We start from the raw sequence: 56,875 nt of genomic DNA on the forward strand, positions 1-56,875 counted from the left end.
CTCAGAAATAGATAAAATATCGAGCACACTCTTTACAAACGAGTCAAAATGATATTGCTTAGCCATACGTAATCCCTCCAAATTATTCCATTTATAATGTCAGAATAACGAATAACTATTTGGTTTTTAAAATATCCTGCTTAACTTGACGGCTATGGGCCGTGCCCGCGGAAAGCGCGTATATTTTCACGGTGCGGCGATGATACTCCAATTGATAACATGATTATTCGTATTTTGAGTAAAGAAGTTGTGTTTTGTCTCAGCCTCTTTTTTCAAAATTTAAGCAAGATACGTACCCATCACTTTATTCACATAGTTACGTGTTTCAGTAAAAGGTGGAATACCTTGGTATTTATCAACATTTCCTGGTCCAGCATTGTATGCTGCCAGAGCTAATTCCACATTACCGTTATACCGACCAAGCATTTGACTTAAATACTTTGCACCACCATTAATGTTTTGTTCGGCATCAAATGGATTCGTTACCCCTAACCCCTTAGCTGTAGTAGGCATCAACTGCATCAGTCCTTGTGCACCTGCACTACTACGTGCGCTAGGATTAAAGTTTGATTCGTTTTTAATGACTGAATATATTAGTTTCTTATCTAGATTATATGTACCAGCTGCCTTTTCAATCAAATGGTCGATGGATGTATTGGTAGGAATGAGAGACGTATTTGTTGTAACAGCGCTGGTGGCTGTATTTTTATTAGTATTGGACTTTTGTCGCAGGTCTGTACCTGCTTGTAATTGAGAAACTTGATCTAATTGATTTTGCAGCATTTGCTTGAATGCAAGGTCTATCATTGGAGAATGATTAGAAATTGCATTTGAATTTGATGTTAGAATAGACATCGCTTGATATTGCATCATCTGTTGCAGCTCTCTAATCTCCATGGGCATACCCCTTTCTTTTCTACTACTAGTTTACTATATTTACCAAGATAAGCAATAAAAATTTCTAGAAAACAAGGACATTTTTCCCGGCATTCTGTAACAAATTTTTGTAGAAAGAGTCTTGCCCAATACAGATTATACGTGTACATAAGCTTTTTATTTCATCCATATCATGGGATATATATATGATTGTTTTCTCATCTTTTTTAGCTTGTTTTTCCATGTAACTCCCAATTTCCTTTTTTGATTTGAGATCAATTCCTACTGTTGGTTCATCGAGAAGAATAATAGTAGGGTCATGAATGAGACTAATAGCCATATTTAATTTTCTTTTCATTCCACCTGAGAGTGTGTGAGCAGGTTCATTCCATTGATCTAATTTCATTTCTAAGCAAAGCTGCCGTAGTTCCTCTTCGGTTTTTTTTACCCAGGACAGCTTTTCGAAAAATAACATGTTTTCTCTGACAGTAAATTCATCCCAGATCGCTATTTCCTGAGGTACATAGCCTATTTGTTTACGTATTTTCTTCCAATCTGAATTATATGATAAGTCGTTTAATGTTAACGTACCTGCGCTTGGCGTTTGTAATGTAGCGAGGATACTCAATAGTGTGGATTTTCCAGCACCATTTTCACCAACCAAACCAATGATTTCACCTTTCTCTACTGAAAAGGTAAGATCTTTAAATATCTGCTTTTTATTATAGTATTTTGTTAAATTATCGATATGAAGCATAGGATTTCTCCTTTCGGATATACCAAATCATAATAAGTAGTAAAAAGGCATATAGCCAAAAGTTATTTAGTTCGTTGTTGAGAAATGGTGCTAGCGGATTTAACCATTTCATTATTGGGAATTGGTTAACGATTCCATCTGCAGGAATAATTGCGCCACTTATAATGGCTGTTAATAATGTAATAATAAAGGCTATTCCATAATAAGTAGTACGATTTCTCATATTAGCTGCTAATAAGAAAGTACCGGTGACAAGCATTAACCGAAAGGACATCATTGATCCAAGTTTGCTTAGGCTAATTGGCTGATCTAGTAAAAAGTGAAATACAAGTAAAGTAATGATATCACTTATAAAAAACAAACCACCGTATAGCAGAGTGTTCCACAAACAATAGGACGTAAATGAAAAACGGATAAATGGAAAACGGGTTTGCATGGATTGCCGTTTTTCTTTAATGACCCAATCAAATAGAAATAACGTTGACAATAAAGCGAAAATAGCCCATAACCCCCACTTATTCCAGGATGGGAGGGAGTTGTTTGTTTGCTCCTCATTGTCATTTTCAAATGTGAATGTCGTTCGGAGCAAATTTTGATCACGTTCAATATCCTTACTCTTTTCACTTATTTCCTCCATTGTCCATGTGTTTTCTAGCTCATATTGTTTACTTAGTTGCTGTACAGTAAACGCCGTTTTCATTCTACTAGTTTCTTCTTGAACATAGGAAGCAACCATTTCTGAAACAGGTGTATAGGCAAATGATAAATCAGATTGATAACTTTTCACTAATCCATTTCTACTGCCTTTTTTTATTTGGTCTTGATAGCCTTCTCTAATAATAAAAACACTATCTAGTTCATGCTTTTCTAATTGACGTAATGCCTGCTCTTCTTCCAGTATATCTAAACGTATAAGCGGAGATTGATCTAGTTTATCAGCAAGATTTAATGCTAACTCAGTTTTTTCTTCTAAAACTATCCCAACTGGAATTTGACTGTCTTTCTGTAGACCATTCATTAACTGAGTGAAGCCTATAATAGCTATAATCGGGAGTAGTAACCAAAACAATAACGGTATGATTTGGTGTTTCCAATGGAGGAGTCGGCTGTGTAATATAGCTCTCATTTGAATATCCGCTCCTTCACATTTGAGATAACTAGTAATATAAATAAACTAGTAAGAACCATTCCTCCTAAGGGAATAAAGTCAGAGTAAGAACGACCATTAAGGATAATTTCTTGTAGCCAATAGAATGTTTCCGAAGAAAAAATATAGGCTAAGAGTTCCTGTAACCTAAAAGGTAAATATATAACAGGTATGATAGCTCCGCTTAATAAAAGGAAAATACCTGTATAAAGAGAATACACAAGCAATTGGAGTCGCTGTGATGGCACCATAACCTCTAATATAGCTATCCCTAACAGAAAAGCAAAGCAATATAAACCAGTAATACTGCCAATTCTAATTGCATCTGATAGTACAATTTCCCAGTTCATGAAGGACTGTATAATAAAAAAGAGCATCATAGCAAGTATAAAGGTAAGGAAGAGCGTTATAAATATTTTTGCGATGATTTGCTGCAATTCATGAACACCATATAGCTTCATTCGTTGCTTTAAAGTATTCGTGTCTTTTTTGTATAAAAAGTTATAAATGATAAGTAACCATAAGGTGATAATTACAAACCATCCAGCCATCGCATAATAAGATACTGGATTAGCCGTTGCTTGATTCGTTATTTCGTTTTTATCAATAATCCGTGTTCTGCCGATTGTGTAAAAAACAAACTCCTTAAACTGTTCAAAGATGAAATCATTTCTTTTTTCATCATCCATGCCTAATTCTTTTGCATAATGATTAATCGTAAGGACATTTGCCTGAGAAGCACGAATATGTCTAGTTACACTCTCCACGAATTCTTTTATCATTTGACTTTGTGCAGGTTGATGTGGATTGCCAATAATAGGTAGTTCCACTGAATGTCCTTGGTAAAGATCATTAGTAAAATCGTTAGGGAAAACAATATATGTACTTAATAGGTTATTTTGAATTTTTTTCTTAGCTACTTGCTCTTCCATGGTATTTAGTTGAATATAGGAACTTAATTGTGATGTATCGTCTAATAGGTCAGCAATCATTTTGGTTTCTTTTGATCGATCCAAATCAACTAAACCAACCCTAATCGGGTTTGCTTCATCAGGAGTAAAAAAGGTGATAATGATCCAAAGAATTAGTCCAACGATTATAAAAGGAAGAAGCAAAAGAAGAGGAAGTGATAGCCACTTCCTCTGGAGTTGTATAACATTGTTTTTTGAAAATAATAAAACTATACGTATGAAATGCATGGTGGCACTTCCATTTCTTTTCTAAATTTCTAAACTTCTAGAATCCTGTACCGCCGCCTTCGGATAACATTCCGAATAACCATTGCTGGAATTTAGGCGTCACTTCCATTTCGAAGTATTGTCTTAACTCATCTGCTTTCATTTTGCCTAGATCTTTCACGTTATCACCTTCTGGGATATCAACGCTATCAACTGTTTTACCACTTACTTTCGCGTTTAAGGTAAACATGTCTTGATTAACCGCAGGGCTTTCTACAGAAAAATTATGCTCTGAATTCATTGTGTCTTTCTTGTATGTGGAAGAACCGTTCCAAATTAAACTTCCACCGCCACTAGTAGGTTCTTCAAGTGTAAATGTTCGTTCAAAATCTCGTTTATTGTCTTTTAATGTTTCAGTGCCTTCGTATTTGAGTTTCGTATCTTCAATTGTTAGAGTAATAGAATCTGATGCTTTGTTATCCTTCCAAGCTAAATCTCCAGCGATATTCAGTTTTCCTTCTCCTAGAGAATCTTTATATGCTAAATCATAATTAAAGCTTTGTTTTTCGTCCTTTAGCAGTTGTGTACCTTTTACTGTAAATGTTACAAGTTCATCCTTGTTCGGCCCCATTTTGATACTTACATCTCGTTGAGCGATAACATCATCATGAATCCAAATGGTTGAATTTAAACCATCAGGAATTTGGAAATCCTTAAGCCCGTTTTTGGCTTCAGAAATACCTGATTCAAAATCAGAAATCATCTGTTCAAATTCGCTATCGACAGCAGTTCCACCGAGTTGTTGAAACGCCATTTGTTCACGAAGTAATTCTTTTACCTTTTCATCTTTTTCGAGCTTGTCAAGAACTTTGTTTAAAATATTCTTTACCTTTTCTTCTGTAATATGCATCGTGACTTTTTCCGTATCTAATGATTCATTGTGTACTTTAATAGATTCTTTTTTACTTTCAAATGCATCATCAGGAATTTCATCATAAATCATCTCTGCGTATTCTTTTTTAAAGTATTCTAAATCTTCTTCTGTCAACGTACCTTCAAACATAGATTCTAAATCGATTGATTCTTCACCGGTAAATGTTGCTGGATCCAATTCATGAAGTAGGGTACCAAAATCATCACCGTTTAATGAAATAAGTTCTTCAATGAACGGAAGACCTAGCATGAGTTTATCCGCTGTCATGTAGAAATCTACGCCATCAATCTTCATGCCACCAATATCTGCATTTACTTTTGCTGACATTTCTTTATTTTTCATATCTGTAGCACTTGTTATAGATATTGTTGAATTATTAATTAGCTGGGCGGGATCCATTTGACCATAACCAACACTTCCACTTGGAAGGTTGTACTCAGCTGATAAATCAACAGTAGATTCTGTTGGATTTTCCTTTGATTGTTCGACCCATTTTAGCTCTGGCTCATAACGTTCTTCGATTTTTTCACTCAATTTTTCAATTGAGTTCTTCTCTGCTAAGAAATATTGCTCCTTCCCTGATAGATTTGTTACTACGAAGGCTGCAATACTTCCTCCAACAACTAGCAATACTGCAACAACAATTGCTATTATTTTTGGCATTTTACTTTTTTGTTGTGCTTCACCCATAAAATATTTCCCCTCTCTGTATCATACTCCATAATTATATGTATTATTAAACAATCAAAAGGATAACTATGGAAGTATCTGCATTGTTTATATCACTTAATAAAAATGTAGTCAAATTGTTCCATCCCTACATTTTAAAGCCTACGTAAATCAAGTATGAATTTATCTTGAAACCAAAATAAATTTTAGGTAAAAAGACCTAATTGAATGCGCTTCCTTATTAAAAAACAACGCGAATCTTGCTCTTAAATTCACTTGTTAATTTTTATGTAGGTAATAATAACTATTTTTTATTTTTTTAAAACGATCTTTATGTATGAATTATTGTGATTTTATTTAAACAATAGTGAGAATAAAATATGCTTATATCTGAGCATATAACAACTGATTTTGGCGGGGGTATCAAAAGCAGTAATCATTAAGAAGACGGAATTATGGACGGAAAAAGAGGGGAAGAATTTAGGCTCTTCTCCTCTTTACTGTTTCTCATTAATTATTTGCTACTTCTTTAACACCTTGTTCTAGCGCTTCAATCATTTCCTGCTTATCCTGTTCATCGGAGTGTTTCCAAATTAGTTCAAAAAGTACCCCTAAACCAGGGAGCATTTTTTCTTCTCCATTTTGAATCGCATCTACGATAGTTGCTTCTAATTGCTCCTGATCATTGGAGGAAATATTTGACAATATTGCTTTTCTTAAATTTAAATCCATTGTTTCACCTCTTTATTGTTGTATATTAAAATGCTGAGTTAATAAACTTGTTGTAGTGCCTAGTTTGACCTATATCCATAGAAATATGTATGATATGATAGAACAATTAAAAGTGAGGAATGATGAACATGTTAACTTCTGTTAAGAATGGTAAGGTAAAAGCATGGAAAAAGCTACATAGACGAAAAGAACGAAAAAATGAAGGTGTATTCTTAATAGAAGGTTTTCACTTAGTAGAAGAGGCCTGGAATAGTGAATGGGAAGTTATTGAAGTTATCATTCAAGAAGGTATTGCTACGCCAGATTGGTGTGAAGCAGTTTTAGTAACTGAAGTAAGTGAAACTGTATTTTCCTATATTTCACAAACAAATTCACCTCAAGGAATTGCGGCCGTAGTCAAAATCAAAAACGTAACAGATGTTTTTGATTATCCTGTACTTTTAATTGACTCACTTCAAGACCCAGGCAACTTAGGAACGATTATCCGTACTGCTGATGCAGCGGGTTTTTCAGGAATTATTCTTGGTGATGATACGGTGGATGTGTTTAACGATAAAGTAATTCGTGCTACACAAGGGTCATTATTTCATATACCAATTATACAAGCTAATTTGTTAGAGCAAGTGGAGCAGTTACAGCAGGATGGTGCCGAGGTATGGGCAACTGCCTTACAGGATGCTGAAGTTTATTCGAAGGTAAAGCCTAAAGAAAAACTTGCATTGATCGTAGGGAATGAGGGAAACGGGGTTAAGCAAGAACTTAGAGAAAATGCGGACAAAATTGTAACAATTCCTATCTATGGTAAGGCTGAGTCGTTAAATGTAAGCATAGCTACAGGAATTTTAATGTACTACATAAAGGTATAGTCTTGCACACTTTATGTAATTTCTCTATAATATAAATACAATAATATGAAAAGCGTTGAAGGAGCCAGATTTCTATTGCAATATACGATATAAGGGAGAAATGCCAATAGACTGAAAGCATTTTATCGTATAAATAGTTATCTATTCACTCTGGAGCAGATACTTGGACCTTGTAAAGCAAGTAAAGGTATTCCGGGAATATCCGTTATCATGATTGAGTTGAGCACATTCTGAAAATGCTTGTGTTAACTAGGGTGGTACCGCGAAATAAAGCCTCGTCCCTTGTTGGGATGGGGTTTTTTATATGGTCATTCCATGGTGGTAAATACGGTTGCTAATCAAGGTTTAATTATAAAGGAGGCAGGAATAGAAAATGAAAGATCAATTGGCATCAATTGAAAGAGAAGCACTTAATAAGATTGCAGACGCAGAAAGTATGAAAGAGCTACAAGAGATTAAAGTCGCCTATTTGGGTAAAAAAGGTTCCTTAACCAGTGTACTTCGTGGGATGGGAAAGTTATCAAAGGAAGAACGTCCGGTTATTGGCGAATTTGCCAACCGTGTACGGGAAAACATCACAACTTCCTTAGATGAAAAAACAGAAAGTCTAGAGCAAATGGCATTGGAGAAGCAATTAGAAAAGGAAACGATTGATGTTACACTCCCTGGCCGCCCAATCAAAGTTGGAGGACCACATTTACTCACGAAAATAATTGAGGAGATCGAAGATTTATTCATTGGAATGGGATTTGAGGTACGTGAGGGACCTGAAGTCGAAACTGATTTTTATAATTTTGAATCCTTAAATTTACCGAAGAATCATCCTGCGAGAGATATGCAAGATACCTTTTTCATTTCAAAAGAACTGCTAATGCGTACGCAAACGTCACCTGTTCAAGCACGTACAATGCGAGCGTATGGAGGCGATAAGCCTGTGAAGATGATATCACCAGGGAAGGTATACCGACGTGATACAGATGATGCCACGCATTCCCATCAATTCACACAAATTGAAGGATTATATATTGATAAGAACGTACGAATGAGTGACCTAAAAGGTACGTTAGATACATTTGCAAAAAAAATATACGGAAAGGATCGTGAAATTCGATTACGACCAAGCTTTTTCCCGTTTACAGAGCCGTCTGTAGAAATGGATATCTCTTGTAAGGTTTGTGACGGGAAAGGCTGTTCAGTTTGTAAAGGGTCAGGCTGGATTGAAATTTTAGGTGCTGGTATGGTTCATCCTAACGTCCTTTCCATGGCGGGGTACGATCCTGATGTTTATAGTGGATTTGCATTTGGCATGGGGCCGGAAAGAATAGCCATGCTTAAATATGGTGTTAATGATATACGACAGTTCTATACAAACGACATTCGATTTTTAAAACAGTATCATAAAGCATAGGGAGGAAGTGAAATCATGCTAGTTTCATTAAATTGGCTAAAAAATTATGTAGACATCGGAACCATCAGTCCGGAGGCATTGGCAGAAAAAATTACAAAATCAGGCATCGAAGTTGATGGCATAGAGTATGTAGCAGATAAAACTGAAAATGTAGTCGTTGGATACGTGCAATCATGTGAGAAGCATCCAAATGCTGATAAATTGAACCTATGTCAGGTGGATGTTGGAGATGAAATATTACAAATTATTTGCGGAGCTCCAAATGTAGAACAAGGACAAAAGGTCGCTGTTGCCAAACCTGGTGCTGTGTTGCCTGGTAATTTTAAAATTAAAAAAGTGAAATTACGAGGAATTGAATCTAACGGTATGATTTGTTCCTTGCAAGAGCTTGGTATTGCTGAAAAGTATATTCCAAAAGATAGTGCAGACGGAATTTATGTATTCCCTGAAGCAGTTACGGTTGGTGAATCAGTTGAACCGTTACTAAATTTAAACGATGCGATATTGGAGTTTGATTTGACACCTAATCGTACGGATTGCTTATCAATGCTAGGTGTGGCTTATGAGGTTGCGGCGATCCTAAATCAATCAGTAGAGCTGCCCGCTCCACAACTACAAACTGCAACGGAAAAAGCCAAAGATTATATTACTGTAAATGTGGAGGCTAAACAGTGGAATCCATATTATGGTGTATTCGTTGTTAAAGATGTAAAGGTCAAGCCTTCTCCGCTATGGATGAGTAATTATCTCATGGCTGCTGGAATACGCCCGATCAACAATGTTGTTGATATAACAAATTATGTACTATTGGAGTACGGTCAGCCATTACATGCGTATGACAATGATAAGCTACAGTCGGGTAATATTGTAGTTCGTCGTGCAAAAGATAATGAAACTATCGTTACATTAGACGGAGAAGAAAGAACCTTATCTGAGGAGCATGTAGTCATTACAAATGGAAAAGAACCAATCGCACTGGCAGGAGTCATGGGTGGGTTGGATACAGAAGTTACCGATGCAACGGAAAATGTATTACTTGAAGTTGCGTATTTTGATAGTTCTGTAGTCCGAAATGCTGTAAAAGCTACAGGGCTTCGAAGTGAATCTAGTACACGTTTCGAAAAGGGAATTGATCCTAATCGAGTCAGGGAAGCTGGTTTAAGAGCTTGTGAATTATTAGAGAAATATGCAGATGCGACTATTTTAACAGGTGTCGTTGAATTTGACGAGTTGGATCGTAATGAAAAGCAGGTAGACATGGATACGTTTGAAATAAATAAACGATTAGGAACGAACCTACAGGCAACAGAAATTGTTCAGATTCTACAACGTCTACAGTTTGATTTTGAACAGCAGGATAGTCAATTTAAGGTTTATGCACCTACTAGAAGAGGTGACATCTCCATATTTGAGGATATGTTAGAAGAAGTCGCTCGTATTTATGGCTATGATAATTTACCATATACATTACCAGCAGGTGCATCGCAAGCAGGTGCCTTATCGAATAGACAGCTGTTAATTCGAAATGTGAAGCATTTACTTGAGGGAATTGGTTTAATGGAAAGCCGCACATACACATTAACTAGTGAAGCAGCAGTGGATAAATGGATAAGTCCTGAAGTGAGAGAAAAACAATATATCCCGATTGAATTAAAATTACCAATGAGTGAAGATCATAAATATTTGCGTTTAAGCTTGCTGCCAGAGCTACTACGAGTTATTTCCTATAATCAGGCAAGAAATCAGATGGATTTAGCCTATTATGAGATGGGCAGTACGTTTCTAACAAAAGAAAAAGAATTAACAGAACAGCCAGATGAGCGTTTACGTTTATCGGGTGCGCTAACTGGAAAATGGGTAGACCATCCATGGCAACAAGAAGGTAAAGAAGTTGACTTTTATGTTGTGAAAGGAATTTTAGAACGGTTATTTGATTATTTACGAATTACTGTTTCATATGAGCAAATAAAGCTACCAGAAATGCACCCTGGAAGAACTGCTGTATTAAAAACAAAAGATAAGATAATTGGCTTCATTGGTCAAGTGCATCCAAGCTTGCAAAGAGAATGGGATATAAAGGATACTTATGTATTCGATATTAATATGGAGGAAGTATTTGCTTCTTATAACCATGTTCATTCCTATGATCCGATTCCTAAATATCCTTCAATAGCTAGAGATATTGCGTTTGTATTAGACGAGCATGTTTTAGCGGGGGATGTCAAGCAGACAATTGAAGAAATTGGAGCGCCTCTTGTGAAGCGTGTAGATGTTTTTGATGTGTATCAAGGTGAGCATATGGAAGAAGGGAAGAAATCAGTTGCATTCAGCTTGCTATATCAACATTCTGAAAAAACATTGACAGATGAGGAAATTCAAGTTTCTTATGATAAAATTATTGAAGCAGTGAAGCAAAGCTTTAATGCGTATATTCGCTCATAATAAAAAAATAGGATGGCATATAACGTAAACGCCTATCTTTACAGATGAGAAATAACAGGAAAGAAATAGTATCGGAGGAGGAATACGTAGCTACAGCACCGTAACAATCGTTTAAAACTAACGAAAGCCGAACGGATTGGAATGACCGTTTGGCTTTCGCTTTAACAACATACGTTTAATCAAACCCCGTTTTTATACTTATAGATAGTTTCTAGCCTTCTTTGTATTAGCGAAATGTGTTTTCGCTAATTTATGTAGGATAGATTCACCGTTAGCATTTATTATTTTAGCTATTGTTTGATCAACTTTTTTAGAAGCTCCTTTTGGCAATTCAATGCCAACCTGTTCAGAGAGTGAATCCATCTCCTTTAAGAAGCTTGCTCTAGCAATGATGGAGCCAGCTGCTACAGGTGTTGAATAACTTTCAGCTTTCGTTAAAAAGTACGTGTTCGAAATTAACGATAAATTTTCTGAACGGATATGCCTTTGATATATCGCCGGTTCACAAAATTGATCAATGACAATTCCCTCTAGTGATACATTCCCAATTTTTTTTACTAAATTACCGATAACATGTTGATGAAGCATGGCTTTCATTTTTCCTTGTGACCAGCCCTTTTTTTGTAATTGATTATATTTTTCATTATGTAGTATTAATAACGAGTATGGAATTTGTAATTTCATAATTGTGGATGCTAATTGGCGAATTTTGGCATCGGTTAAAGTCTTGGAGTCTGTAACGCCAATATCTTGTAATTGTTGAATTTGCTGTTTATTTAAATAAACACCGGCAACTGTTATTGGACCAAAATAATCGCCAGTACCTGCTTCGTCAGTTCCGATATGATTCTTGGCAAATAGGGTTGGATCAGGTGCAAAGCCATGTGCTGATGGTTGTCTTTTATGATTTACGCTTTTATAGGATGTTACTGCTTCTGTAACCCATTTTTGCGATGCTTTATCTGGAGCAGCTCCTTGGAACATAACTTTTCCGGATTTATAGGCTGTAATAACTGCCTCAGGAGTCTTTGCTCTAAACACTGCTCCCTGCGGTGGAGTGGTTAAGAACTTGGCGTAATGTTTTTTCATCTGGTTAATAGTGTCCTGTGATAGCTTGTAAACCGTCTGAGGCATATAAATCTCTCCAATCTTTTATCTATATAGACTATAGCAAATAAATGTCTGTGAAGAAATAGCTAGCTTTACATATATTCTTTCATACTACGCCTCATTCGTAGTCGATAGTTTCCTAAACTGCATACTTCATGTTAAGATAAGATGAACAATTTTTCTTAGTCGGGGGAGGGTAAAAACGTGGCCCAAGATGAAAAAACACGTACAACAGTGGAGATACATAATAAAACATATACTATAATTGGTAATGAACCAAAGAATCACGTCCAATTAGTAGCGAGCTTAGTCGATCAGAAAATGAAGGAAATCCAAGAATCAAATAGACAACTCGATACGACAAGGTTAGCTGTGCTAACAGCAGTAAATACGATGAATGATTATTTAAAATTAAAAGCAGATTATGCTTCCCTTATAGGTTCAATAAAAAAGAAAGAGGATAAATAACTAATGATTGATTTATTACTATTACTATTATTAATTTTCGGCCTTCTAATCGGGCTGAAAAGGGGATTTATATTACAACTTTTTCATTTAATTAGTTTTATAGCGGCATTTGTTATAGCCGCATTCTATTATGATGAATTGGGGCCAAAGTTATCACTTTGGATTCCTTATCCTGACCTTGGAGAAGGAGGAGAATGGGCAGCCTTTCTTCAAGCTCTTCCATTAGAAAAAGGATTTTATAATGCAATAGCATTTGTAATTATCTTTATTGCTGTTAAGATTATCCTGCAAATTATTGCATCAATGTTAGATTTTGTTGCTTCATTGCCAATCTTACATTCCGTAAATAAACTTTTGGGTGGAATTCTTGGGTTTGTTGAAATCTATTTATTACTTTTTATTTTAATTTATATCGCGGCTTTAGTGCCTGTTGTCCAAGTTCAGACTTGGATTAATGACTCATCTATAGCATTATTTATGATTGAACATACACCGTATTTTTCAGAGAAGGTAAAAGAATTATGGTTTACGCAAATGGCTGAAATGCTTCAAAAATGATCGATAGTAGAAAAGACTGGTTCATTTCAACAGGTATATATTGTATGTAATTTACAATAATGTTGTAGAGGATCAGTCTTTTTAAGATAAGAAATGAAATAGGTGATATAGCATGACAATAAATAAAAAAGATGTAATTAAATTAATGGAAAAAATCGCTACTTATATGGAGCTGAAAGGCGAAAACCCATTTAAAATAAGTGCATATCGTAAGGCTGCGCAAGCTTTGGAAAGAGATGATCGTTCGTTAGCAGCTATCGATGATTTCACAAAAATTAAAGGAATTGGTAAAGGTACAGGTTCTGTTATAGAGGAATATATAAAAAGTGGCCATTCGGCTACATTACAGGATCTCGAAGAAGAGATACCGGCAGGATTAATTCCTTTACTGCAATTACCAGGGCTTGGTGGTAAAAAGCTAGCTAAGCTGTATCAGGAATTAGCTGTTACAGATGCTAATTCTTTAAAGCAGACAGTTGAAAGTGGTCAAGTTGAACAGTTAGCGGGATTTGGTAAGAAATCTGCGGAAAAAATACTAATTGCTCTTGAGGAGTCTGGAAAACGCCCAGAACGCTTACCTATTGCATTTATGTTACCAATTGCGGAAAAGATCGAAGCTTATCTAGCTCGAATAGCTGACATAGATAGATATTCTAGAGCCGGGAGCCTACGAAGAATGAGAACGACGGTTAAAGATCTAGATTTTATTGTGGCAACCGATGCGCAGGAAAAGGTGAGAGATGCTTTATTGGAAATGGATACCATTAAAGATACTATCGCTAAAGGAGATACAAAAGTATCTGTCGTTTTAGAAGATGTGTATGATGTCAATGTTGACTTTCGCATCGTAAAAAAGGAAGAATTTGCATCTACCTTACATCATTTTACTGGCTCTAAAGATCATAATGTAGCGATGCGTCAGCTTGCGAAATCCCGTGGAGAAAAGATTAATGAATATGGTATTGAAATAGAAGATACCGGTAAGACGTTAACTTTTAATACAGAAGAGGAATTTTTTAATCACTTTGGTTTAACCTATATCCCACCAGAAATCAGAGAAAATACTGGTGAAACAGAAGCATTTACAAGCGAATATCCATTGGTTACATTAGATGATATCAATGGTGATCTTCATATGCATACAACTTGGAGTGATGGAGCGCAATCATTGGATGAAATGGTTAATCAAGCAAGGAAAAAAGGATATTCCTTTATAGCTATAACGGATCATTCCAAATATCTGAAGGTTGCAAATGGTTTAGACGAGCATCGCTTAAGAGAACAGCGAGAGGAAATAGCTAAGCTGAATGAAAAATATGATGATATACATATCTTTTCTGGAGTAGAAATGGATATCTTACCTGATGGTCATCTTGATTTTACAAATGATTTTTTACATGAAATGGATTATGTCATAGGCGCTATTCATTCGAGCTTCAATCAAACGGAAGAAAAAATAATGTACCGACTTGAAAAAGCTCTCGAAAATCCATATGTATCACTAATTGCTCATCCGACAGGAAGACTCATCGGCAAACGTAAGGGATACAATGTGAATGTAGAAAGACTGATTCGTAAAGCAAAAGAAACGAATACAGCATTAGAGATTAATGCAAATCCTAACCGTCTAGATCTTTCGGATGAATGGGCACGCAAAGCGCAGGAGGAAGGCGTAACGTTGGCGATCAATACCGATGCACATAACTATCAAATGCTAGAGCATATGAAGTATGGTGTCGGGGTTGCTAGAAAAGGCTGGATCCAAAAAGAAACAGTAATGAATACATGGTCCAAGGAAGATCTTATAGCGTTTTTTAATCGCAATAAATAGAATTTAACCTATGGAGTAGAGTATTTTAAAGGAGAAATAGAGATGAATGAACGCATTTTCCGTACACTTGAATTTCAAAAGATTATTGAACGTTTAACAAGTAAAGCGGAAACAACAGTGGGGAAAGATTTGTCCCAAAAACTTGAACCATCAACCAATATGGACGAAGTGCTGCAATTACAGAATGAAACCGATGAGGCGATGCATATACAACGCCTAGATAAAACGATTCCTTTAGGAGGGATCTTTGACATACGCGCTAGTTTAAAACGAAGCGTAATAGGAGGCGTCCTCTCTACCAACGAATGTATGGATGTAGCTAGTACAATTTACGGTGGTAGACGTGTCAAAGATTTTATAAGTAAGCTAGAGGAAGCATTCCCTATCCTAAAGGAGCTTGTGGAACATATCAGTCCATTAAGAGATCTGGAACGACATATTAAAAGCTGCATCGACGACCATGGACACGTAATGGATAGTGCCTCCCAAAAACTTCGAGGGATTCGCTCATCTATTCGTACGAATGAAAGTAGAGTTAGAGAGAAATTAGATAGCTATACAAAAACGAAGAGTAGTATGTTATCAGATGCAATTATTACCATTCGTAACGATCGCTATGTACTTCCTGTAAAACAAGAATATCGAGGTGCAATTGGTGGAATTGTTCATGATCAATCTGCTTCAGGGCAAACGTTGTTTATGGAACCTAAAGCAGTAGTTGACTTAAACAATCAGTTGCAGGAAGCAATAATGAACGAAAAACAAGAAATCGATCGTATTTTAAGAGAATTAAGTGCGCATATTGCTAATGAAGAGGCATTTTTACAAGAAAATGTTCGTGTGCTTGGGAAAATTGATTTTATGTTTGCTCGAGCGAAACTAGGTCAATCCATGAAAGCTGCGAAGCCAAACATGAATAATAACGGCATTATTAAGATGCAACAAGCACGACATCCATTAATTGATATCAACGAAGTTGTTGCAAATGATATAGAAATTGGCGAATCTTATACTTCTATAGTTATTACTGGACCGAATACTGGTGGGAAGACAGTCACACTAAAAATGATTGGTCTATGCACGCTAATGGCTCAATCAGGATTACAGATTCCGGCTTTAGATGGGTGTGAACTTGCGGTTTTTAAGCATGTATTTGCAGATATTGGTGATGAACAATCTATCGAACAGAATTTAAGTACATTTTCTTCACACATGACAAATATAGTCGATATTTTACAGCACGTTGATGATCAGACACTCGTATTATTTGATGAGCTAGGTGCTGGTACTGACCCTCAAGAAGGAGCAGCGCTTGCTATGGCTATTCTAGATGAGGTTATAGCGAGGAATGCTCGTGTCATTGCTACGACACATTATCCCGAATTAAAGGCCTATGGTTATAACCGAGAACACGTCGTTAACGCTTCTGTGGAGTTTGATGTTCAAACACTACAGCCGACCTATCGTCTATTATTAGGCGTTCCTGGTAGGAGTAATGCATTTGAAATATCTAGAAGAATTGGACTTAGTAATCATGTTATCGAGCAGGCCCAAGGGCATGTTGGTGTAGATTCCAAAAGTGTAGAAAATATGATCGCTTCATTGGAAAAATCCCAAATAAATACGGAGAAAGATTATGCAAAAGCGCATGAACTATTACAAGAAGCGACAGATTTGCATCATGATTTACAAAGAGCATGGGCGGAATTTGAAGAGAAGCGAGAAGGTCTATACGAGAGAGCAGAGGAAAAAGCTGATAAAGCTATTAAGCAGGCGCGGGAAGAAGCTGAAATGATTGTAAGTGAGATCAGAAATATGCGGACTGAAGCAGAATGGAAAGAACATGAATGGATTGAAGCAAGAAAAATGTTAGATTCTGCCAAGCCCAACCTGACTACAAAAGAAAAGCAACAACCAAAAGAGAAAAAAGGGAAAAAAGAACTTCGTTCCGGTGATGAAATAAAATTGTTAACGATCAACCAAAAAGGGACGGTACTTGAAAAAGTAAATGATAAGGAGTATCTAGTTCAAGTTGGTATAATGAAAGTGAAGGTTGATCGTAATGATTTGCAATTTATTGGAAAGCAGAATCAAACCATTGAAAAACCGCTAACTACCATAAAGGGTTCGAATTACCATGTGAAAACGGAATTAGACCTGCGAGGAGAAAGGTTTGAGGATGCATTGTTAAGGCTTGAGAAATATATTGATGACGCACTACTCGCTGGATATCCAAAGGTCTCGATTATTCATGGAAAAGGTACTGGAGCGCTACGAAAAGGTGTATTGGAATTTGTTAAAAAACATCCAAGAATATCGGATGCTAGACCTGGCGAAGCTGGGGAAGGCGGTAGCGGTGTTACGATTATTAATCTTAAGTAATCCTGTAAATAAGGAGAAGGGATGTTCAAGGTGTCAGGTTTCTGGGAAAATATAGTGGTAGAGACAGCGGCTCGATATAGTGTTGTTATACTTTGTACGTTGGTATTTTTGGCTATCTTTGAAATAGTAACGTCATATAAGAATTGGGAAGAAATAAAAAAAGGTAATTTTGCAGTAGCGATGGCAACTGGAGGGAAGATCTTTGGAATAGCAACGATCTTCCGTTACTCTATTCAACATAATGATACCTTGTTAATAAGTATTGGCTGGGGAATGCTAGGATTCTTTCTTCTTTTAGTTGGTTATTTTATATTTGAATTTTTAACACCAATGCTTAAGGTTGATGAAGAGATCGGTAACGGAAATAAGGCAGTTGGGTTTATATCGATGATGATTTCAATTGGATTGGCATATGTAATTGGTGCCAGCATAGGATAAGGGGAGAATTGCATGATTTTGGATAGACTGGCTAAGATTTTAATTGCAGTCGCAATTGGTTTTATTATTGTAGGTATTATATGGTTAATATAATTAATATAGCTATTAAGTTTACAGCTGATGGATGCTAGCCGAATCCGTATTGCTAAAGATTTACTTTACTTGGCAGAGATGCCAAGTTTTTTTGAAAAAAATTTATATAAAAATTTAAAAATTAGAAATTAATCGGTATAATAGGTATAAAATAAGGTAAAAGGAGGAGAAGAGCTTGGTATATGAAAAAAGCTGGCATCAGCATTACCCACCAGAAATAAAGACTAGAATTGCTTACGATGAAAAGCCATTATATGCTTTTTTAGAAAAAAGCGCTAAACAATTCCCTAAAAAGAAAGCGCTTCATTTTATGGGAAAAGAGATGACTTATAAGGAACTACACACGCAGGCAACTCAAATGGCAAATTACTTGCAGTCCCTTGGTATGAGAAAGGGTGATAGGATTGCCATTATGCTTCCAAACTGTCCGCAATCCGTTATAAGCTATTACGGTGCGCTAATGGCAGGCGGAATAGTAGTGCAAACCAATCCACTTTATAAAGAAAGAGAGTTACAGTATCAGCTTATCGATTCTGGAGCTACCTTCATCGTTTGCTTAGATATTTTATTACCTCGAGTCACCAATGTAAAAGGTAACACGGATATCAGACATACCATTGTAGCTTGCATCAAAGATTATTTACCTTTCCCTAAAAACCTCATTTATCCGTATATCCAAAAAAGACAATATAATATGGTGGTTAAGGTCGAGCAAAGTGAAGAAACGCATGTTTGGGAACATATTATGGATGTAGCTCTGAGCTCTTTTGAAGCTGTAGAAATTAATCCTATAGAAGATCTCGCTTTATTGCAATACACTGGTGGTACAACTGGCCACCCTAAAGGGGTTATGCTAACTCACTATAATTTAGTCTCTAATGTGGAAATGTGTGATGCTTGGATCTACAAAACAAAGCCAGGAGAAGAAATTGTATTAGGCGTCTTACCTTTTTTCCATGTATATGGAATGACGGCAGTAATGAATAACTCCATTTTAATTGGTGCAAAAATGATACTCCTTCCAAAGTTTGATGCTGGTGAAGTATTAAAAACGATTCATAAACAGAAACCAACTTTATTTCCCGGTGCACCAACGATATATGTAGGTTTATTAAATCACCCTAATTTATTAGATTACGATCTTTCTTCTATAGAAGCGTGTATTAGCGGTTCGGCGCCATTGCCCACTGAGATTCAGGAGCAATTTGAAAAAGTAACTGGAGGGAAACTTGTGGAAGGCTATGGTCTAACAGAATCCTCACCGGTTACTCATGCAAATTTTGTTTGGCATGAGCGTAGAAATGGAAGTATCGGAGTTCCATGGCCAGATACAGATGCTAAAATTTTGAACATGGAAACGATGGATGAAGCTGAAATAGGTGAAGTCGGTGAAATAGCCGTTAAAGGTCCACAAATTATGAAGGGATACTGGAATAATCAAGAGGAGACGGATCAAGTACTGAAAGATGGATGGTTATTTACTGGTGACTTAGGATATCAAACAGAAGATGGTTATTTTTACATTGTTGATCGCAAAAAGGATATGATTATTGCTGGTGGATATAATATTTATCCTCGAGAAGTAGAAGAGGTTTTATATGAGCATGAGGGGATACAAGAAGCTGTTGTAGCCGGTATTCCAGATCTATATCGTGGTGAAACCGTAAAGGCTTATGTAGTCTTAAAGGATGGTTATAAACTGACAGAAGCTGAATTAAACACATATTGTCGGAAGCATTTGGCAGCATATAAAGTACCAAAGAGATATGAATTCCGCGATGAACTACCGAAAACAGCAGTTGGTAAAATATTAAGAAGACAATTGGTAGAGGAAGAAGAGGTCGCTGAAAAAGAAGATATAAAAACAATTTGAGCGTTAGCTCTTTTTTTCCTAAAAACTGTACAAGCTATCTATTGACATCGTTTTAAAAAGAAGTTAAGATAATGAATGAATAATCATTCATTTTATGTGCAGTTGTAAGGAGAGAAACATGAATAAAAATAGACCAAAGTATAAACAAATTATAGAAGCAGCCGTTGAGGTTATTGCAGAAAACGGTTATCATGCATCACAGGTTTCGAAGATTGCCAAAAAAGCTGGTGTAGCTGATGGGACGATCTATTTATATTTTAAAAATAAGGAAGACATACTTATTTCAGTATTTGAAGAAAAAATGGGTCAATTTATTAATCAGATAACTGTATCCATTCAAGACAAACAAGATGCAAATAAAAAGTTATTGGAATTAATTCAAATGCATTTTACACAACTTGCAGAGAATCCTCAGTTAGCAGTTGTAACACAGCTAGAACTTCGTCAATCAAATCCTGAATTACGATTAGAAATTAATAAGGTGTTAAAGCCATATTTAACAGTAATTGATTCCATTATTGAAGAGGGTATGAAGGAAGGTGTTTTCCGAAATAGTTTGAATATACCTCTTGTTCGTCAGATGATTTTTGGTACACTAGATGAAACGGTTACAAATTGGGTGATGAAAGAACGCAAGTATGACTTAGTAAAACAAGCATATGAAGTTCATGCTCTATTGACTGAAGGCCTTGCTAATTCGTAAGCAAAAGAGTGATGTGTACAATTTAAGATAAGGGAGATGGACTAATGAATACATTAGATTTTGAGGTAGTTAACCATATTGCTTACTTAACTATTAAAAGCCCTCCTGCAAACGCTTTATCTAGTACTCTATTGCGTGATCTTTCTACTAGATTAGATCAGATCGAAGAGGATATTAGCGTAAAAGCAATCATACTTAGAGGAGACGGTAAATTCTTTTCAGCAGGTGCTGATATTAAAGAATTCACTTCATTACAAGCAGCCTCTGATTATGAATTGTTAGCAAAAAAAGGGCAGGAATTATTTGATCGTATTGAGCATTTCTCTGTACCGGTCATTGCGGCAATACATGGAGCCGCTTTGGGGGGAGGACTTGAATTATCCATGGCCTGTCACATGCGAATTGTAACTGAAAATGCAAAATTAGGTCTACCTGAGTTAACATTGGGAATTATTCCTGGATTTGCTGGTACACAACGACTCCCACAATATGTTGGAACAGCAAAGGCGTATGAAATGATTTTAAGTGGTGAACCAATTAGTGGTAAGGAAGCATATTCCTTAGGATTGGCAAATAAAGTGGTAGATGAGGATATGTTAGAACAGGAAGTAAGACAATTAGCAGAAAAGGTAATTATTAAGAGTAAACCAACGATTAATCATGTTATGCAATTAATTCCTTTTGCCAAGACTGGAAACTTTGCTTCAGGTGTTGATGCAGAAGCAAAGGCTTTTGGACAGATATTTGGAACAGATGATGCAAAAGAAGGCGTACAGGCGTTTGTTGAAAAACGCAAACCAAACTTCCAGGATAAGTAGATTGAAGGAGGAAAATGAAATGAATATTTACGTATTATTAAAAAAGACGTTTGATACGGAAGAAAAAATTAATGTTTCTCACGGTCAAATCGAAGATGATGGAGCAGAATTTATCATTAATCCCTATGATGAATATGCGGTAGAAGAAGCAATTAATCAACGAGATGAACACGGTGGTGAAGTTACAGTAGTAACTATTGGGGATGAGGATTCCGAAAAGCAACTACGGACTGCTTTAGCAATGGGGGCAGATAAGGCGGTATTAATTAATACGGAGGATGATTTGGAGAGCGGGGATCAGTATACAACTGCTAAAATTTTGGAAGCGTTTTTTGAAGATAAAGAAGCAGATCTCATCTTAGCAGGAAATGTGGCTATTGATGAAGCAAGCGGGCAAGTTGGTCCCCGCCTTGCGGAAGCGTTGGGTATTCCTTATGTAACAACAATCACTAGTCTAAAAATTGATGGCGAGGTCGTAAACATTGAAAAAGATGTAGAGGGTGATGTGGAAATTATTGAGACGTCACTTCCTGTTTTAGTAACGTGTCAGCAAGGACTAAATGAACCACGTTACCCGTCACTACCAGGTATTATGAAAGCCAAGAAGAAGCCATTAGAAGAACTGGAAATTGATGATTTAGATTTAGACGAAGATGATGTAGAGCCGAAAACAAAAACTATTGATATCTTTTTACCACCTGAAAAAGAGGCTGGCCGAGTGCTTGAAGGTGAGCTTAACGAGCAAGTAGTAGAATTGGTTTCATTATTAAAGAATGAATCAAAAGTACTGTAATTTCTTATGACAGAGAGGAGAAAGTTACGTGAGTGAAAAAATAGTAGTAATTGGGGAAACAAAAGACGGTTCATTACGGAATGTATCTTATGAAGCTATTGCAGCTGCAAAAAAGGTAGATGCTGAAGCAGAATTAGTCGGCGTTATTTGTGGGTCTGGTGAGTTAGAGGAACTAGGAAAAGAGATGATTTATTATGGTGCTGATCGTGTCGTAACGATCTCTCATGATAGCTTAACAGCCTATACATCTGAAGGATTTGGGCAAGCGGTTTTAGCTGTTATTCATGAAGAGTCGCCAAAAAGTATTGTAATGGGACACACATCCATCGGTAAGGATTTAACCCCGAAAATTGCCAGTAAATTAGAAACAGGATTAATTTCTGATGCGGTAGATATTGAGGTTGAAGGGGATAAAATTCAGTTCGTTCGACCAATATATTCAGGTAAGGCATTTGAGAAGAAAATAATTACGGATGGTATCACGTTCTTTACGATTCGTCCAAACAATATACCTGCATTAAATCGGGATGAAGCACGTTCGGGAGAAATCACGCCAAAGAATTTAGACATTACAGATATTCGCACGGTTATTAAAGATGTGGTAAGAAAAGCATCAGAAGGTGTTGATTTATCAGAAGCTAATGTAATCGTTGCAGGTGGACGTGGTGTTAAGAGTGAGGATGGATTTAAACCACTTTATGAATTGGCAGAAGTATTAGGTGGAGCGGTAGGAGCTTCACGCGGGGCTTGTGATGCAGAGTATTGTGATTATTCATTGCAAATAGGGCAGACTGGTAAAGTTGTAACACCAGATCTATACATTGCTGTAGGTATATCAGGGGCTATTCAACATCTAGCGGGGATGTCGAATTCTAAAGTAATCGTTGCTATTAATAAGGACCCTGAAGCAAATATCTTCAATGTAGCTGACTACGGCATTGTTGGAGATTTATTTGAAGTAATACCATTATTAATTGAAGAAGTGAAAAAGCTACAAGAAGGAATAACGAATAGCTAATTTTAATGAAACCTATGGTAATAGTTATATTTTAAGCTGTCGAGTAGTCATTCTCGGCAGTTATTTTTATAATGCGAAAAGACAGGTTAACCGATCTTATTTAGACACTGCTCGTGTTTTTATTGCTTGATGAGTTGTGAGAATAATAATGAAAAAACCATACGGATCATTGGCTTCGTTATGTTTTGCTATTTCAGGTTGCAAGAAGATGTACATATCATTCGCTGCTTGTCCGAGTAATCAAGCTAGCTATAAGTTATGAGTATGGTTAGGACGCTTCCCGCGGGCAAGAAAAAACGAAGTTAGGTCATGTAGCTTCTCAACTAATATCAGCAGTTTAAGGCAGTGAGGTGAATGCTTTAAATAACAGCAATAAAAGAAATTTTTATAACTCATATACGCATAAGCAAATTATTAGTAAGGTTATACTAACGATGATATACTCAACGTAAGAATTAAGCTTCATATTAGGAGGAGTAATATAATGGCGATTATAAATGTAACTGATCAAAACTTTTCTAAAGAAACTGCTGAGGGTTTAGTACTAGTAGATTTTTGGGCGCCTTGGTGTGGCCCTTGTAAAATGATTGCACCAGTACTTGAAGAAATTGATGGAGAAATGGAAGACAAAGTACAAATTGTTAAATTAGATGTAGATGAAAACCAAGAAACTGCTGGTAAATATGGTGTAATGAGCATACCAACTTTATTACTATTTAAAGATGGAAATGTTGTTGACCAAGTTATCGGTTTTCAACCAAAAGAAGCTCTAGTAGATTTAATTAACAAACACGCCTAAACATTGTATACTAATAAATAGAATGTATGAAATTGATAAATCCCTTGTTGCAGATGTAACAAGGGATTTTCTAAAGGGATTGGATGAACTTATGAATCAGTTAATTAAAGAAAAGCTTGCAGTGCTCCCAGCTAAACCAGGGTGCTACATTATGAAGGATAAGCATGAAACGGTGATATATGTCGGCAAATCGAAGCTTTTAAAAAATAGGGTTCGCTCCTACTTTACTGGAGCAAATGATCGTAAGACGCAGCGGTTGGTTCAAGAGATTGAAAGCTTTGAATATATTGTAACATCATCGGAAATCGAAGCACTCATTTTAGAAATGAATTTAATAAAAAAATACGATCCGAAATACAATGTCATGCTAAAGGATGATAAATCGTACCCATATCTAAAGATAACTTCTGAACGGCATCCACGCTTGCTCATAACAAGAAAAGTTAAAAAAGATAAAGGGAAATATTTTGGACCTTACCCAAATGTCATCGCTGCTAGAGAAACCAAAAAATTACTTGATCGACTTTATCCGCTTAGAAAGTGTAATAATCCACCGGGGCGCCCATGTCTTTATTATCATATGGATCAATGTTTTGCATGTAGTGAAACACCACCGACGAAAGAGGCATATGATGAGATTGTTCAGAATGTATCCTCCTTTTTACACGGCGGTTATACATCCATTAAACGTGATTTATCACAGAAAATGTATGAGGCAAGTGAACAGTTAAATTTTGAGAGAGCTAAGGAATTGAGGGACCAAATACAACATATTGAATCTGTCATGGAGCAACAGAAGATGACCATGAATGACCAGACTGATCGGGATATATTTGGTTATAGCTTTGATAAAGGGTGGATGTGTATTCAAGTATTCTTTATTAGGCAGGGGAAATTAATAGAACGTGATGTTGCCGTATTTCCTTTCTTTGACGAGGCAGAGGAAACATTTATTAGCTATATTGGTAGGTTCTATCTACATCAGAATCATCCGAAGCCAAAACAAGTTCTTGTACCATTGGGCACAAATGTAGACTTACTGAAGGATCTTTTGGATATTGATGTTCATACACCCTATCGGGGGCGAAAAAAAGAGTTAGTTGAACTCGCTACTGAGAATGCAAAAATTTCGTTGAAGGAAAAATTTTCGATCATCGAAAGGGATGAAGAACGGACAATTGTTGCAGTAGAGCATTTAGGCGAACGACTAAATATTGAAACACCCCATCGAATAGAAGCATTCGATAATTCCAATATACAAGGTACAGATCCAGTATCTGCCATGGTTGTTTTCATTGATGGAAAACCAAATAAGAAAGAATATAGAAAATATAAGATTCGAGATGTTGAGGGGCCAGATGACTATGAAACGATGCGAGAGGTTATCCGTCGAAGATATACGAGGGTCTTGAAAGAAAACCTACCATTACCAGACCTGATCATCGTTGATGGAGGGAAAGGTCAAATGAGCGCGGCACTAGACGTTCTCGAAAATGAACTTGGACTTGATATTCCTTTATGCGGTTTAGCAAAGGATGATAAGCATAAAACCAGTGAATTATTATACGGTGTACCACCAGTTGTCGTACCATTGGATAGGAAATCACAGGAATTTTATCTTGTTCAGAGAGTACAGGAAGAAGTACATCGTTTTGCTATCTCTTTTCATAGACAGTTACGTGGGAAAAATGTGTTTCAGTCAGAATTAGATAAAATCCCAGGTATTGGTGAAAAAAGGAGAAAGCTGCTCTTAACGCATTTTAAATCGATTACTGAAATTAAAAAGGCAGAGATAAAGGAATTTACTAAGCTAGGCATACCAAAGAATACAGCAAATGAAATCATTACTTATTTAAATAGCCCAGAAAATGAAGAAGAATTGTCCCAAAATCGTCCTAAAACATAATTTGCGTCTGGAGCAAGCATATATCTTAGCTAAAGCAAAAGCCGAACTAGAATTTTAAATCTGTTCGGCCCTTTGCTGCTACTATTTGCCATGTTGACAAACGCTATATTCCGAAGTATAAACATTCGTTATTTACAAACATAGAAAGACCTCTCAAAAAATAGACTCTTGAGACAACCTCTTTTACTATCTGCTTAGCACAGCTGTAAATTCTACCTGGTGAATGCGTGAATGAACGGATTCGACACATTCACAATCACAGTTTTCTGTCATTTGCAATGCTTCGGCTAAAAAGCCAGCCTCTAATCGAAAGTCAGCTTCAAATGGTGCCTTTAATCGTTGAACAATTGAATCCGACATTAACTGAAACACCATTTCTTTCTTTTTGTTTTTAACTAGTTCCAATTGTCCCCAACCTAAATTTTCAAAAATAATGAAAATATCTCCCATTGTACTTAATTCAAACTTCCGTGCTAGTTTTCTTCCCATGAAATATAAGAGAGTATGAGATTCTCTTCCTAATAATTCTGGTAAACCTACGTAGCGTAGAATATCATAACCGGCACCTGCCGTATGTAATTCTTCCATCTGGGAAACGGTAATCGTTGTGTCAGTTTTGTTTGTCATGAATGTCATCCTCTCTAAATCATAGCTTAAAAGACTAACGAATTATGTACTTCATAGCTACTACTATTATTATCTATATATTGTACCGATTTCGCAAGTATACAAAGGAAATTGATTCAGTTTTTAGTTCATATTATGGATATACATAATTCTTCATTTTTAGGTACCGTTTTCTTGACGCTTTATGGAGATAGAAGTACAATAAACATGTCACAAATTGTACATTATCAACCTCATCAATTTTTATTATTTTACACGCTGTGAAACAGTAAAGAAAAGTATATCTAAACATAGACTTTTCACCATCAGTCTTGGCAATGCGCCAAGCTTTTCTAATTAGGTTGATGTGATGTGATAAAAATGAAACTAACATTGATTAAACTAAAGGGGGGTAACACATTGGCAGAGCATCGTGAATTTCTAACTAGAAGATTACACTCGTTACTAGGCGTAATTCCAATTGGAATATTTTTGGTTCAGCACTTAGTGGTGAATCATTTTGCTGTGTATGGTGAAGAAAACTTTAACAAGGCAGCAGACTTTATGCACGGTTTACCATTTCGACTCTTATTGGAATTCGTAGTCATTTACCTGCCTATCTTGTTTCATGCTATTCTAGGGGTTTATATTGTATTTGTAGCACGAAGCAATACGAAAAACTATGGTTTTTTCCGAAATTGGATGTTCGTCTTACAACGTGTAACAGGAATTATTACCTTTGTCTACATTGTATGGCACGTTTGGGAAACAAGAATTCAGATTGGTTCTCAGGGAGCAGATTATAGCTTAATGGAAGGAATACTTTCTAGCCCATTCATGTTCTGGTTCTACATTATTGGATTAATAGCAACTGTTTTCCATTTCGCAAACGGACTTTGGAGCTTCTTCGTGACATGGGGTATTACGCAATCACCGAAGTCGCAAAAAATTGCTACATATGCAACGGTCGTAGTGTTTTTAGCATTGAGCTATGTTGGTGTAAGAACGTTAATTACATTTGCATACGGAGTTTAACTAAAGAACAAGGGAGTGAGCATCTATTATGAGTAATCGAAAAATAGCCATCGTCGGTGGAGGGTTGGCTGGATTAATGGCAACTATAAAAGCGGCCGAAGCAGGAGTCAATGTTGATTTATTCTCCATTGTACCTGTAAAGCGCTCTCACTCTGTATGTGCCCAAGGCGGTATTAATGGTGCAGTAAATACGAAGGGAGAAGGGGATTCTCCTTATATCCATTTTGATGATACTGTATATGGTGGTGACTTTCTTGCGAACCAACCACCTGTTAAAGCGATGTGTGATGCAGCGCCAAGCATTATCCATATGCTAGATAGAATGGGTGTTATGTTTAACCGGACGCCAGAAGGATTGCTAGATTTCCGACGTTTTGGTGGAACACAGCACCATCGTACAGCATATGCAGGGGCAACTACAGGACAGCAATTATTGTATGCGCTAGATGAGCAGGTTCGTCGCTATGAAGTAGAAGGACTTGTAACGAAATATGAAAATTGGGAGTTCGTTCATGCCGTCATTGATGAAGAAGGTGTTGGAAGAGGGATTGTAGCGCAAGACATTAAGTCACATGAAATTAAGGCCTTCCCATCTGATGCGACGATATTCGCAACTGGAGGCCCTGGAATTATCTTTGGTAAGTCCACGAACTCCGTTATTAACACAGGTTCAGCTGCTAGTATTTTGTATCAACAAGGAGCAAAATATGCAAATGGTGAATTTATTCAAATTCACCCAACAGCCATTCCTGGAGATGACAAATTACGTTTAATGAGTGAATCTGCTCGTGGTGAGGGTGGACGAGTTTGGACGTATAAAGACGGTGAGCCTTGGTATTTTCTTGAGGAGAAATATCCAGCTTACGGAAACCTCGTACCACGTGATATTGCGACCCGAGAAATTTTTGATGTTTGTGTAAATCAAAAACTAGGAATTAACGGGGAAAATATGGTTTATTTGGATTTATCCCATAAGGATCCGAAAGAACTTGATATTAAGCTTGGCGGTATTATTGAGATATATGAGAAATTTGTCGGTGAAGACCCTCGTAAAGTTCCAATGAAGATATTCCCAGCAGTTCATTATTCAATGGGTGGTCTATGGGTAGATTATGACCAGATGACAAACATTCCAGGAATATTTGCAGCTGGAGAATGTGATTATTCACAACACGGCGGTAACCGTTTAGGGGCTAACTCCTTACTATCTGCCATTTTTGGTGGTTCAGTTGCTGGTCCGAATGCAATTAAATACGTTGAAGGGTTAGATAAACATGTTGATGATTTATCGCCTGAACTATTTGAGTCTAATGTCAAAGCGGCAACAGAAGACTTTGAAAAGCTAATGAAGATGGATGGGGAAGAAAATGCCTATCAAATTCACAAAGAGCTTGGTGAATGGATGACAGATAATGTTACCGTTGTTCGTGACAATGAGAAGTTATTAAAAACAGATGAGAAAATTCAAGAACTGCTTAAGCGGTGGGAAAATATAAATATTAATGATACATCGCGTTGGAGCAACCAAGGCGTTATGTTTACTCGTCAGTTGAAAAATATGCTTCATTTAGCACGAGTTATTACACAAGGAGCATATAACCGTAACGAAAGTCGTGGAGCCCACTATAAACCAGAATTCCCTGATCGAAATGATGAGGAATGGTTAAAAACGACAATTGCTCAATTTGATAAAGAAACTGAGTCACCTCAGATTACGTATGAAGAAGTCGATGTGTCATTAATTAAACCACGTAAACGTGATTACACAAAGAAAAGCGAAGGGAGTAAGTAAGAATGGCTGAACAAAAGACAGTTACTTTTATCATAACTCGACAAGCCGGCCCTGATTCTGCTCCTTATAAGGAAACATTTAACATTCCTTACAAAAAAAATATGAACGTTATTTCTGGATTAATGGAAATTCGTCAAAATCCAGTTACTGCTGATGGGAAGAAAACATCACCAGTACAATGGGATATGAACTGTTTAGAAGAAGTATGTGGTGCTTGTTCTATGGTGATTAATGGAACAGCTAGACAGTCATGTGCCGCACTAGTAGATCAATTGGAGCAGCCTATCCGTTTGGAACCGATGTCTACGTTTCCGGTAGTTCGTGATCTAATCGTTGACCGTGAACGTATGTTTGATGCATTAAAACAAGTAAAAGCTTGGATTCCAATTGACGGAACACATGATTTGGGACCAGGACCAAGGATGCCTGAGAAGAAGCGGCAATGGGCTTATGAATTATCTAAATGTATGAGTTGTGGTGTTTGTTTAGAAGCCTGTCCGAATGTAAACGATAAATCTAACTTCATTGGTCCAGCAGCATTGTCTCAAGCTCGCTTGTTTAATGCTCATCCAACTGGAGAAATGAATGCAAGTGAACGATTAAACGGTTTAATGGAAGATGGCGGAATTGACGGTTGCGGGAACTCACAAAACTGTGTGCAAGTATGTCCGAAGGGTATTCCGCTTACAACATCAATTGCAGCAATGAACCGTGCGACAAATATTCAAGCATTTAAAAACTTCTTTGGAAGTGACAATGCACATTAATGATGAATGTTAAATAAAATGGCCCCTGCCAAGATTGGCTGGGGTCATTTTTACAAGTTTAACAAATGGAAAGGGGTAAGGGAGATGCGAATTGCTTACATAGAAGACATGGATCATTGGCGTTCTACGTTTTCTTTCTCAATACCGATTAAGGTTCGTTTTTCGGAGACGGATTTATTTGGGCATGTGAATAATACATCACCATTTATCTATTTTGAAGAAGCAAGAATTGAATTCTTAAAATCAAAGGGAATGTTTATTAAAGAATCAGAAGCCATTCCTGTTGTTTCTGATTTACAATGCGATTATTTACAACAAATGTATTTTGATGAATCCTTTGACGTCTATGTTAAAGCAAACCATGTCGGGAATACCTCATTAGATCTGCATTATATGGTTCTTAATGAGAAAGGAGAAATAGCCTTAACAGGACGGGGAAGATTAGTATATATTAATCCAAAAACGGGGGAAACTGTTTCTTTACCAGAGGAAATGAAGGAATTGCTTGTGAAAAATTAAATGCTCAAACCTAAATCGGCTTTCCAATAAGGAAAGCCGATTTGATTAGAGCTTCAATTCCCCCATGCGAAGGAGCTCTACTACAGCCTGTGAACGCCCCTTAACTCCTAGCTTTTGCATAGCATTTGAAATGTGGTTGCGGACAGTTTTTTCTGATATGAATAATTCCTGGGCAATTTCTTTTGTTGTTTTATCTTGTACTAACAGCTCGAAAACCTCTTTTTCACGTTTTGTTAATAATTGCTTCGGTTTATACTCGTTGTCCTTCAAATGTTAACCCCTCCTTGCTGTCAATAGAGCTGCAGATTGAAGGGAAATTATTTAGTCACTATAGCTTATGTTGGATCAAGGAAACGGTGCGTACATTTGTCGTGGTAGTAATTGATTTATTTAAAAGAAATTTTAATATAGGAATCAGAATGTCTTATAATAAAATAACGATCAATATACACGTGATTTGAATAGGATGAATGTAGCACTATTTCCTATTTGGTTGTAAATGAATATCACTTTACGGGACTGCAGTACGTTATGTAAAATAGTCATATACGGGAAGTAATTCTAGGAGGTTACATGTTGAAATCAAACGCAACAACAGATACAATAAATAAGATTGAAAAAAGAATGCGCTACATTTCAGGAATCATAAAACAAAAGGGACGACAAATATTAAATAATTATCCAATTACTTCTCCGCAGTTCATTGCATTGCAATGGCTATTGGAGGAAGGGGATTTAACGATCGGAGAACTATCCAATCGGATTAGTCTAGCTTTTAGCACGACAACTGATTTAGTAGATAGAATGGAAAATAATAACCTTGTTGAAAGAGTACGAGATGCTAAAGACAGAAGAGTAGTACGTATTCACGTTCTTGAAAAAGGAAAAACAATTATCCATGAGGTGATTGAAAAGAGACAGCAGTATCTTGGCAACGTACTTGAAAATTTTTCAGAAGAACAAGTGGAAGACTTACATGAATTACTTTCATACTTGCATGAGCAAATGATAAGTATAGATGATAAATAAAACTTCAAAGAAGAGGCGATATGGTTGAAGCAGGCAATTGGGGTCATTGACTCTGGGGTAGGGGGATTAACCGTAGCACATGAACTAATGAGGCAGCTACCGAAAGAAAAGCTGATTTATTTAGGTGATACTGCTAGATGTCCCTATGGACCAAGATCAAAAGAAGAAGTAAAGCAATTCACGTGGGAAATGGTCGATTTTCTACTGGAAAAAAATATAAAAATGCTTGTTGTCGCATGTAACACGGCCACTGCATTTACATTAAAATCATTAAAAGAGGAACTAGATATCCCGGTAATTGGTGTTATTCAACCTGGAGCAAGAGCAGCAATTAAATTTACAAGAAATAATCATATTGGTGTTATTGGAACAGAAGGTACTGTTAGAAGTCATGCTTATACGAATGCACTTAGAAATATTAAAAGCGAGTTAGAGGTTAATGCGCTAGCATGCCCCATGTTCGTACCTATGGTTGAACAAGGGATACTTGAAGGAAGTCAGGCAATAGAAGTTGTTGAAGATACGTTAGCTCCATTATTACAATACAGTAATATGGATACGTTGATCTTAGGATGTACGCACTATCCGTTAATTAAAGATACTATCCAATCTGTTATTGGACAACATATAACAATTATCTCATCAAGTGAGGAGACGGCAAGGGAAACGAGTACGATATTGGATGTACATCAACTGTTTAATAAAGATGATATTTATCCGGTTCACCAATTTTATACCACTGGTGACTTAGAAATTTTTATTGAAATATCCAAAAGTATCTTTAAAGAGCCTTACTTGCAAATGGTAACGATTGAAAAAGCATATCTCCATCAATTACAGGATTCTTAAAGCTAAGAATCCTGTTTTTTTATTTTTGCTTGGTCTATTTTCGCAGTGGGCTCGTATATATAATAGTACAAACCATCGTAGGAGGGAAAGATATGCAGAAGCGCGGAATTTTTTTGATTGCGGGTACAGTAACAATGTCCATTATATTATCCGGGTGTTTTCAAGGTGAGCAGTCCTTGGAGGAGGAAATGATCGATCCTCCACAAAATGCAGAGCCCGTTGATAATCTGGAAGATTCAGATGCAAAAGCTAATGAACAGAGTGAGGATGAAGACAACGTCTCAGAGACAATAGCACGTGATCTGTATTTAATTGATGCAAATGGAATGGTAGCGTCTCAAACATTGGAATTACCAACTCCTGAATCGAATAAAGTAGCTACACAGGTTTTAGAATATTTAGTAAAGGGTGGACCGATTTCCCAGTTACTTCCTAACGGATTTCAAGCAGTTCTACCAGAAGGAACTGAAGTTCTAGGCATTAATTTGCAGGAAGATGGCACAATGGTAGTTAACTTTTCGAAAGAATTTGCAAACTATGAAGCGAAGGATGAAACAAAAGTTCTAGAAGCCGTAACATATACCTTAACGCAATTTGAGAATGTAGAGGAAGTTCAATTAAAAATGGATGGAATGGCATTAAAAGAGATGCCAGTTAATGGAACACCAATTGGTGAAGGGTATTCCAGGGAAAATGGAATTAATGTAAGTGATACTGGGGTTTCTGACTTCATGCAAAGTAAAACGGTCACAATGTACTATCCAACGGAGCATGATGAAAATCGATACTACATTCCTGTGACACAGTATGTAGAACCATCTGAGGAAGTAGATGAGTTCAGTGCTATCGTTAAGAACTTACTGAAGGGTCCAGGAATTCAATCAAATGTAAAGCAAGTCTTTAATGATTCAGCTGCATTGACGAGTAAACCTTCATTAAAAGATGGAGTTTTACAACTACATTTTAATGAATCTATACTTAAAGAACAGGATAAATCCGTAATCGCTGATGAGGTAATGGAAACGCTAGTTCGAACGTTGACAAATGTACAGGGGGTGGAAGCTGTTCAGGTTAACGTGGAAAGTGTAGAGGAACTAGTCAATGAAAATGGTGAGGCTTATACGGAACCAGTAACGAAACAGCAGTTTATACCGACAGAGAAGTTATAGCTAAAAGAGGCTTTGATAAGCCTCTTTTTTATAGTCTAGGAAATCCATGTGGATAAATAGGCGCGTGTTGAGCCGCGTCCAGCTCCAGTTGCCCAGAAACTAGGCGACCTCACGAATCGCCCTGCGATAAGTCATCGTCGGACCGTGATTCCTTTATCTCTATTGACTCGCTCCAGTCGCTACGTTTCTTTTTAGTGCATGTAAAACCACAGGCTATGTGAAAACAAGGAATGTAATAAAAAATCTCCAAACGTTATAAAGAAACTGGCCACCAAACCAATTTCGAATAACGAGAGGAGATCTACTTATGTCGAGTGACAATAGTTTATCATATACCAGGTGAGATTGTAAGTAGCTTATTGTCCGTATTTCTAATATACACATCTTACTGCTATTAGATTGGATATGAGAATCCCAAGTGACACTTGTTTCCTTCTGTAATTTATGTGTATTTCAATAGTGCTTTTAACAAAAAATATGTTAAGCTAATGGTTGAACTAAGGAGGAGTTATGATGAGAACTGATCAACGTAATCGTAACAGCTTACGTCCTGTTACAATCACACCGAATTTTCTACAGCATCCAGAGGGTTCCGTGTTAATTCAAGTAGGGAATACTAAAGTAATATGTAATGCAAGTATAGAAGACAGAGTTCCTCCGTTTATGCGCGGTCAAGGTAAGGGATGGATAACTGCTGAATATGCAATGTTACCAAGAGCAACCGAACAGAGGAATATAAGAGAATCTTCAAAAGGAAAAGTTAGTGGTAGAACAATGGAAATACAACGCTTAATTGGTAGAGCTTTACGCTCTGTTGTTGATTTAGACAGCATTGGAGAACGGACTGTATGGGTGGACTGTGATGTCATTCAGGCGGATGGTGGAACAAGAACTGCTTCCATTACTGGTGCATTTGTGGCTGTAGTGTTAGCCTTCGAAAGTTTACTTCGTCGGAAAGTCTTATCCAAAATGCCAATTACTGATTTTCTTGCCGCAATATCTGTGGGGGTATTGCCAGATGGCATGGAGATATTAGATTTAAACTATGAGGAAGATTCCAAAGCTCATGTCGATATGAATATAGTTATGACAGGTACCGGTGAATTTGTAGAAATTCAAGGGACAGGAGAAGAAGCGACATTTAGTATGAAACAGTTAAATGAACTGCTGCAATTAGCTGAACAGGGAATACAGACAATTATTATGAAGCAGCGTAAAGTACTTGGAGATATCACCAATAGAATTGGAGAAAGTGTTACAGCAAAAGGAGAAAGCAAATGAAGCAAATCATCATTGCTACGAAAAATAAAGGGAAGGCTAATGAGTTTAAGGAGTTTTTTAAGCCCTATAACTTAAAGGCACTTTCTTTAAATGACTTAGAAGACCTTCCAGATGTAGAAGAAACAGGTGAAACATTTAAAGAAAATGCTGCCTTAAAAGCAGAAGAAATAGCTTCCATATTATCATTACCTGTACTTGCAGATGATTCTGGTTTAGTGATTGATGCATTAGATGGTAGACCCGGTGTTTATTCTGCAAGGTATGCCGGGGAACATAAAGATGATCAATTAAATATAGAAAAAGTGCTATCGGAATTACGTGGTATTCCTGAAGCTAAACGTACTGCTAGATTCGTTTGCGTTCTTGCTATTGCATCTCCAGGATCTAAAACACGTTTTTATACAGGGTATTGTGAGGGGAGAATTGCCGATAACCAATATGGTGAAAATGGTTTTGGTTATGATCCAATTTTTATACCTAAAGGTTATCAGCAAACAATGGCACAGTTATCATCGGATAAAAAAAATCAAATTAGTCATCGTAGAAATGCAATTGTTCAGCTAGAAGATACAGTGACACAACACGGATTACTAATTAAGGAATAAGGTGGATTCGATGACAAAAGTACTTATATTAAGCGATAGTCATGGATTAACGGAAGAATTAGATAAGATTAAACAACGTCACAATGTGGATTATCGATTTCATTGTGGAGATTCTGAATTGGATTTGGATGAGAACGAAATGGATGGATTTTATACAGTTATTGGAAACTGCGATCATGACATACGTTATCCAGAAGAACAGACACTTACTATAGGCGGTTTAACCTTTTTAATAGTTCATGGTCATTTACATCAAGTTAAAACGAATCTCATGCATATATCATACCGTGCAGAGGAATTAGGAGCACAAATTATATGCTTTGGCCACACACATATCGCAGGGGCAGAACAACGTGGAGATCAATTATTAATTAACCCAGGTAGTATACGATTGCCCCGGGTTCGCAAAGAGAAAACATACGCTATAATGGAATGGGAAAAGAAAGAAAATATCTTATTACGTTACTATACAACTGAAGGTGAATTAGTTCATAATCTGCAGTATGAGTTTACATTATAAAACAAAATACGCATCCATCCTGGACATTGCTCCAAGGATGGATGAAATTAAAATTATTTATTAGAAACTATTGACAAAAGCTGTATAAGTTTATATAATGATTCTTGTCCGTTAAAAACGGAGTAACTATTAATCAATTGTTTTTTCATACATAGTAATGATATGCGGGTGTAGTTTAATGGTAAAACCTCAGCCTTCCAAGCTGATGACGAGGGTTCGATTCCCTTCACCCGCTCCATACATATTTTTATGTCCCAGTAGCTCAGCTGGATAGAGCAACAGCCTTCTAAGCTGTGGGTCGGGAGTTCGAATCTCTCCTGGGACGTCTAATAGCGGCTAATAGGCGTCATTCGTACGATAGACCAATCGAAGAGTAATCCGATGATATCCTTCGATAAACGGTTTTCTAGTGCGTATTTTGGCGGTATAGTCGGACATCAACACTTCCGAACGTGTGACAAAATTGTCTACGTAAGGAGGTGTTTTATTTTGTCTAAAAAAACGTATATCGCAGAAAGAAGTGGATTTGCACGACCGACAGCCGATCGTCATGTCCAAAGGCATCCGAATGTCCTACATTCACCAGATATGAAAATTAGCGAAGCACTTGAAGTATTCGTACAAGCTAAAAGGGCTGAGGGTTGTCGAGAAAGGACAGTCGGAGAATATTATCGGCATATATCGTATATAATTGATTATCTAGGAGAAGACATTCTGTTAGACAATTTAACACCAGATATGATAAGAAGTTATATCAGTTATTTATTAAGCGAAAGAAAGGCGTATGAGGGAGATAATAAACGACAAAAGGATAAGAAGGGTCTATCGCCTAATACCATTAATATCCGCTTGAGAACGCTTAAAACAATGTGTAGATTTTGGTATCAAGAAGGATATATGCTAAATAATCCGATGAGTACCATAAAGTTAGTTAAATCTAATCATGTTCCGGAAGTACAAGGGTTAACAGATGAACAAGTAAGAAGTGTTTTGAATTATTACGATGAAAGAATGTACTCAGAGTGGAGAGATAAAACATTAGTATATCTCCTGCTCGATACTGGCTTAAGAATTCAAGAAGCTGTTTCGTTAACGATTGGTCAAATAGAAGTAAGACAAAACTTACTTGTGATCCCCTCTGAAATTGCAAAGAACCGAAAATACAGAGATGTACCAGTAAGTCGTGAAATTGTAAAACAATTACTGGAATTATACCAAGAGTCTCGTAGATATTTTGGGAATATTGACCGCATATTTATGAACTCATACGGAGAGCCTCTCAAAGCTGATACTTTTAGAAGGAGACTAAATCGCTTAAAAAAGAAAATCGGTATGGACACTTTACATCCACATCAATTTCGACATACTTTTGCTCGTGATTATTTATTAAATGGCGGGGACTTGTTTACATTGCAACGTATTTTAGATCATGCCGATATTAAGACAACTAGGAAATATATACAAATGGATACAGAGCATATACAAACACAGCATTTAAAACATTCGCCAGTTCGAAAATATATTCGACGAAGATAATAATTGAACTAAAGGGTCATCTATCTCGACAGGTGGCTCTTATAAATAACACACCGTTCCAAACGCGTATTTGCACTCGTGTATAGCCGACTGCATACTCCGATATAAGCGAGGACATATACGCAACCTAGACGGCTATCTGTACGCGTCTATACGCAAGTTAAGCCGGAGATTATTCGTAAGCAGCATGTAACGCAATTTCTCGGAATTTTTACTTCCGCTGATTTCCGAATTAGCCGGAGTTTTTACGGGATTATTTCCGTCAGTATGCGCAGAATTATCGGGCGACAGGCGCTTGCGTGCGACCCCTCGAACACTTTGACGGCATTGTAAATAACCGAGCTTGGCGTTCATGACGGAAATACCTCCGATTTCTCCGCGATTTTATACGTGATTTTATACAGTATAATTCTTGTATAAACATATAGCCGATACACATTGATTATAAACGTTGATATGACGGTATTTAAAACGTTACTTCCGATTACATACATTATGTAAACTTAAAATAGGTTATCCGTATATAACCGTTGTTATGAAAGGATTTATGTCGATTTGTATTTACGATTCACAACGCCAATTCCAGCGGTTAAATTCGTATAATTATGCGTTTGTTATGCAATCGTTACAGCTCGTTAAGAACGCCATACAAAGCGAGAAGAAAGCGGATAACAAGCGAGCAAATCGGAAATCGGAAATACATCGTTAAATATAGCTAAATATGTGCGTAAGAAAACGATATCGCGTGTGAAAATTCGAATGGGGTGGGGGTGGTCGTTTCTCTATCGGCTTTGTCAGGCGGTTCTTTAATCCGCGTATTAAAATTTCATTTCGACTTCCTCCGCAAAAAAGAATCGAATATGCGAGAAATCGTAGGAAAAGCCTACACGGAGTTGGGGCGGGAGTTAAAGGAGGCGCAGGACGAACTATCAAGAAAAGGGGGAAACCATGATGGATTTTCGGAAAGTGGCTTGCACATATAGGAATAGAAAGACGGCAGGCTACTCGGTTAATCCAGCGATATAATCTAGTCATTGGGACAAATTGTCCCGAAGAGGAAAACCTAATCGAAGACCTGCCCGTCTCCCTCACGTACGAAATCGCCAAGCCTTCCGCAGACTCCACGCCAGTAACTCATCGTAATCGTCAGGTTTAACATACTCCGTCCTAGTCTCGTACTTTACTTCCGGCGGTTTATTCCGTTCCTCCGTTAATGTTTGCGCTAGTTTCCGGTTGTCCTCGTCCGACAATTCCCTTGCCTGCTGCGCCTGCTGTGCTTTCGCTTCCGTCGCCTTAAGTTGGCGCTTTAATTCGCGTAACTCTCGAACAGTCATCTCGTCGGGCGTTTTCTCCTCGCCTGTCGCTGTGGTGTGCGTGGAGGTGCGTTCGTCGGGCGGGAGTGTTGCGATAAGGTATAAAGCGTTCAACCCGAGATTGTGGTACGTATCAGAATTTACGCCAATCTCTTCCGATACTTTCATCATCCGGTTTGCTACGTTCCAATCCGTATCGACCTCCTCTAACCACTTTCCGAACTCTCCGTGCGCTAGGTCGTTTTCCTTTACGTGTTTCAAACGCCTGCCTATTTCGAAGATTGCTTCGCCTGCGATTCGTTTGAATCTGACGATTAGTCATGCGTTGATTTCTGCTGTTAATAGAAAAGAATCAAGAAAGCCGTTAGTATTATTAACTAACGACTCTCATTTATGAAATCTATGTTATTTTTTGTTTATAGTAATAGTTATGTTTAATTTTCTCGAGATGTAAAGAAAGACTAATATAGCGTAAAATATCTCCATAAATACCTCCGGAAAAGTGAATTAGAGATACAACCGGTTGCCTCTGTTGAGAGTATAAGTGACAACATTCTGGAATGCAATCATTTTAGCGAAAAAATAGAGACGCTGTCGCTATAAAACCATATATACAAACGCTTATAAAATTTCAAAAAAGAATTAATCCGGTAATTTTATCGGACGACTATTCTTCGATTTCTTCAATTACGATAAGTTTATCTATACTTTTCAACTTCAACTCATTTGTGATTTTGTTTAAAACATCTATAGGTAATTGTTTACTCTTGTTATGGTAAATATCATGAATTGTGGCTCTGCGAACTTCAATTGCATCAGCAAGCTGAGCTTGTGTATAACCTTTCTCTTTCAATAACTCATCTAATCTTATTCTAATCTTTTTCACGATTGATCCTCTCCTTATTAATTTTCTATTATAAATATATTATAAAACTAATTACGAAAATAGTAAATTTAGTGTTGACAGTTACGAAAATAGTAATTATAATATGATTAAGAATTACGAAAAACGTAATTTAGTAACAGTTAAGGAGGTGCGATATACGTGGAAGTAATTAACAACGGCAAGTCAATAACGATCACCTGTAGCTTTACCGAGGCCTCCGTACTAGTTGGCGCAGTACAAAAAGGTGCTTTTGCCTATCAATTAGAACGTGCGGAAGAATTCGCGGAAGAGGCGTTCAAAATGGCGGATAAGTTACAGAATCCATCCATTAAATTAGATTAAATAAACCAAAAGGAGAGCGATAAATATGCGATTGACACAACCCTTGCAACCAGCAGCGAATATCACGTGGATAAGCGGAGAACCGGAACAACTCGAATTAGTATTCGGGACTCCCGAGGAACAGGCGGAAATAGAACGACTGGCCGAGCAGGAACGCGAGCTAATCCGTGATTACCTATACCAATACGTACATCCTGCGCAACTGCCGGAGTGGATCGAGGCTATCATACTCGACCATGACTTCGAACTGCATCAACTCGATAAAATGCGAGAGGAGGTGAGCGCAAATGCGAAATAAATATTGTAACTATACGGAAATCATGACGAGATACAATCAGTTGCAAGCGGACGAACGCAACGAGTTACCCGAAGAACATCCGGAAAAAGAGGCGCTACTTAAAGAAATGAGCGATAACTTAGGCGATATTGTTCAGGCGTATTTCTTCTCTTACGTTGAGCCGGGGCAGTTGCCCGGATGGGTTGAGCGCATGTTTGTAAGTACGGATTTTACTAACGACGAGTGGGATATCATAATGGCCGAGGTGACTCAGCGTGCGAAGGCTACTAAGTAAAACGTGGACGGTTAGGTTCGATACTTGGGACGTTTGCCACTTCGTATTATTCGCAATGACATTAGCGTTTATTTATTACGCACTTATTAGATAGTTTGCGAGCGAATACGGGCTTGCTGACCAGCGGCAACTGGCACAGGTTACCGTATCTCCCTTGCAAGATAGGATCATTAAAAAACCGACGGCAATCGAGGAAGGCTACTGGGCGCGGCAACGTTCGGTAGCTTTGGCGATTTAAATTGTAAGAGGAAAAATTTATTTTTATAGCTTTTAAGTCAGTCGGGGCAACGGATATGATGGAAATGGTAAAAAATAGGATGTACCTCAAACGGTAACCATTTTGTTATTTAGTAAGTAGGGGCTATTAAATTTTAACAAATTTTTATTTTGAGGAAATGTTAAAAAATCCCCGATTTTGAATCAAAAATTGATAATCTTGTAGGGGATTGCGCGAGAATAGCTTGAGAAGGGTATTCAATATTGTAGGGTTTTTTACGAGAGAGAACGCCTTAATTTTAAAAAGGAGAGGTTGCGGGATGAACGTTACTAAAGTTAAGTTGTCGCAAATTATCGCAAATAAGGATCAGCCGCGTAAGGATTTTAACCAGGAGTCGATTAAGGAGTTAGCGGAATCAATTGGGAAAGAAGGTTTGTTATCGCCGATTACTGTTAGGAAAGTGTCACGTGACACTTTCGAAATAGTACAAGGCGAACGCAGGTACAGAGCCGCACAAGTCGCAGGGTTGACCGATATTGACGCAATCATAAGGGAATTGTCGGACGAGGACGCTTTTCACCTGGCAGTTATCGAAAATATTCAGCGCGAACAGTTGACGGCAATCGAGGAAGCACGGGCGTTTCAGAAGTACGTCGAACTCGGATATAAACACGAACAGATAGCAGAAAAGGTTAGCAAGAGTCGGACGTATGTATCGAGTAGGTTGCGGTTATTGAAGTTGTTACCTGGTATTCAAGATTGGATTGCAGAAGGTAAAATATCAGAAGGTCATGCGAAACAGTTACTCGCTGCAAATAACGAGGTTTGTCGGATAATGGAGGTTTGTAGGTTCGTGCACGGTACGGAAGACTCATATATCTATTTTCAAAGGTTATTTATGAGTGCTTTTAAGGATATAGAAAAAATCAGCGTAGGTGATGTAAAACATTTTAAGGATAGATTTAAGTATTTACTTGTTAGAAGTGAATTATATTGGCTTACATTTCAAGCATTACCGGACAGTTTAAAGGACGACGAAAGAATAAGAAAGTTTGCGTTATATTCTATATCACTTGTAATAGAACTGGGTAGCGACTTATCGAAATTCACTTATGAAGATGTTAAGGCCATGTTTGAATATGCGATAGAGCACAAAAGCAAAGACACTAAATTATGGGAGATCTACAAGGCTATGGAAGAATGGGAGGAATTCATGCGGGAGAATGACTTTAGTTTATTAGATGAAGATGAACTTGTAAAACAACTTAAAAGTCGAGATTTATTTACTGAAATGAACATCTATTAAAGTGTCACGTGATACAAAAGAGGAGACAACAGAAAATCCTGGCACAATTCAAATTAAAGTGGCGACAATAAAGTTATAACTACTACAGCCGAATTATACGAGTTAGCAATTAAAAGTGCTAAAAATCGTTTAAAACGTTGATATACCGCGGTTTATAGCGCCTTCCCCTTAAAAGAAGGGTATAAAACGTGCTAAAAGTATTTAGACGGTAATAGCTGACGAACAGAGTGAGGAAAGCAATGTTTTATCAGTAGTACCGCGGAATAAACCGAACAAAAAGAACAAAACATTGCGCCTTGAATACAAACCAATTCAAGCCGCGGTCATTATTATTTACCGTATATTTCGGAAGGGGTTGATTATATGTATTAGTCGAAGGTATTAGGTTTACCCGTAAACAGCGAGATAACCGTCTGTAGTAGTCAAAACGATTATAAAGGGGATGAGGATTTATGGCGAAAATAAACGTAGTTGATTCGATTATGGGTAGTGGTAAAACATCATGGGCGATCCAACACATGAACGGAGCAAGTGTACTCGAAAAGTTTATCTATATCACACCGTACCTAGAGGAAGTGGAAAGAATTCGCAGCAACACGGATCGGACATTTACTGAGCCGAACAATAATAACAAGGACGGTAGTAAAATGCGGAGTCTTAAGGAATTGATCGCGGACGGCCAGGACATAGTTTCGACGCACTCACTTTTCCAAACGGCAGACGACGAATTGTTGGAGTTACTAACCGATTCCGGATATACGTTGATATTGGACGAAGTAATGGACGTTATCGAAAAGGCAAACGTTACCGAACGGGATATTCGCGATTTGAAAGCGTTAGGTCATATCGAAATAGAAAATAACCGCGTTATATGGAATTGCGTTGACTATGACGTGAACGCCAAGTATGCGGATATTATGAAGTTATCACGCGCAGGCAATCTATTCTATCATCGCGGCAGGTTCTTAATATGGGCGTTTCCACCGAGGGTATTCGAAACTTTCGTAAACGTGTACGTAATGACATATTTGTTTGATGCGCAGATACAGCGGTATTATTTCGATCTATATAAGTTTGAATACGAGTATTATTCCGTCAAACATAACGACGAAAAATACGTAATTACTCAATATGACAAAGAGTCGGAGAATCGCAAAGCACTGTATAACTTGATGAATGTCTATGAAGGAAAACTGAATGCTATAGGAGATCGAGATAATGCTTTTAGTTCTACCTATTTAAAAAATATGAGCGCAGGAGTAGAAGAGTCAATCAAAAATAACATTTACAATTACTTTCGAAATGTAGTTAAAGCAAAAGGTAAGGAAATTTTATGGACGACTGTTAAGGATGCTAAACCAGGACTTTCCGGAAAAGGTTATGCCCGATCATTCTTGCAGTGTAACGCTCGAGCTACAAACGAATATCAAGACAGAAAGGCATTAGCATATGTATTTAATCGATATATGAATCCTATAGAGCGAGCCTTTTTTGAAGATAACGGAGTCCAAGTTAATCAAGATTTGTTGGCGGTTAGTGATTTATTGCAATGGGTATATCGTTCTCGTATTAGAAACGAACAACCTGTTGAATTATATTTACCTTCGAGTCGCATGAGACGGGTGCTAAGGCAGTGGTCAGAAAATGAAATATAGAAAGGGTGTACTGGATGAAACTAAAAAAACTTAAAGCTCTCCATGCCGTAGAATACAGCAAAGATTTTCCAAAACAAAAAATTACAGGCATAGAACAGTTTGCCAATGTTTCTGATGTTACCTTAAAACGGGCGCCATTAAACACGTTAGAGGGCGTAGCTAATACGCTAATCTTGAACGCGCAGCACGCCGAGCAGGAACGAATCAAAGCAAATCCCCCGGTCTATGATCGAGCATATGTGGAACGTGCAGATTACTCGATTATGTCGCTATATTCCGATTATAAGGAAGAGATCGAGGCTGACCGTGCAGCATGGGCGGATTATCGAGAAGAGCGGAAGAAGTGGCGGAAGTGTGCACATAAGTTTTGTCTTAATATGTATCCGATAGATCGCGCTAACTTTAAAGGAAAGCGAGCTAAACGTAGTGATAGTCGATTTTGCTGCGAAACTTGTAAGGACGCACATCACGACGCAATAAAACGTTATAAAGAAACTGGTTCGTATCTTCCGCGGTGGTATTATATACCTGCGTTAGATGATACGGTAGGTGATCGTACACGTAGACGTGAATATGCAACAGAAACGGACTCACTCGAGAAAGAAATAAATAAGAATCGACCGATCAGACATGCGCCGTTAAAACGAGAAAAGCCGCCTGTATATCCTGTAACGACGTACTATTTATCGGAACTAACAAATGAAGAAATAAAGGCGAAAAAACTAGAAAAATATGTTGATAAAATGCAATTTATCCGTGGGGAAAATCCCTATAATAGTAGACGGGTTAGGACGCCAGCCGGCAGCGTCTTAGCCGATAATTTTTGTACAATATGGCATAAAAGGGAGGGAATGTAATGGAAAAGGAAACATTTAAGGCGATTAGGTTATATTTGGGTATGAGCCAACAAAAATACAGTGAGTATTTGGGCATTGCTCAGTCGACAGTATCAAAAATTGAAGCCGGTAATCGTGGTGTATCGGATGTAATTAGAGCTAAGATTGCAAAGAACTTTGAACCTACGGAAGAATTTATGGATTACCTAGAAAGAAGCAAAAAACTAGCAATTTAATTTTTTTCTTTTTTATTTATCATTTATGTGTAGTTATAGTTATCCAATTTAATTATATGTCAACAGATTCGAAATGTCAATAAATAAATTTTGGAGGAATTATAAAATGAAAAACGAAACAAGCAACTGGCGTGAAGAAAAAGCCGAACTTGAGCGCAAACTAATCGACGCAAAACAAACGGTAATGAAGTACGAGGGGGCATTGTCGCCGCATGAGCGCACCATAACGGATAGCGACTATCACCAAGCGAAACGGGATGTGATTTCAATATACACCGCTATACAAAACGGCGATCATGAAGCCGGCAAGCCTAGCGATCCATACAAAGGTATGACGGTAGACCAACTTCGCGAAATATACGAAGAAAAGAAAAGCGAGTATACAGGTACCGCAGGTTCTGTGCGACAAGCTGCGGAATTAATGCGAATAGATACGTTAATTCAACAATCGGAAGGAGATTGAAATTGAAATATACGTTATATCTTGCGCTAGCGACAGACGATAAACGCTCGGTATATGCTTATACTCTAGCTAATTATGAGGGTGAGATCACTAGCGGAACTTTTATCACGGCAGGTAAACGAGGGTTTGACGATGTATACTGCGGTCATGTTGCTTTACAACGTGCATTGAGAAAATCAGCGAAGGAAGCCGGGGTAATCCAATTAACCGTTATGTTAGACCATAGCCTAATAGATTCGATTGGCTTTGAGCTGGCTAACGTTAACCCGTCTATTTATCCGTCATTATGTCGTACTACTCAAAGGATCATGCGCCGGTTTGATAAATGCGAATTAGCTGCGATGGGCGATGAGGAAGATATGCAACCATATGAGGTCTCGGTTTGTGACGAAGCACTGGACGCGTTAGACGATTGTCGGACGGTTAAAGGGCGCTGGGCGTTGCTAAAAGATACGATTTTAGGGAGTAAAAACATTATTAGATAGGGGCTTGATAAAATGAAAATGTCAAAAGAGTTAGAGCAGTTATTAAAAGATTACCAAACTGAGGATAAAGAAGCTCAACAACGAAGCGAAAAAACTGCGAAGCAAGTGGAGGAATTAACCGACGAACTAGCTGAAACAAAAGCTAAACTAGCAGAGGCCGTCGATAAGTCGCTCGAAAATCCTACCGACCATAACGCCCAAGCCGAGCATGAACTCCGCAAAAAGGTTGCCGAGCTAGAATTACAACTACAAGGTGCGCAACATAAAAAATCGCGAGCGTTTGGTTTTAATACGTCACGTAAAAAAGGGTTAGCAAAACAAGCAACGGAAAAAGCGAAACAGGAAGCACATAAGTACTATAACGATAAACAGCCAAAAGCAGCAAAGAAGATCGAAGAAGCTAAGCTAGCATATCTTAACGCCTTAGCCGATTACCACGACTTAGCGAAAGAAGCTGCGCAATTACAGCGAGACATCGCTCAGCAAGTCGGTTATCAACTGGATAATTCCGATTTAGTCAGCAACGTATCCTTATATCCATTCAATTTTCAGGGGAGCCGCCAAGTTTACGGGATTACAGAGCCGGAGGTACTGCGAGCATATAAGAACGGTATTATACGAAAAAACTCGGTGGCAGAAGGTAAACAACGCGGAGTAGATTTATAAGAATATCGAGGCGCATAAGAGCGTCTCTTTTTTATTGGGGGATAAATCAGATGTTAAAGGACGATATAAAAAAGCAAGTTGAAACAAGCTGCGCAACTTACGCAGGTAACGGGCAATGTCATTTAGACCGACCATGTCCGTTTTTTAATGCAGAGACAACCGACAATTTACCACGTTGTTTGTACTTCGAAAACGCAGTACTGCCCGCAGATGACAAGTTAAAATCCCGTTACTGGCAGTCGTTCGGGGTTGCATATTGGGGCGAGTTTGCCAAAGTATGCAAGCGTTGTGAAAATACGTTTAATCCAGGTAATCAAAAACGTAGGCAATATTGCGATGAGTGCAAGGAGCTTCAACGAAAAGAAAAACGGAATAAGAGAATGCGAGAGTATCGAAAGAATACCGGATAAATGCAAGTTACAAAGTGACGCTTTTTACGCTAAACATAGCGATATAAAGCAAATAGAGACGATCTGAGACGTTTCAATTTTTACGAGTGTATTTATATTCAAAATGCTAATGTGACGCTTTTTAAAGGGGGAGTTCAAACAATGGAAAAACAAAGAACAAAGAGAAACAAACATAAGAAGCGACGTAATCGCCGGGCAACATACTCAATCAGATTGTTATTATCGCCGGAAACAAAAGAAAGATTACTAACCTTTAAAGGGGTGGTGGAGTAAATGTACTGTATAGCTCGGCCGAAACTGAGTTAATTGCTAGAGATAAAGCCGGTAATACTACTTATTTATCTAACGTATCTAGAACGCTTAAATTGGACGAGTCTAATCGATATTACACGCTGATTGGCGATGGCCATACATTAGCGCAAGGTATTTACGTGAATATATTTAAGACATTATCGGAGTTAACTAAGCGAGGATTAAGTTACCCGGACAAGGTTACCGGCGATGGATGGTCTATGAGTTATGACGACTACAAAGAAGGGGGTGAGAACGCATGAGTAAAAAATTAACTGACAAACAAATCGCAGCAATAGCAATCATATCGCAGCCTAAAAGGGCTGGAATGACCTACGAACAGATAGCAGATGAAGTAGGGGTAACACCACGCACGTTATATACCTGGCGAAACGAGGAGCGATTTAATAAAGCCTTAAAAAATAAGATTATGAACGACACAATCGATAGGCTACCGGAAGTAATGGCGTCTGTACCCGATCATATAATCGATCAAGGTAATGCGGCGATGCTTAGGACGCTATTACAAGCGCACGGGCTACTCACGGAAAAGCACGAAGTAACATCCGCAAATAATGATAGTCGAGATATTGACGAAATGAAAGCGGAATTAGCGGAATTTAAGAGTCGTCGAGGTGAAAACGTTGAAAAAACAGAATAAACGACTGCGAAGCGATAAGGACGCAAGGAAACGTAAAAAGCCAAATGATGCCTTAACATGGCAAAAAAGAATGATGGAAGAACTAAAGCAAATAAAAGAAATGGAAAGTTAAATATATCCCGTCTGTACTACTAGGGGAAGGTAGGAGGGATTAGTAAGGGGCGTTTACCAGCGCCTCTTTTTAATGTCCAAAAACGGAAAGGAAGCGATTAAATGACGAAATTAACTAAGTTTTTCAGCTATGCAATTTCAACGGTAATCCTCACAGGGTTCTTTCTATTGTTACTAGGATTAATGATGGCAGGATTACAGCTTATTTTTGGATTGATATTTTAGGGGGAGTAGTAATGAAACACACCAAAAAAGATATACAGGATATTGTAAATGAGTATGTTGGAAAGCCAACGCAATTAATACAAAGCCAGCCGAGCATAGAGACGTACAAGCAGTCCGCAAAACTAGTCGCGACCGGTGAGCGGAAGTTAAAACGATTAAAGCTATCCGCAGAGGAGCGGCGGCAATAGTAGCCGGAAAGGTTATATTCGGATTAATAGCGGTTTTTACTTTAATACCCGCAGCAATCGCAGGCATCGTCGTTGCCGCGAAAAACTTCGACGTAATCAAGGAAAAGGCGCGAGACATGGCGGACGCTATAAAGCAGGCGTTCATAAAATTACCGGAAACACTACGGACAGCGGCGAGTAAGATATCGCAATCATTACGCGACATGTTGCCGGAACCAGTCGTCAAGGCGCTAGATAAGGCTGTGGACAAACTATCGGACATATTCGGAGAGCTTGCAGACGTATTTAACGACATCTTAAACGGAAACTTCGAGAAACTAGGCGATATATTTGCGAAGTTAATACCGACCATTGTTGGCGTGTTAGTCGGCGGTTTGCCGGGTCTAGCGATAGCAGGATCGAGGTTCTTGCCCGCATTAGCGGACGGAATTACGAAGAACATCGACAAGATATCTGACGCAGCTAACGATATGATCGGAGAATTTATCGACGGGGTAAACAAGTATTTACCGAAAATACTCGAGGCTGGCGTAGAAATTATCGAAAATGTCCTCGAAGGCGTTGTAACGGCTATACCGAAAATAGTAGAAGTGGCAACGACGATCATAACGTCATTAATCGATACAATAACGGAATATTTACCGAAGTTGATCGAATCAGGTGTCGTAATACTAACGAGTCTATTGCAAGGAATTACCGAGAGTTTACCGCTAGTAATTGACGCTGTGCTACAGTTAGTGCAGTTTTTAGTCGGAGCAGTTACGGAGTTATTGCCGGTCATTATCAACATAGGTCTGAAGATATTAACAGCAATAATCACCGGCATAGTAGATAACTTACCAATGATTATCGATACGGCTGTTAAGTTAATGAACACACTAGTTACTTCAATTATGGAGTTACTTCCGATGATACTCGAAGCAGGTATCGATATTCTAATGGCGATCGTACAAGGGATCGTCGATAATTTGCCGAAGATAGTTGAGGCGGCTACCCAATTAATTTCGAGACTGATCGATACTGTTATCGAATTACTACCGGAAATCATTGACGCAGGTATTAAGTTATTGCTCGCGTTAATCGAAGGAATTATCGACGCATTACCACAATTAATCGAGGCTGCGGTCTATTTAATTGTTAAAACAGCGGAAGAGTTGATAAATAACTTACCAAAGATAGTTGAAGCGGGCGTAGAGTTAGTAATAGCGATTATCAAAGGTATCGGAGATCATTTGCCGGAATTGCTGAAAGCTGGCGGAGAACTAGTCGTTGAATTAGTGAAAGCGATACTTGAAATGTTACCGGACATTTTCGACGCAGGTGTCGAATTAGTTGGCGAACTTATTGACGGGGCGTTAAGTATGCTTGAAGAAGTAGGTGCTGCGGCGCTAGAGATTGGCGGTAAATTTCTCGATGGAATCGGTAATTTTGCCGGAGATATGTGGGACGCCGGTGCCGATCTCGTAAACGGATTAAAAAGCGGTATTGCGGACAAGGCGGACAGTGCGGTTAGAGCTGCGGAGAGCTTAGGCTCGAAAGTACTAACGGCGACAAAGAACTTCTTCCTCGTTAAATCGCCATCACGCGTATTCCGTAACGAAATCGGGGCGATGCTCGGTAAAGGTTTAGCGCTAGGTATAAAAGACGAAATATCCAACGTAGAAAGAATGGCGCAACGCCTTTCAGAAGCTGCGACGCCGGAACAACCGAAACTAGCCGGAATAGATATCGGAGACATGCGCGGACACAGCCGTCAAGTTACCTCAAAATTACAAGCGGAAATGGGCGGAGCTAACAAACGAGGGGACACGTATGTAACGAATGATTACCGAGGCATGTTAGATGGCGCGGTATTTAACATACGTGAGGAAGCGGACATAGACCGGATTACGGAAGACATTGCGCGAAAGCAAGCGAAAACAAATACGCAGAAAGGGAGGGTGACGAAATCATGGGCGTAAATGAGCGTGGTCGGCGCCCTCTGTTTTTATTCGGATTTAAGGAGGAAATCAAAATGGGAGCATTATTATTAACTGACGAAGATATATCGAAAATTAATCAAATAAAATCACGTACATTCCGTGGATATTCAAAAGCGACTGGTGGTGGAGGTGCTATCGTTAAATCTACAAAAGGTGGCGGCGGTACAACTCGAAGTACAACCAGCGGCGGAGGAACCACGGCAACCTCGAGCTCGGGTGGAGGTACATCGAAAAGTACGCAAAGCGGCGGCGGAACCTCGCAAACGTCGAGTGCGGGCGGTGATCATCGACACCGAGTGTTTAGACATATGTCGGACGGTGGCTCTTCACCGGCTAGGGCTTACGTTGCAGCAAACGGAGCAGGCGTACATGTACAGGCGTCAACGCCCGAGGACTTATGGACGGAGGGGAGTAGCGGTAATCACTCGCATAGCGTATCGGTACCTAACCATTCGCACAGTTTTACCGTTCCTAACCACACGCATACAGTCACCGTACCAAATCATAGTCACGAGGTTTCTATTCCGAACCATTCACACGAGGTTACTTTACCGAATCATACGCATGAAATATTGCATGGTATCTTCCGACTAAGTGAGTTGCCTACATCGGTAGAAATCAGAGTCGACGGTAATTTGACGCCTTACACCGAAATAAGCGGACAGAATCTCGACCTTATTCCGTACTTGGCGAGAGATAGTAACGGTAAGATAAAAAGAGGCGCGTGGCACGAGGTTTCAATTAAACCGGATAAACGTTCACGAGTTAATGCGAATGTAATTTCTAGGTTATTTATACAAAGTCTTATAGGAGGTACACATTAATGTCGCTAGTTATGACGATCGCTATGCATGATTTCGTAGTTATGTCAAGTGATTTACGTGCCGTTCACGTTGAAGATGAACAAATTAAAAAGGAGGGTGTGCGGAAGGTGTTTCGATTTAATGAAAAGGTTGTATACGGACTAACCGGCGACCTAGATGTATTCGACGACCTAAACACACACCTGTCAGAACATAAATCGGAAAAAGCTAACGTACAGGCTGTTTCGAGAATAATTCGCAAATACTTGCGAAAGCGTCTTGACGATAATTCCGAAATACAGTTAAGGGCGCATATAGCCGGTATTGGTGACGGTAATAAGGTAACGATAATCGAGCTAAATCATGACGATAACTATAAGCAGCATAAAACGTTGCCAGGTCCGGAGGATGCGTATTGGCGTACAATGTATTGTCGCGTTCCCCCTATGCCGAAAATAGAGGAACGATTCGGGGAGCTAAACGACTGTACTCCGGAAAGTATTAGCGCATTACTACGTGAAGTTAACGCGGAAGTTGCGCAAGAGGACGGAAGTGTTAGCGAAGAATGCGAGGTTGAAGTGGTATAAAGCGGTATAAATAGAGCGGGCGTTCCTTCGGTTGAGGGGGCGTCCCGCTAATTTATCCTTACTTTGCTTCCGTTGTTTCTACTATTCTTTCAAATTTCTCCGGCTTGTCGTCGAGTGTGCGATCCATTATACGAACAGGATTACCAGGGTATAAAAGTTCGTAGGCGATTACAACATCGACCGTTGCTCCACTTTTTATGTCGGTTTTCCATAATTTTGCAAGTTCAGGTTTATAATCTTCTGGAAGAAAACTATTACCACCGCTCAACGTCTCAACTGTTGTATCTGTTTCTTGAACAGCATTCAATACTGTCGCTGCTTCCATCCAAGGAGCTTCTGGACTATCACTCTTATTTGTAAATTCCATTTCTATAGCTAGAATTTGTTTTTCCTCGTAATTACCTGTTAGTTGTTCTATGTTTTTAATAACTATCTTACTATCTTCTGTTTCTAAAACAGTATCACTTAATTCTTTTGTTGCTTCTTCTTTCTTTACTTCATCTTCTGTATCTGATTTATCTTGTTGAGTATCGCTATCAGCGCTCTTTGAAGTTCCGTCAGCCTCTTTTTCCCCACTTCCGCAAGCAATTAAAGTTATAGCAAGTAAAGCTATCAAAAGTAAAAACACTAATTTTTTCATTACTACTCCCCCTATTTATTAGTTAGGTAAATAGTAACAGTGATTACATAATATTTCCATATATTTAATAGAATTATTCGAAATATGGTTTGTCTTTAATCTGTCTTACAAATTCTACGAGTTTCTACTATTAGATATATAGAAATAAATTTGACCTGAATTCAAGATGACGATATAATATCGATGTTGGACAAAGTAAAACGTATTGTCAGTCAAGTTCGGAAGTTGTTTCGCTAAGTATTTTTAAATATATCGCTTAGACCATCGCTAGAGTAACCGTTTGATGAATCGTACATAGGTATCGAAGTAAAAGTAGCGCCTTCTAAGCTGTGGGTCGGGAGTTCGAATCTCTCCTGGGACGTCTAATAGCGGAGGTAAAACTCCGTCAGATAAGCCTTCTAATCCGTTGGTTGAATCGGTCAACTAACGATTAGGTGGCTTATTTTTTTGGGCTCTAAAATATATGTTGGGGTACTGAGAAAATTCAGCTAAATAAAAACACGCAAACTCCGAATTTTGTTAGACTTGTTTTACCCACAAAACAAAAACAAAAGGAGTTGCGTGTAAGTGAATTTTAACATGTCTTTACCAGGTTTAGAAGCCTTTCGTATTAAAAAAACAGTTGAAAATGGTGGAGTTTTTCAGCTCCATGTGGAACTGGATGCTAAGCCCCATCGTTGTCCAGTATGTAATGTGCTTACAAAAAAGGTGCATGATTACCGTACGCGTCGCTATAAATGTGAACAACCGAATTGTGAAAAACGTTTTTATGAGAATAACTCATTAGTAGAACGCTATCAACGGCAGTCTAAAGAACTAAAGCAAGCTATTGCATTGGAGCTAATTCATGGAAAAAACTTTAAATCTGTTGCCTCTCGATTTAACATTTCCTCAACTACTGTAATGCGTAGGTTTGATGAAGTGGGATCTAGTTTTTTGAAGGAAACAAAAGAGTTGCCTTCTGTAATCGCCATTGATGAATATAAGGGAGATTCAGACGGAGAAAAATACCAAACTATTATTGCCGATCCGGTGGATCGGAAACCCCTGGAGATATTGCCGGATAGGAAAAAGGAAACGGTAGAGACTTATTTGAAAGAACATGGGCAAAGAGTAGAAGTGGTGGTTATGGATATGAGCCCTGCTACATTAATTAGATCTCTTATGAATGAATTTGTTATCCCTATAGAAAATGTGGTTCCACATAATCATTGGAGTGGAAAAAACTGTCCTAAAAATCTTTTATATCAATTTGGACGATTTCAAGATCAATTTATGGATTCCACCCCTCCTGACATCAAATCTATATGTACCAACAGGAAATGACTTATTTGCTCCTTTTGTATTTGCTGGTACCGTTACTGCATATAAACCTGTCGGTGTTTCCTATATTAAAAAATTCGTGTATATTTAAATTAACTTTCTACTATGAGAGGGGATGACTTGTTATCAGAAAGAACAAAGCATATTTATATTTGATATTACTTATTGCAGTAATATCAATATTTGTACCTAGTGTTGTCGAAAACATTATGGAGTATGGAAAAGATAGTTTTCCCCTGACTACAAATTATTATATAAAATATATTATTTACGTAATCAGTGTTCACTTAAGTTTATTTTACTTAGTAGCTGTACTATTAGTACTCATAATAAAAAATAAATAATAGAACACACTTGTGTTACTTGCAAAGGGGATGTAATCTACTACATTCCTCTTTGTATTTTTTTAGAATGAAATTACAAATATGTATATTGTTGCTATGAATATACGGTTGAGTTAATTGTATTTGAAAAGTAAAAAGCTCCTTCAGCAAAAAAGAGCTTTAAATAATTTAGGTATCTTAATAAATATTATCTTCTAAAGTATCTTAATACCCCTGCTATTGATAACGAGAGAATAGCAATTAAACCAACGACCGAAATGAGCATAAATAAATAAAAATGCAAGATAACACTCCTTTTATTCTCCTGTATCAATATTATAATTGGTTTAATCAGAATTTACAAATTAGGTTTAATTATGAAATAATTAACCGTCACGCGCCACTTTCTTCTGTACTGGTCCAGCTGAAAGGATATTTTTTTACTTAAATGTCTTACTTTTTTATGGTAGAAACAATAAGCCAATATACTCTTTTTCGCGTATTTCTAGAACACGTATATAACGCTCCGTAACGTTGTTATTGCTATCTATTTAAAAGATATTGATTTTTTGCTTATTTTCCTCAGAACGATTAAGTAACCCTTTCATAACAAGACCACCCTTAAGAACATTTGTTATTATTATATACGTACTTTAGTTCTGTTTAATGATTAAAAAAGAACCCACTTCTTATGGGTTAAATTAACACCTAAAAGTTAATCCGTTAACTTATCAACTAATTTCATAATTCCATTAGAACCTTCAAATGGTGGAAATGAATAGAAAGCAAGAATTAGTTGATTTTTTATCTGATAGCTTACCTGTTCTTTCTGACTATATTAATCAAATCGTCTTGCTAATACCAAGAGGTGTAGAAAATTTGGAAATAGATCATATCAAAAAAATAGTTCCTAAGTTATTGCAGTTAATTAGCCACATAAAAGAAGGGTATTTATAGAACAAGAGATGATTTTAGCTACAGAAAAAAGTTTACATACAGAAATTACGTACATTTCCATGATGTCCTTAGTAGATTCCCTTAGCTCCTGCGGTGTGAATTCCATTAATCCAGATTGACTACGGCTGAGCTACTTATAGACTATTTTACCAACTCTTTTTATATCGTATAATACTTCGTATGAAGTTTCTTTTTTGTTTCAATTTGTAAGCAATAAGCTTTTTATCTTGTTCATAAACTTATATAGCCATTGATTGGTATTACAATAATATCCTGTATTAGCTGTTTTAACTCAGTAAATTTAATCAACTTCTTTCTAGGAATTGATTAATGAAAAGCCCTCATTAAAATTAAGGGTTGTTACTACTACATATCTCTATGTAAACTATTAGTTGGCATTTGCAACTTTACGTTTATTTCACAAAAAATAAATTTATTGTAATCTATTCTCAAGGAGGGATTAGTGTGGACATTTCATTTGGACACAAAATAAAAAGTTTGAGAGAAAAAAACGGTCTATCTCAAGAGAACCTTGCAAAACAATTAAATGTATCTCGCCAAGCTGTATATAAATGGGAAACAAATAAAGGATATCCAGACATTGTTAATCTAATTCGAATCAGTGATATATTTGAAGTAACGCTTGATGAATTAATTAGAGAGGATAAAGATCTACAAGACAAAATTACAATTGATGAAGAAGAGTACTTTGAAAAATTATCTGATCCAGGTTTTTATATAGGAATAATTATACTCTTTATTAGCATATTTATTGAGAATTCACCTGACTATTTAATGATACTTGGAATTTTATGCATGGTGTTTTTTGATGATTTATTAAAGTCAATTAAATCAGCTATTCGATTTAAATAACCATACATATCCTTGTTTTTTCAAAAATAAAAAGTCCTTACTAAAATTTGACATGTACCCTTTGTCAAGGACATGTGAAAAAAAGACTATGCTACATCCAAAAGATGACTTCTGTATAGCACTGGAGTCATCTTTTTAAGATCCCATTGATATCTATAGTTATTGTAATAAATCATGTATTGTTTTATTTCTTCTTCTGAATTTTCACACTGTGTTATATAAGCTTCATCATTAAAATCACCAAAGAACGATTCTTGAGGGGCGTTATCCTAACAGTTTCCTCGTCGTGACATAGATTGTCCTAATTTATATTTCATTAGTAATACCTTCCTTGATATAAATGCGTCTTTTGCTAATTTTACTCTTGGAATTTCCTTTGATTTCCGGATTATATCTGCTGCCATTCTAATGCAAGGCTACTAGAAACGTTATATACCAGCAATTCATTTGTTGATCCATCCTTAATGGTGGATAAATATGCTTTCTTCCCACTGCCATCAAATAAATAAGACCATCTATTATCAGCAGATTTAATACGATCTATTCCAAGTATACTTATATCAAAACCATACTCTACAAATATCTCTCGGAAACTTTTCTTATTTGTTTTCTGTAATGAAAATGCGCTTAAATTCATCTGTATAAGTAATTCCTCACTAACTGATTTAACATATGGATAACGTGAACGTATCTTAATTTCTTTTTCTGTAAATAATTTGTTACTCATTTTAGTTTTCCCATTAAACATAAAAGTACCCTATAGAGTAGTATTTTTAAAGTGTCTACTCTGTATGGTACATTCTAATAGTCGGGGCTTATTTTTTCTTGTTTTCACTCTTTAAAACATTCATGTAAGCTAGTAATAAAATAAGAAAACCTATACCTAAAATGCCTCCCACTGTAAATAAAAAATCCATGTTGAATACCGCCCTTTAAAACAAATTTATATAATTCAATTATTCTATAAATTGAGTCCAAAGTCCACTTATTTATGGTAATATCTAGAAAAAAGACGAT

Annotated in this window: 59 protein-coding genes, 2 tRNA genes and 1 pseudogene; 49 read left to right on the forward strand and 13 right to left on the reverse strand. The window is 37.5% G+C overall.

The annotated features are described in order from the left end of the window. Positions 1 to 279 precede the first annotated feature (279 nt). The 6 genes from JUJ52_RS10140 to sspI form a co-directional block, all read right to left on the reverse strand. On the reverse strand, positions 280 to 897 hold the full coding sequence (locus JUJ52_RS10140; protein WP_026681404.1) for a lytic transglycosylase domain-containing protein: 618 nt from the start codon (positions 895 to 897) through the stop codon (positions 280 to 282). Between the two features lie 64 nt (positions 898 to 961). Then, entirely contained in the window at positions 962 to 1,633 is a 672-nt protein-coding gene (locus JUJ52_RS10145; protein ID WP_205388692.1) for an ABC transporter ATP-binding protein, read from the reverse strand. Beyond that, complete coding sequence (locus JUJ52_RS10150) at positions 1,617 to 2,759, reverse strand: ABC transporter permease (RefSeq protein ID WP_026681402.1); 1,143 nt, start codon at positions 2,757 to 2,759, stop codon at positions 1,617 to 1,619. Before JUJ52_RS10150 ends, JUJ52_RS10145 begins: the two co-directional genes overlap by 17 nt. Then, on the reverse strand, positions 2,756 to 3,979 hold the full coding sequence (locus JUJ52_RS10155) for an ABC transporter permease (protein WP_205388691.1): 1,224 nt from the start codon (positions 3,977 to 3,979) through the stop codon (positions 2,756 to 2,758). The genes JUJ52_RS10150 and JUJ52_RS10155 overlap by 4 nt, the downstream gene beginning before the upstream one ends. Positions 3,980 to 4,016: 37 nt before the next feature. Continuing rightward, positions 4,017 to 5,582: a DUF6583 family protein gene (locus JUJ52_RS10160; RefSeq protein WP_026681400.1), complete on the reverse strand. Its 1,566-nt coding sequence runs from the start codon at positions 5,580 to 5,582 to the stop codon at positions 4,017 to 4,019. Positions 5,583 to 6,071: 489 nt separating this feature from the next. Further along, positions 6,072 to 6,293, reverse strand: coding sequence for a small acid-soluble spore protein SspI (gene sspI / locus JUJ52_RS10165; protein ID WP_026681399.1), 222 nt, complete (start codon positions 6,291 to 6,293; stop codon positions 6,072 to 6,074). Between the two features lie 128 nt (positions 6,294 to 6,421). Here sspI and JUJ52_RS10170 point away from each other — a divergent pair, with 128 nt between their 5' ends. From JUJ52_RS10170 to pheT, 3 genes are all read left to right on the forward strand, one after another. Then, positions 6,422 to 7,159 carry a TrmH family RNA methyltransferase gene (locus tag JUJ52_RS10170; protein WP_026681398.1) on the forward strand — a complete coding sequence of 246 codons (738 nt, stop codon included), beginning with the start codon at positions 6,422 to 6,424 and terminating at the stop codon, positions 7,157 to 7,159. Between the two features lie 373 nt (positions 7,160 to 7,532). Beyond that, a complete protein-coding gene (gene pheS / locus JUJ52_RS10175; RefSeq protein WP_026681397.1) occupies positions 7,533 to 8,567 on the forward strand; it encodes a phenylalanine--tRNA ligase subunit alpha in 1,035 nt (344 codons plus the stop codon). Positions 8,568 to 8,582: 15 nt separating this feature from the next. Then, positions 8,583 to 11,009 carry a phenylalanine--tRNA ligase subunit beta gene (gene pheT, locus JUJ52_RS10180; protein WP_205388690.1) on the forward strand — a complete coding sequence of 809 codons (2,427 nt, stop codon included), beginning with the start codon at positions 8,583 to 8,585 and terminating at the stop codon, positions 11,007 to 11,009. 198 nt (positions 11,010 to 11,207) lie between these two features. Here the strand turns inward: pheT and rnhC are convergent, their stop codons facing one another. Next, entirely contained in the window at positions 11,208 to 12,143 is a 936-nt protein-coding gene (gene rnhC, locus JUJ52_RS10185; RefSeq protein WP_026681395.1) for a ribonuclease HIII, read from the reverse strand. Positions 12,144 to 12,323: 180 nt separating this feature from the next. On the opposite strand from rnhC, the gene zapA reads away from it, so the two are divergent. The 12 genes from zapA (at position 12,324) to uvrC (ending at position 25,799) form a co-directional block, all read left to right on the forward strand. Further along, positions 12,324 to 12,587, forward strand: a complete 264-nt coding sequence (gene zapA / locus JUJ52_RS10190; protein ID WP_026681394.1) for a cell division protein ZapA — start codon at positions 12,324 to 12,326, stop codon at positions 12,585 to 12,587. Between the two features lie 3 nt (positions 12,588 to 12,590). Then, a complete protein-coding gene (locus JUJ52_RS10195) occupies positions 12,591 to 13,145 on the forward strand; it encodes a CvpA family protein (RefSeq protein ID WP_026681393.1) in 555 nt (184 codons plus the stop codon). Between the two features lie 112 nt (positions 13,146 to 13,257). After that, a complete protein-coding gene (gene polX / locus JUJ52_RS10200) occupies positions 13,258 to 14,976 on the forward strand; it encodes a DNA polymerase/3'-5' exonuclease PolX (RefSeq protein ID WP_205388689.1) in 1,719 nt (572 codons plus the stop codon). A 42-nt stretch (positions 14,977 to 15,018) separates the two neighbouring features. Continuing rightward, positions 15,019 to 17,358 carry an endonuclease MutS2 gene (locus JUJ52_RS10205; RefSeq protein ID WP_121605454.1) on the forward strand — a complete coding sequence of 780 codons (2,340 nt, stop codon included), beginning with the start codon at positions 15,019 to 15,021 and terminating at the stop codon, positions 17,356 to 17,358. A 30-nt stretch (positions 17,359 to 17,388) separates the two neighbouring features. Beyond that, positions 17,389 to 17,796 (forward strand): DUF350 domain-containing protein, encoded by a 408-nt coding sequence (locus JUJ52_RS10210; RefSeq protein WP_026681390.1) that lies wholly within the window; start codon positions 17,389 to 17,391, stop codon positions 17,794 to 17,796. Positions 17,797 to 18,064: 268 nt separating this feature from the next. Beyond that, entirely contained in the window at positions 18,065 to 19,762 is a 1,698-nt protein-coding gene (locus JUJ52_RS10215) for a long-chain-fatty-acid--CoA ligase (protein WP_026681389.1), read from the forward strand. A gap of 118 nt (positions 19,763 to 19,880) precedes the next feature. Then, a complete protein-coding gene (locus tag JUJ52_RS10220; protein WP_026681388.1) occupies positions 19,881 to 20,465 on the forward strand; it encodes a fatty acid metabolism transcriptional regulator FadR in 585 nt (194 codons plus the stop codon). Positions 20,466 to 20,509: 44 nt separating this feature from the next. Next, complete coding sequence (locus tag JUJ52_RS10225) at positions 20,510 to 21,283, forward strand: enoyl-CoA hydratase (RefSeq protein ID WP_026681387.1); 774 nt, start codon at positions 20,510 to 20,512, stop codon at positions 21,281 to 21,283. 19 nt (positions 21,284 to 21,302) lie between these two features. Continuing rightward, positions 21,303 to 22,076 (forward strand): electron transfer flavoprotein subunit beta/FixA family protein, encoded by a 774-nt coding sequence (locus JUJ52_RS10230; RefSeq protein WP_026681386.1) that lies wholly within the window; start codon positions 21,303 to 21,305, stop codon positions 22,074 to 22,076. A gap of 28 nt (positions 22,077 to 22,104) precedes the next feature. Further along, positions 22,105 to 23,094 (forward strand): electron transfer flavoprotein subunit alpha/FixB family protein, encoded by a 990-nt coding sequence (locus tag JUJ52_RS10235; RefSeq protein WP_026681385.1) that lies wholly within the window; start codon positions 22,105 to 22,107, stop codon positions 23,092 to 23,094. 484 nt (positions 23,095 to 23,578) lie between these two features. After that, on the forward strand, positions 23,579 to 23,893 hold the full coding sequence (trxA, locus tag JUJ52_RS10240; RefSeq protein ID WP_026681384.1) for a thioredoxin: 315 nt from the start codon (positions 23,579 to 23,581) through the stop codon (positions 23,891 to 23,893). A 91-nt stretch (positions 23,894 to 23,984) separates the two neighbouring features. Further along, entirely contained in the window at positions 23,985 to 25,799 is a 1,815-nt protein-coding gene (gene uvrC / locus JUJ52_RS10245; protein WP_026681383.1) for an excinuclease ABC subunit UvrC, read from the forward strand. A 186-nt stretch (positions 25,800 to 25,985) separates the two neighbouring features. Here uvrC and JUJ52_RS10250 read toward each other — a convergent pair whose 3' ends face one another. Further along, positions 25,986 to 26,426, reverse strand: coding sequence for a YslB family protein (locus JUJ52_RS10250; RefSeq protein ID WP_026681382.1), 441 nt, complete (start codon positions 26,424 to 26,426; stop codon positions 25,986 to 25,988). 399 nt (positions 26,427 to 26,825) lie between these two features. Here JUJ52_RS10250 and JUJ52_RS10255 point away from each other — a divergent pair, with 399 nt between their 5' ends. The 4 genes from JUJ52_RS10255 (at position 26,826) to JUJ52_RS10270 (ending at position 30,518) form a co-directional block, all read left to right on the forward strand. After that, on the forward strand, positions 26,826 to 27,440 hold the full coding sequence (locus JUJ52_RS10255) for a succinate dehydrogenase cytochrome b558 subunit (RefSeq protein WP_026681381.1): 615 nt from the start codon (positions 26,826 to 26,828) through the stop codon (positions 27,438 to 27,440). 28 nt (positions 27,441 to 27,468) lie between these two features. Continuing rightward, entirely contained in the window at positions 27,469 to 29,232 is a 1,764-nt protein-coding gene (sdhA, locus tag JUJ52_RS10260; RefSeq protein WP_026681380.1) for a succinate dehydrogenase flavoprotein subunit, read from the forward strand. 2 nt (positions 29,233 to 29,234) lie between these two features. After that, positions 29,235 to 29,999 (forward strand): succinate dehydrogenase iron-sulfur subunit, encoded by a 765-nt coding sequence (gene sdhB, locus JUJ52_RS10265; protein ID WP_026681379.1) that lies wholly within the window; start codon positions 29,235 to 29,237, stop codon positions 29,997 to 29,999. A gap of 84 nt (positions 30,000 to 30,083) precedes the next feature. Next, entirely contained in the window at positions 30,084 to 30,518 is a 435-nt protein-coding gene (locus tag JUJ52_RS10270) for an acyl-CoA thioesterase (RefSeq protein WP_026681378.1), read from the forward strand. Between the two features lie 45 nt (positions 30,519 to 30,563). Here the strand turns inward: JUJ52_RS10270 and JUJ52_RS10275 are convergent, their stop codons facing one another. Further along, a complete protein-coding gene (locus JUJ52_RS10275) occupies positions 30,564 to 30,788 on the reverse strand; it encodes a helix-turn-helix domain-containing protein (protein ID WP_010651078.1) in 225 nt (74 codons plus the stop codon). Positions 30,789 to 31,094: 306 nt separating this feature from the next. Between JUJ52_RS10275 and JUJ52_RS10280 the strand changes: the two genes are divergently transcribed. The 9 genes from JUJ52_RS10280 (at position 31,095) to JUJ52_RS10320 (ending at position 37,507) form a co-directional block, all read left to right on the forward strand. After that, the gene (locus tag JUJ52_RS10280) at positions 31,095 to 31,547 is read left to right on the forward strand and encodes a MarR family winged helix-turn-helix transcriptional regulator (protein ID WP_026681377.1); all 453 of its coding nucleotides are present in this window, start codon (positions 31,095 to 31,097) and stop codon (positions 31,545 to 31,547) included. A gap of 24 nt (positions 31,548 to 31,571) precedes the next feature. Further along, positions 31,572 to 32,396, forward strand: coding sequence for a glutamate racemase (gene racE / locus JUJ52_RS10285; protein WP_026681376.1), 825 nt, complete (start codon positions 31,572 to 31,574; stop codon positions 32,394 to 32,396). Between the two features lie 92 nt (positions 32,397 to 32,488). Next, positions 32,489 to 33,565, forward strand: a complete 1,077-nt coding sequence (locus JUJ52_RS10290) for a GerMN domain-containing protein (protein WP_228088906.1) — start codon at positions 32,489 to 32,491, stop codon at positions 33,563 to 33,565. A gap of 513 nt (positions 33,566 to 34,078) precedes the next feature. After that, positions 34,079 to 34,846, forward strand: a complete 768-nt coding sequence (gene rph, locus JUJ52_RS10295) for a ribonuclease PH (protein ID WP_205388687.1) — start codon at positions 34,079 to 34,081, stop codon at positions 34,844 to 34,846. Further along, positions 34,843 to 35,451, forward strand: coding sequence for an XTP/dITP diphosphatase (locus tag JUJ52_RS10300; RefSeq protein ID WP_205388686.1), 609 nt, complete (start codon positions 34,843 to 34,845; stop codon positions 35,449 to 35,451). Before rph ends, JUJ52_RS10300 begins: the two co-directional genes overlap by 4 nt. Positions 35,452 to 35,461: 10 nt before the next feature. Next, positions 35,462 to 35,971 (forward strand): metallophosphoesterase, encoded by a 510-nt coding sequence (locus JUJ52_RS10305; protein ID WP_026681372.1) that lies wholly within the window; start codon positions 35,462 to 35,464, stop codon positions 35,969 to 35,971. 164 nt (positions 35,972 to 36,135) lie between these two features. Continuing rightward, positions 36,136 to 36,209 (forward strand) — tRNA-Gly (locus JUJ52_RS10310). Positions 36,210 to 36,222: 13 nt separating this feature from the next. Then, positions 36,223 to 36,296: transfer RNA gene (locus JUJ52_RS10315), tRNA-Arg, on the forward strand. A 164-nt stretch (positions 36,297 to 36,460) separates the two neighbouring features. Continuing rightward, positions 36,461 to 37,507: a tyrosine-type recombinase/integrase gene (locus tag JUJ52_RS10320; protein WP_228088907.1), complete on the forward strand. Its 1,047-nt coding sequence runs from the start codon at positions 36,461 to 36,463 to the stop codon at positions 37,505 to 37,507. 1,088 nt (positions 37,508 to 38,595) lie between these two features. On the opposite strand, the gene JUJ52_RS10325 is transcribed toward JUJ52_RS10320, so the two are convergent. Together JUJ52_RS10325 and JUJ52_RS10330 are read right to left on the reverse strand one after the other, a co-directional pair. Beyond that, a complete protein-coding gene (locus JUJ52_RS10325; protein WP_374488396.1) occupies positions 38,596 to 39,081 on the reverse strand; it encodes a hypothetical protein in 486 nt (161 codons plus the stop codon). 406 nt (positions 39,082 to 39,487) lie between these two features. After that, positions 39,488 to 39,706, reverse strand: a complete 219-nt coding sequence (locus JUJ52_RS10330) for a helix-turn-helix domain-containing protein (RefSeq protein ID WP_228088908.1) — start codon at positions 39,704 to 39,706, stop codon at positions 39,488 to 39,490. A gap of 159 nt (positions 39,707 to 39,865) precedes the next feature. Here JUJ52_RS10330 and JUJ52_RS10335 point away from each other — a divergent pair, with 159 nt between their 5' ends. The 18 genes from JUJ52_RS10335 (at position 39,866) to JUJ52_RS10410 (ending at position 51,742) form a co-directional block, all read left to right on the forward strand. Next, positions 39,866 to 40,048 carry a hypothetical protein gene (locus JUJ52_RS10335; RefSeq protein ID WP_228088909.1) on the forward strand — a complete coding sequence of 61 codons (183 nt, stop codon included), beginning with the start codon at positions 39,866 to 39,868 and terminating at the stop codon, positions 40,046 to 40,048. 25 nt (positions 40,049 to 40,073) lie between these two features. Then, entirely contained in the window at positions 40,074 to 40,346 is a 273-nt protein-coding gene (locus JUJ52_RS10340) for a hypothetical protein (protein WP_228088910.1), read from the forward strand. Further along, positions 40,336 to 40,620 (forward strand): hypothetical protein, encoded by a 285-nt coding sequence (locus JUJ52_RS10345; protein WP_228088911.1) that lies wholly within the window; start codon positions 40,336 to 40,338, stop codon positions 40,618 to 40,620. Before JUJ52_RS10340 ends, JUJ52_RS10345 begins: the two co-directional genes overlap by 11 nt. Before the next feature lie 536 nt (positions 40,621 to 41,156). Further along, the gene (locus tag JUJ52_RS10350) at positions 41,157 to 42,143 is read left to right on the forward strand and encodes a ParB/RepB/Spo0J family partition protein (RefSeq protein WP_228088912.1); all 987 of its coding nucleotides are present in this window, start codon (positions 41,157 to 41,159) and stop codon (positions 42,141 to 42,143) included. Between the two features lie 452 nt (positions 42,144 to 42,595). Beyond that, entirely contained in the window at positions 42,596 to 43,798 is a 1,203-nt protein-coding gene (locus JUJ52_RS10355) for a hypothetical protein (protein ID WP_228088913.1), read from the forward strand. Between the two features lie 14 nt (positions 43,799 to 43,812). Next, positions 43,813 to 44,655 carry a hypothetical protein gene (locus JUJ52_RS10360; RefSeq protein WP_228088914.1) on the forward strand — a complete coding sequence of 281 codons (843 nt, stop codon included), beginning with the start codon at positions 43,813 to 43,815 and terminating at the stop codon, positions 44,653 to 44,655. Then, a complete protein-coding gene (locus tag JUJ52_RS10365) occupies positions 44,655 to 44,870 on the forward strand; it encodes a helix-turn-helix domain-containing protein (protein ID WP_228088915.1) in 216 nt (71 codons plus the stop codon). Before JUJ52_RS10360 ends, JUJ52_RS10365 begins: the two co-directional genes overlap by 1 nt. Positions 44,871 to 44,976: 106 nt before the next feature. Beyond that, a complete protein-coding gene (locus tag JUJ52_RS10370) occupies positions 44,977 to 45,333 on the forward strand; it encodes a hypothetical protein (protein WP_228088916.1) in 357 nt (118 codons plus the stop codon). A gap of 2 nt (positions 45,334 to 45,335) precedes the next feature. Then, positions 45,336 to 45,818, forward strand: a complete 483-nt coding sequence (locus JUJ52_RS10375; protein ID WP_228088917.1) for a hypothetical protein — start codon at positions 45,336 to 45,338, stop codon at positions 45,816 to 45,818. Positions 45,819 to 45,830: 12 nt separating this feature from the next. Next, positions 45,831 to 46,484 carry a hypothetical protein gene (locus tag JUJ52_RS10380; protein ID WP_228088918.1) on the forward strand — a complete coding sequence of 218 codons (654 nt, stop codon included), beginning with the start codon at positions 45,831 to 45,833 and terminating at the stop codon, positions 46,482 to 46,484. 50 nt (positions 46,485 to 46,534) lie between these two features. Beyond that, positions 46,535 to 46,894 carry a hypothetical protein gene (locus tag JUJ52_RS10385; RefSeq protein WP_228088919.1) on the forward strand — a complete coding sequence of 120 codons (360 nt, stop codon included), beginning with the start codon at positions 46,535 to 46,537 and terminating at the stop codon, positions 46,892 to 46,894. A 550-nt stretch (positions 46,895 to 47,444) separates the two neighbouring features. Next, positions 47,445 to 47,846, forward strand: a complete 402-nt coding sequence (locus JUJ52_RS10390; RefSeq protein ID WP_228088920.1) for a phBC6A51 family helix-turn-helix protein — start codon at positions 47,445 to 47,447, stop codon at positions 47,844 to 47,846. Continuing rightward, a complete protein-coding gene (locus JUJ52_RS23370; protein WP_255637616.1) occupies positions 47,830 to 47,958 on the forward strand; it encodes a hypothetical protein in 129 nt (42 codons plus the stop codon). The genes JUJ52_RS10390 and JUJ52_RS23370 overlap by 17 nt, the downstream gene beginning before the upstream one ends. Before the next feature lie 101 nt (positions 47,959 to 48,059). Further along, positions 48,060 to 48,182, forward strand: a complete 123-nt coding sequence (locus JUJ52_RS23375; protein ID WP_255637617.1) for a hypothetical protein — start codon at positions 48,060 to 48,062, stop codon at positions 48,180 to 48,182. 11 nt (positions 48,183 to 48,193) lie between these two features. Beyond that, positions 48,194 to 48,370, forward strand: a complete 177-nt coding sequence (locus JUJ52_RS10395; protein WP_228088921.1) for a hypothetical protein — start codon at positions 48,194 to 48,196, stop codon at positions 48,368 to 48,370. A 374-nt stretch (positions 48,371 to 48,744) separates the two neighbouring features. Next, entirely contained in the window at positions 48,745 to 50,331 is a 1,587-nt protein-coding gene (locus JUJ52_RS10400; protein WP_228088922.1) for a phage tail protein, read from the forward strand. Positions 50,332 to 50,384: 53 nt separating this feature from the next. Next, positions 50,385 to 51,176 (forward strand): hypothetical protein, encoded by a 792-nt coding sequence (locus tag JUJ52_RS10405; RefSeq protein ID WP_228088923.1) that lies wholly within the window; start codon positions 50,385 to 50,387, stop codon positions 51,174 to 51,176. After that, a complete protein-coding gene (locus JUJ52_RS10410; RefSeq protein WP_228088924.1) occupies positions 51,176 to 51,742 on the forward strand; it encodes an Ntn hydrolase family protein in 567 nt (188 codons plus the stop codon). The genes JUJ52_RS10405 and JUJ52_RS10410 overlap by 1 nt, the downstream gene beginning before the upstream one ends. A 58-nt stretch (positions 51,743 to 51,800) precedes the next feature. On the opposite strand, the gene JUJ52_RS10415 is transcribed toward JUJ52_RS10410, so the two are convergent. Beyond that, positions 51,801 to 52,382, reverse strand: a complete 582-nt coding sequence (locus JUJ52_RS10415) for a DUF5067 domain-containing protein (RefSeq protein ID WP_228088925.1) — start codon at positions 52,380 to 52,382, stop codon at positions 51,801 to 51,803. A 567-nt stretch (positions 52,383 to 52,949) separates the two neighbouring features. Here JUJ52_RS10415 and JUJ52_RS10420 point away from each other — a divergent pair. From JUJ52_RS10420 to JUJ52_RS10430, 3 genes are all read left to right on the forward strand, one after another. Beyond that, a complete protein-coding gene (locus JUJ52_RS10420; RefSeq protein WP_051388210.1) occupies positions 52,950 to 53,708 on the forward strand; it encodes an ISL3 family transposase in 759 nt (252 codons plus the stop codon). Between the two features lie 1,094 nt (positions 53,709 to 54,802). Beyond that, complete coding sequence (locus JUJ52_RS10425) at positions 54,803 to 54,985, forward strand: hypothetical protein (protein WP_026679544.1); 183 nt, start codon at positions 54,803 to 54,805, stop codon at positions 54,983 to 54,985. Positions 54,986 to 55,450: 465 nt separating this feature from the next. Next, positions 55,451 to 55,858 (forward strand): helix-turn-helix transcriptional regulator, encoded by a 408-nt coding sequence (locus tag JUJ52_RS10430; RefSeq protein WP_051388316.1) that lies wholly within the window; start codon positions 55,451 to 55,453, stop codon positions 55,856 to 55,858. An 86-nt stretch (positions 55,859 to 55,944) separates the two neighbouring features. Here the strand turns inward: JUJ52_RS10430 and JUJ52_RS10435 are convergent. Further along, positions 55,945 to 56,369, reverse strand: a pseudogene (locus JUJ52_RS10435) (IS3 family transposase); the annotation flags it as partial. Positions 56,370 to 56,875 lie beyond the last annotated feature (506 nt).

This window comes from Virgibacillus sp. AGTR (genome assembly GCF_016919725.2).
Taxonomy (GTDB): domain Bacteria; phylum Bacillota; class Bacilli; order Bacillales; family Amphibacillaceae; genus Virgibacillus; species Virgibacillus salarius.

Excerpts from the sequence above, each read along its gene's own strand:
- rnhC (WP_026681395.1), bottom strand. The coding sequence starts at position 12,143 with ATGCCTCAGACGGTTTACAAGCTATCACAGGACACTATTAACCAGATG.
- JUJ52_RS10220 (WP_026681388.1), top strand. The coding sequence starts at position 19,881 with ATGAATAAAAATAGACCAAAGTATAAACAAATTATAGAAGCAGCCGTT.
- rph (WP_205388687.1), top strand. The coding sequence starts at position 34,079 with ATGAGAACTGATCAACGTAATCGTAACAGCTTACGTCCTGTTACAATC.
- JUJ52_RS10155 (WP_205388691.1), bottom strand. The coding sequence starts at position 3,979 with ATGCATTTCATACGTATAGTTTTATTATTTTCAAAAAACAATGTTATA.
- sdhA (WP_026681380.1), top strand. The coding sequence starts at position 27,469 with ATGAGTAATCGAAAAATAGCCATCGTCGGTGGAGGGTTGGCTGGATTA.
- JUJ52_RS10230 (WP_026681386.1), top strand. The coding sequence starts at position 21,303 with ATGAATATTTACGTATTATTAAAAAAGACGTTTGATACGGAAGAAAAA.
- polX (WP_205388689.1), top strand. The coding sequence starts at position 13,258 with ATGACAATAAATAAAAAAGATGTAATTAAATTAATGGAAAAAATCGCT.
- pheS (WP_026681397.1), top strand. The coding sequence starts at position 7,533 with ATGAAAGATCAATTGGCATCAATTGAAAGAGAAGCACTTAATAAGATT.
- JUJ52_RS10145 (WP_205388692.1), bottom strand. The coding sequence starts at position 1,633 with ATGCTTCATATCGATAATTTAACAAAATACTATAATAAAAAGCAGATA.
- JUJ52_RS10270 (WP_026681378.1), top strand. The coding sequence starts at position 30,084 with ATGCGAATTGCTTACATAGAAGACATGGATCATTGGCGTTCTACGTTT.
- JUJ52_RS10405 (WP_228088923.1), top strand. The coding sequence starts at position 50,385 with ATGGGAGCATTATTATTAACTGACGAAGATATATCGAAAATTAATCAA.
- sspI (WP_026681399.1), bottom strand. The coding sequence starts at position 6,293 with ATGGATTTAAATTTAAGAAAAGCAATATTGTCAAATATTTCCTCCAAT.
- JUJ52_RS23375 (WP_255637617.1), top strand. The coding sequence starts at position 48,060 with ATGACGAAATTAACTAAGTTTTTCAGCTATGCAATTTCAACGGTAATC.
- trxA (WP_026681384.1), top strand. The coding sequence starts at position 23,579 with ATGGCGATTATAAATGTAACTGATCAAAACTTTTCTAAAGAAACTGCT.
- JUJ52_RS10395 (WP_228088921.1), top strand. The coding sequence starts at position 48,194 with ATGAAACACACCAAAAAAGATATACAGGATATTGTAAATGAGTATGTT.
- sdhB (WP_026681379.1), top strand. The coding sequence starts at position 29,235 with ATGGCTGAACAAAAGACAGTTACTTTTATCATAACTCGACAAGCCGGC.
- JUJ52_RS10415 (WP_228088925.1), bottom strand. The coding sequence starts at position 52,382 with ATGAAAAAATTAGTGTTTTTACTTTTGATAGCTTTACTTGCTATAACT.
- JUJ52_RS10350 (WP_228088912.1), top strand. The coding sequence starts at position 41,157 with ATGAACGTTACTAAAGTTAAGTTGTCGCAAATTATCGCAAATAAGGAT.
- JUJ52_RS10340 (WP_228088910.1), top strand. The coding sequence starts at position 40,074 with ATGCGATTGACACAACCCTTGCAACCAGCAGCGAATATCACGTGGATA.
- JUJ52_RS10380 (WP_228088918.1), top strand. The coding sequence starts at position 45,831 with ATGAAAATGTCAAAAGAGTTAGAGCAGTTATTAAAAGATTACCAAACT.
- JUJ52_RS10170 (WP_026681398.1), top strand. The coding sequence starts at position 6,422 with ATGTTAACTTCTGTTAAGAATGGTAAGGTAAAAGCATGGAAAAAGCTA.
- pheT (WP_205388690.1), top strand. The coding sequence starts at position 8,583 with ATGCTAGTTTCATTAAATTGGCTAAAAAATTATGTAGACATCGGAACC.
- JUJ52_RS10345 (WP_228088911.1), top strand. The coding sequence starts at position 40,336 with ATGCGAAATAAATATTGTAACTATACGGAAATCATGACGAGATACAAT.
- JUJ52_RS10355 (WP_228088913.1), top strand. The coding sequence starts at position 42,596 with ATGGCGAAAATAAACGTAGTTGATTCGATTATGGGTAGTGGTAAAACA.
- JUJ52_RS10205 (WP_121605454.1), top strand. The coding sequence starts at position 15,019 with ATGAATGAACGCATTTTCCGTACACTTGAATTTCAAAAGATTATTGAA.
- JUJ52_RS10365 (WP_228088915.1), top strand. The coding sequence starts at position 44,655 with ATGGAAAAGGAAACATTTAAGGCGATTAGGTTATATTTGGGTATGAGC.
- JUJ52_RS10250 (WP_026681382.1), bottom strand. The coding sequence starts at position 26,426 with ATGACAAACAAAACTGACACAACGATTACCGTTTCCCAGATGGAAGAA.
- JUJ52_RS10410 (WP_228088924.1), top strand. The coding sequence starts at position 51,176 with ATGTCGCTAGTTATGACGATCGCTATGCATGATTTCGTAGTTATGTCA.
- JUJ52_RS10290 (WP_228088906.1), top strand. The coding sequence starts at position 32,489 with ATGCAGAAGCGCGGAATTTTTTTGATTGCGGGTACAGTAACAATGTCC.
- JUJ52_RS10150 (WP_026681402.1), bottom strand. The coding sequence starts at position 2,759 with ATGAGAGCTATATTACACAGCCGACTCCTCCATTGGAAACACCAAATC.
- JUJ52_RS10140 (WP_026681404.1), bottom strand. The coding sequence starts at position 897 with ATGGAGATTAGAGAGCTGCAACAGATGATGCAATATCAAGCGATGTCT.
- uvrC (WP_026681383.1), top strand. The coding sequence starts at position 23,985 with ATGAATCAGTTAATTAAAGAAAAGCTTGCAGTGCTCCCAGCTAAACCA.
- JUJ52_RS10225 (WP_026681387.1), top strand. The coding sequence starts at position 20,510 with ATGAATACATTAGATTTTGAGGTAGTTAACCATATTGCTTACTTAACT.
- JUJ52_RS10385 (WP_228088919.1), top strand. The coding sequence starts at position 46,535 with ATGTTAAAGGACGATATAAAAAAGCAAGTTGAAACAAGCTGCGCAACT.
- JUJ52_RS10390 (WP_228088920.1), top strand. The coding sequence starts at position 47,445 with ATGAGTAAAAAATTAACTGACAAACAAATCGCAGCAATAGCAATCATA.
- JUJ52_RS10425 (WP_026679544.1), top strand. The coding sequence starts at position 54,803 with ATGAATAGAAAGCAAGAATTAGTTGATTTTTTATCTGATAGCTTACCT.
- JUJ52_RS10300 (WP_205388686.1), top strand. The coding sequence starts at position 34,843 with ATGAAGCAAATCATCATTGCTACGAAAAATAAAGGGAAGGCTAATGAG.
- JUJ52_RS10370 (WP_228088916.1), top strand. The coding sequence starts at position 44,977 with ATGAAAAACGAAACAAGCAACTGGCGTGAAGAAAAAGCCGAACTTGAG.
- JUJ52_RS10305 (WP_026681372.1), top strand. The coding sequence starts at position 35,462 with ATGACAAAAGTACTTATATTAAGCGATAGTCATGGATTAACGGAAGAA.
- JUJ52_RS10160 (WP_026681400.1), bottom strand. The coding sequence starts at position 5,582 with ATGGGTGAAGCACAACAAAAAAGTAAAATGCCAAAAATAATAGCAATT.
- JUJ52_RS10195 (WP_026681393.1), top strand. The coding sequence starts at position 12,591 with ATGATTGATTTATTACTATTACTATTATTAATTTTCGGCCTTCTAATC.
- JUJ52_RS10360 (WP_228088914.1), top strand. The coding sequence starts at position 43,813 with ATGAAACTAAAAAAACTTAAAGCTCTCCATGCCGTAGAATACAGCAAA.